This is a genomic window from Pseudomonas sp. St316 (genome assembly GCF_018325905.1).
Classification (GTDB): domain Bacteria; phylum Pseudomonadota; class Gammaproteobacteria; order Pseudomonadales; family Pseudomonadaceae; genus Aquipseudomonas.
In genome coordinates, this window is sequence record NZ_AP021901.1 from 3,024,298 (window position 1) to 3,080,022 (window position 55,725).

A 55,725-nucleotide genomic window follows, 5' to 3' on the forward strand; every position below is an offset into this window, starting at 1 on the left:
GCGCCGCGAGGCCTATGTGGCGGCGTTCGTCCAGGTGCAGGCGTTGATCCGCCAAGGCGCTACGGACGAGGCGATGACGCAGCTCAAGCAAGGCGTGATGCCGGCAGAGCTTGAGGTGTACAAAAGCCTGGATGTGCTGATGGCGATGCAGGGCAAGGTCTTTGTCGAACGTGAACAGTTGGCCCAGGCGCGTTACAGCGATGCGCGGCGCAACATGCTGGCGTTGGTGCTGGCTTGCCTGGCCTTGGTGAGTACCGTGGCGATTCTGGTGACCCGCAGCGTGACCCGTCCCCTGGGCGGTGAACCCAATGACGCGGCGCGGGTGCTTAACCTCATCGCCCAGGGTGACCTGACGATCCGCGTGCCGGTGGGTGTCGGCGCCAACGACAGTGTGATGAGCAACATGCATGACATGCAGCAGAGCCTCAACAGCATGGTTCGGCACATTGCGGCCTCGGTGGATCGGGTGGCCAGTTCCTCCGAAGAACTGAGCGCGGTGAGCAGCCAGACCAGCAGCACCTTGCAGTTGCAAGGGCATGAAATCGAACAGGCCGCCGCGGCCGTGAACCAGATGACCGCTGCGGTGGATGAAGTGGCGCGCAATGCGGTGAGCACCAGCGAAGCCTCGCGAGTGTCCGAGCAAACGGCCCAGCGCGGGCGTGAACAGGTCCAGGAAACGGTCGCTTCCATTACCGCGCTGGCCGAAGGTGTGACGGACAGTTCCGGCCGAATCCAGCAATTGGCCGGGCGGGTGCAGGACATCAGTTCGGTGTTGGATGTGATCCGCAGCATTGCCGAGCAGACCAATCTTCTGGCACTGAACGCTGCCATTGAAGCAGCCCGTGCCGGCGATGCCGGGCGTGGCTTTGCGGTGGTGGCCGATGAAGTCCGGGCGCTGGCTCATCGGACCCAGGATTCAACTCGGGAAATCGAGGGCATGATCGGTAACATCCGCCTGGACAGCGGGCACGCGGTGAGCTCCATGCAAAACAACAGCGAGCTGGTGCAGGCTACGTTGCAAGTGGCCCAGCGTTCCGGCGATGCCCTGGACGAAATCGCCCGCTCGATCTCGCAGATCAACGAGCGCAACCTGATGATCGCCAGCGCCACGGAACAGCAGGCCCTGGTGGCACGAGAGGTGGACCGTAACCTGGTGGGCATTCGCAACCTGTCCGAACAGGTCATGCTGGGCGCCCGGCACACCGACACCGCCGGCCAGGACTTGGCGCAGATGGCCGGGTCACTGCATCAGACGGTGGCGCGGTTCAAGGTGTAGCCATTGCGAGAGTGAGGTGCTCAGCGAAATCGAGCGCTGTACACATCGCCCTGTGGGAGCGAGCTTGCTCGCGATAGCGGTGGGTCAGCTTGCATTGATGCCGAACTTGCCGACGTCATCGCGAGCAAGCTCGCTCCCACAGGGTTTTGTGTCGAGTTCGGGGGATCACCATCCCCAGAACTGTAGCCACCAGCCATACCCCACCAGGCCGCTGGCCAATACCAGGCAGGCCATGGCGGCCAGTCGCTGAACGGGTGATGCGGCGGTCTGTTCCAGGCGTTTGTAACCCAGCCACAGGCTCCAGGCAATCGCCGCTAGCAACAGACCGGCTCGCGCCGGCTGGACCCATTCAAGCAACAACCCTTCATAACGCAGCAGTTTGACCGTGGTGGCCGACAAGCCGAGGAACAACCCTGCACCGCCAAGGGGCGTCAGGGTGATGGCCAAGGGCCAATATTGTGCGCTATCCCCGAGAGGCGTGCCGCCAGGCGCATCAGCAGCGTCAGCGAAGTGCCTATCAGCAGCGCACTCATGCCCAGGTACGCGACGATGCAAAATCCATCGAGCCAACTGAAACTGTCATTGAGTTGCGGATAGTGCGTCAGCAGCCACCAGGGCGCGTTGTCCTGGAGCGCCCAGAGCCAATCGTGACTGACCAGCCATTGGGCCAGGCTTTGTTTGAGGGCAATGAACCAAGGGCTGACGGTCCACTGGAAGGCGCCCATGGCCAGGCCTATGACACCGAACAACAGCAAGCGAACATCCCAGGATGAGAGGGTGTTAGCCGTGGAGTGCAGGATTTCTTCGTTGCTGGAGCGGGCAATCAACCGCACCGCATCGCGTTGGCCACTGCATCGACCACAGGCGTGGCAATCGGCGGCGCCGCGCATACGGCGGATGTCCAGCAAGGGCGCGCAGTTGGGAGGAGGGCGACGTGGTGCCGGGTTTTCCAGCCAGCGTTGTTCGTCGACCTGAAAGTGCACCGGTGCCAAGCGAGCGAGTAGGGAAAAGACGCCGCTGACCGGGCACAGGTACCGGCACCACACCCGCTTGCCCCGGGCGAACAACAGGCCGACGATCACCGCGGCGACCGTCGAGCCCCCCAGGATCAATAGCGCAGCCTGGGCGTAGTCGTAGACGCTGATCAGTTGACCGTAGAGGGTGGTCAGGCTGAACGCCAAGGTCGGCCACCCAGCCCAGCGCAACCCGCGTGGCATTCCCAGGCCCTTGCCATACTGGCTGGCCCATTCACTCAAGGCGCCTTCGGGGCACAGCACGCCACACCAGAGGCGACCGAACAACACGATCGACAGCAACACGAACGGCCACCACAGGCCCCAGAACAGGAACTGCGCCAGCAGCGTGAGATTGTCGAACAGGCGTGCCTGACCGCTGGGCAATGGCAGCAGGGCCGGCACCACCAGCAGCACCGCGTAGAACAGCACCACCGCCCATTGCACGGCACGAATGGTTGCGCCATGGCGCCGCATGCCGTCGCCCAGGCGTTGGAGCCAGGGGTTCAGGTCGGGCATGGCAGGTTTTCCGCCTTGCGCGGCCACAGCCAGCCTGCGACGACGCCCCAATAGCCCAGCCACACCAGCAGCGTCATCGCACTCGGGCTTGCGCGATACCCGGTGAAGTCCGCGAGGAACCCGCCCAGACCATGGCCGTCGTCGAGTATCGCGCTGCTGTCCCACAGTGCGTCGCCAATGCCGCGATACACCGCCTCAGGCCAATCCATCGCGAGCAGTTGCCCGCCGACCCGCTCGATACCGCTGACCAGCAACGCCGCCCCCAACAGCAGCAGGATCGCTTCGCTGATGGCAAAGAAACGTGGCCATGAGATGAACCGGCGGCTGCTGTGCAGCAAGGAGACGGTCAGCAGCGACAGCACCAGCCCGGCCAGCGCGCCCACAGCGAACAAGCCCAGTTGCGGCCCTTGCAGACGCGCACCAGCGCCATACAGGAACACCACGGTTTCACTGCCTTCGCGGCTGACCGCCAGCAACGCCAGCACCAACAGCCCCAGGCCGCCCTGGCGGCTCAGGCGCAGGTCGGCGTGGCGCGTCAGGTCATGCTTGAGCGTCCTCGCGTTTCGGTGCATCCAGCCGACCATCTGCACGATCAGCAGGCTGGCGACCAGTGCCAACGATGCCTGGAACCATTCATTGGCCGTCCCGCTCATGGCCTCGCCGGCCAGCAGGATCAGGCCGGCCAGTACGCCCGAAAGCAACAGGCCCAGCGCCGCGCCGGTCCATACATAGCGCAACAGCTGGCTGGACTGTTGTTGCCGGCTGACCCAGGCCTGGAGAATCCCGATCACCAATAACGCCTCGACGCTTTCGCGCCAGACAATAAACATTGATTGAGTCATGCAAATGCCTCTTGCTGGCCGATTACTGGGCGAGAATCCCGCCCTCGGGCAGTTGCGGATTGAATTCGTCGAAAAACGGATAGTGCCCGGGGCGTAGCGGGTGGATGACCACGAACGTGGTGACGCCGGGCGAGAGCACTTTCTCGACGCGCAATGGTGTGCTTTCGAACTCCGCCGGACCCTGGCCGATGTTTTTCAGCACGATCTTGAACCGTTGCCCGGCCGGCACTTGCAGTTGCGACGGTGTGAAATGCCCATCGCGGATGCTCAGCTCGTAGGTCGGCAATTCGGCATGGGCGATCGAGGGCAGTAGCAAACCGGCCAGCGTCAACCAGGCCAGGCGTCGATGAGGCGCGAGGTGCCGGAGGCAGGAAGAGCAGCGCATGCTCAGTACCCGCCTTTTTTACCGATCCCGGCGTAGACGAATTCGTAATGCAGTTCGCAGCGTTCGAACCATGGTGCCACGCCGGTTTCCTTGTCGGTATGGCGGCCGAGGGAGCCATGGCCGCCAGGTGGCAGGACGGTGAACGTCAGTTGATATTTGCCAGGGCCGAGCAGCTTGACGTTGTCGCCATAGTGCGGCCCGTCATTGGCGACCATGGCGTGGAAGTCACCCTTGAGCTCAGTGTCGTTGCCTTGTTTCTTCAGTTGGAACGACACATTGAGGTAGGGCACGAAACTGCCTTCCTGGAAACCCTGCTGGTTGTTCGCCGTGGCGCGGATGTCGGCTTCCAGGTGCACGTCGGAATCGGCTGTGGCGCGCATCATACCGGCCGGGGCCATTTCAATCGGCTGCAAATACACCGCACCGACCTCCAGTCCTGGGCACAGTTGCGGTTCGCCGATGGGGTATTCCTTGGCCTGGGCCAGTGGTGCGAGAAACAGCAAGGCCAGAGGCAGAGTTGCAAGTGTGCGCATGATGACTTCCTGGTTGGCTAAATGATGGCGCCGAGTCTAGGAAGCTTTGCTGCGAATAATAATGATTCTTGTCAATTTTCAGCGCGAATTTTTGAACGCCGAATGCCGATTCGATTCTGCACGGTTGTTCTTGATCGGGATCAAGGGGCACTGCGCCCCGACGCTGTAGGGTGCGGGTACACCCATCAGTTATACGGGGTCGTCATGGCAAAGCCCTTTCCTATCAGTCCCAAACATCCCGAGCGCATTTGCTGGGGGTGTGACCGTTACTGTCCGACCAGTGCCTTGGCCTGCGGCAACGGTGCCGATCGCACGATGCACCCGGCCGAGATGATCGGGGAGGATTGGTACCTGCATGGGGATTGGGGGTTGGAGCTGGTCGACATTACCGCCAAGGTCATCGATCCAAGCGCCACTCACGTGAAGGAAGAAGGCAAACCTGTGGCCAGGGATTGATCTCGCTCGGTTGCGCAGTGACCGCAACTTCTTGGAGCTGCTGCGCACCCAGCGGGAGCAAGCTCCCTCGCCACAGTGGATCACACTTGTCTTAGAGCTTCGGCAATTGCCCGATCCGCCCCATCATCTCGGTCACGATCTGCAAGTCCAGCAGGAACTGCTCCACCGTCTTGAACTCATTGTCGTTGTGACCGGTGTACTTGACGTCGGGCATGGCCAGGCCGAACTGCACGCCATTGGGCAAGTCATGAACCGAAGTGGCGCCGGCAGAGGTGCCGTACTTGTGTTCCATGCCCAGGTTTTCACTTGCCACGGCCAGCAGTGCCTTGACCCATTCACCCTCAGGGTTGCGGTACATCGGTTCGTCAATGGAATAGTCGAAGGCCACCGCGACGTCGGACTTCTTGCTCCAGGCGGCCAGTTTGTCGGCGATGTCAGTCTTCAGGGCTTGCGTGGACTTGCCCACCGGCACCCGCAGGTTGACCGCCAACTTGAAGGTCTTCTCATCCATGCCGACGTAGGTCAGGGACGCGGTCAGCGGGCCCATGAAGGCGTCGGAAAAACCAATGCCCAGTTTGCTGCCCAGATAGTCCAGGCCCCAGTTGTCGGCGGCATAGCGGGCGGCGTCGGTGATGTGGTTGCGTTTGAGCGCGACCTTGCCATCGAGGCCGTTGATGAAGTCCAGCATCCTTGCCACCGGGTTGACGCCTGACTCGGGCTCGGAGGAGTGGGCGGAAACGCCGGTGAAGGTCAGTTGAACGTCCTTGCCGACGACCTGGCTGGTCACCTCGAAGTTACCGCCATTGCGCTTGGCATAGTCGGTACCGGCCTTGAGCAGGCTGGCAGCCAGTTCGGCGGGCTTGTCGCTGGCGAAGGTGGCAACGGACGTCGACGGAATCTGATTGGTCGCCAGGCCGCCCGTCAGCGCGGTAATTTCTGCCCCCTTGCCCTGTGCGGCGCGCCGGGTGAAGTTCGCCATGACGGTGCCGTAGCCTTTCTCGGCAATCACTACGGGGTAGCCGCCATCCAGCGCCAGGTTGTAGTTGGGCGTCGGGTTGCGTTCGAAATAATAGGGGATGGCGTCGCCGCTGGTTTCCTCGGTGGTGTCGACCAGCAGTTTGAAGTTGCGCGCCAGCGGCAGTTTTTCTTCCTTGATGATTTTCATGGCATAGAGCGCGACCACGATGCCGTTCTTGTCGTCTTCGGTACCGCGGCCATACATGCGGTCGCCCACCAGGGTGACCTTGAACGGGTCGAGGCGGGTGCCATCTTTCAACACCCAGTTTTCTGGCGTTACCGGCACCACATCGGCATGGGCGTGAATGCCCACGACTTCGTCGCCGCTGCCTTCGAGGGAAATCTCATAGACGCGGTTGTCGACATTGCGGAAGTTGAGGTTGAACGCCTCGGCCAGGCTTTTGATCTTGTCGGCGATCTTGAGGAACTCCGGGTTCTCGTGCTGGGCAACGCCGTCCTTGCGAAAGGTCGGGATGGCGACCAGTTCCTTGAGTGTCTCGGTGGCCGCTTGGCCGTATTTGACTCGGGCATAGAGGCCCAGCAGGCGGTGGATTTCGTTCTGCTGTTCAGCGGAAAGGGCTTTGTTGCCTTCGAACGCGCTGATGGCCGGGCCGAGGTTGGCGGTTTTGCCCAGGTCGCTCTTGGCCACCTCTGTCAGGAATTGCCTGAAATCGGGGGCTGAGGTGTTGGAGAAGGTTTTGACGAGGGCTGCGCCCTGTTGGGCGGTGATGTTGGCGAAGGCCGGCGTGGCCATCGATGCAAGGCCGGACAGCATCAGGGTGGCTATGGCCAGGTGTTTGAGCGAGAAGTCCATTGCTGGGCATTCCTTTGCAGGCGGTAGGTGGGAAGTGTCTGATTTGATGACACAAACGCTTGCAACCTAACACCGCGAGGAAGTAGTGGGGGAGTCCTGCAGGAAAATCTGTCGCACAGCGAAGCAAAAACGGCGCACAAATGAAAAATGGCGCAGGGCCATCAAATACCCGAGAACCTATGTGGGAGCGAGCTTGCTCGCGATGGCGGCGCCACATTCAACATCGATGCAGGCAGACCCACCGCTATCGCGAGCAAGCCCGCTCACACAGGGAATCGGTGCCGGATACCAAGTGCCGTGAACACCCGCAATCCACTGTGGGAGCGAGCTTGCTCGCGATGGCGGCGCCACATTCAACATCGATGCAGGCAGACCCACCGCTATCGCGAGCAAGCTCGCTCCCACAGGGAATCGGTGCCGGACACCAAGTGTCGTGAACACCCGCAACCCACTGTGGGAGCAAGTGCTCCCACAGGTGCGCATTGCTTAATGCGGTGCGCGAGGGATTGTCTTGAGCAGGTCTTCAGGGCTGATGTAGCCGACCACGGGCTGCGCCGTGCTGCCGGGCAGTGGCAGGTCCAGGATGTGTCCCTTGATCTTGCCGACCACATGCATTTCGCAGGGCTTGCAGTCGAACTTCAGCGTCAGCACTTCATCCCCGTGTATCAGTTGCATCGGTGCCACTTTGGTGCGCACGCCGGTGACGCCCTTGGCCTGCTTGGGGCAGAGGTTGAACGAGAAGCGCAGGCAGTGCTTGGTGATCATCACCGGCACTTCGCCGGTCTCCTCGTGGGCCTCGAACGCCGCGTCGATCAGCTTGACGCCGTGACGATGATAGAAGTCGCGGGCCTTCTGGTTGTAGACGTTGGCCAGGAACGACAGGTGCGATTCCGGGTACACCGGCGGCGGGCTGGTCTCGGCCTTGCGGCCGCCGCGTGGGTGGGCTTGGATGCGGGCGGCGGTCAGGGCCTCGATGGCTTCGCGACGCAAAGCCTTGAGCTGCGAGTTGGGGATGAAGAACGCCTGGGGCGCATCCAGCTCGATCGCGGTGGCGTGGTATTCGGTGGTGCCTAGCTGGCCAAGCAGGTCGTGCAACTGCTCCAGGGCCTGTTCCGGCTTGTTGGCCACGCCGAACGGCCCATCCAGGGCGACGCTGGCGCTGATGCCTTCCTCGCTGGTGGCGGTCAGTTCCAGGCGCGCTTCACGCAGGCGTGCAACCCAGGACAGGCCTATGCGGCGTTCGGAGGAGGTCTTGAGCAATGCGTGCTGCCAGTTGTGGTCCAGGTTGCGGCTCAACGGGTGGTTGGGGCGCAACTGGTACATGCCGGCCGGCATCTCGTTGGGTTCGACGCGGTAGCGGTAACGCTTCTGGCCGTCCTCTTCGAACTCACCCTTGGGCTCGGCGATGTTGGCACGGAAACCGACGACTTCGCGCTTGACCAGCACATTGAGGCCGTCGCCGTTGGACAGCGGATCGAAGGTCACTACCTGCAGGTCGCGCTTGCCGACTTTCTCCACCACGCCCACCGGCACGCCGGTAAAGGTCGGCGAATCGAAGGCGCCAATGTCGATCTTGCGTTCGCTGACGAAATAGTCGGTGCTGCCACGGTGGAAGGTCTTGTCCGGGTCGGGGACGAAGAAGTGCGCGGTGCGGCCGCTGGACGCGCGGGCCAGGTCCGGACGGTCTTCGAGGACATCGTCCAGGCGCTGGCGGTAATAGGCGGTGATGTTCTTCACATAGCCCATGTCCTTGTAGCGCCCTTCGATCTTGAATGAGCGCACGCCGGCTTCGACCAGGGCGCGGATGTTGGCGCTCTGGTTGTTGTCTTTCATCGACAGCAGGTGTTTTTCGTAGGCAACCACCCGGCCCTGGTCGTCTTTTAGGGTGTAGGGCAGGCGACAGGCCTGGGAGCAGTCGCCACGGTTGGCGCTGCGGCCGTTCTGGGCGTGGGAGATGTTGCACTGGCCGGAAAACGCCACGCACAGCGCGCCGTGGATGAAGAATTCGATGGCCGCGTCGGTCTCATCGGCAATGGCGCGGATTTCCTGCAGGTTCAGCTCACGGGCCAATACCAGTTGCGAGAAACCCGCCTGGTCGAGGAACTTTGCCCGGGCCAGGGTGCGGATGTCGGTCTGGGTGCTGGCGTGCAGCTCGATGGGCGGAATATCCAGCTCCATCACCCCCAGGTCCTGGACGATCAGCGCATCGACGCCGGCATCGTACAACTGGTGGATCAGTTGGCGGGCCGGTTCCAGCTCGTTGTCGTGCAGGATGGTGTTGATCGTGGTGAACACCCGGGCATGGTAGCGATGGGCGAACTCCACCAACTGGGCGATATCGCCCACTTCGTTGCAAGCGTTGTGACGCGCGCCGAAACTCGGGCCACCGATGTACACGGCGTCAGCGCCATGCAGGATGGCCTCGCGGGCGATGGTCACGTCGCGGGCGGGGCTGAGCAATTCCAGATGATGTTTGGGCAAGGACATTTGTTTTTAGTCAGGCTGGTCACGGTCGAAGCGAGCATTGTAGCCGCCAGGCGCCTTGCAGGCACCTGTGGACTTGGGTTTGCGCGACCTTGACCGATACGCGGCGGTCCCGCGGGGTTTACCCAGGTATCGAACCGGCGCTGCACCAACGGTTGCGCCCGGTGTTCTTGGCCAGGTACAAGAAGGCGTCCGCCGCCTTGATCAGCATGGCTGGGGTTACGTCCTCGCCGCCCGGCTGGCTGGTGGTGATGCCCGCGCTGATGGTCACAATGCCCAAGGGGTGATCGCCATGTTCGATGTTCAGGGCCCTGACGGCTTCGAGGATTTGCTGCGCGACCTTGGCGGCACCCGTGCTGTCGGTGTTGGGCAGCAACACAGTGAACTCTTCGCCGCCATAGCGGACCGCCAGGTCGCCCGGCCTTTTGATGGTCTTGCTGACCGCGGCGGCTATCGCGCGCAGGCAATCGTCCCCGGCAGCGTGGCCGTATCTGTCGTTGAAACGCTTGAAGTAATCGACGTCGAGCATGATCAATGCGAGGGAAGAACCCTGGCGCTTGGCCAGGCGAATCTCGTCGGCCAACGCGATGTCCAGCCGCCTGCGGTTGCCCAGCCCGGTCAGGCTGTCGGTCAGCGCCATGTCGCGCATGGTCTGGTGGGCGCTGCGGATCTGCTTTTCCATGGTCATCCGGTAACGCAACTGGCTCAGCACAATGAGCCCGAAGCCGACGAGGATCACGATCAGGAAAATCAGCACGAAGCTGGTCTTGAACAGGTCACGGCGCCACGGGGCGATGATGGACTCGCGCGACAATCCGGCTTCTACCACCAGCGGGTAGGTGGTCAGGGCTCGATAGCCATACAGGCGCTCGGTGTCGTCGACCACGGCCCTGGCCTGCGCGATGCCCTGGTTCGACGTGGGCAGGTAGTTCCTGAAGATCACGCTGTTGACCAGGCTCTTGCCGATCACTGATTCGACGAAGGGGCGCCGTACCAGGATGGTTCCGCTGCGTGTGGCCAGGACCAGCGCACCCTTGTCGTCGATCTTGAAATCGCCGTAGTAGTCGACGAAATAACTGACCTTGACCGTTCCGAGCAGCACACCTGCGAACGAGCCATCGGGATTGTTCAAGCGACGGGACACCGGAATGATCAGCTCGTTGGTGGATCGGCTCTTGATCACTTCGCCGATGCGCACGCCCCGGTCCTCGTGGGTACGGTGATACTGGAAGTAGTCGCGGTCGGCGTTGTTCGCCGTTTCCGGGATGACTTCCTTGTCCGTTACCAGCCATTGGCCGTCCGGGCCATAGATAAACAACCCATGCAGTTGCGGCATGATGGCGGCCTGTTGCACCAATAGCCTGTGGATGCGCGGGACGTCCATGTTCTGCAGGCCATCGCCTTCCACCCGTTCACTGAGGGCGGCGGTGACCACATCCACTTGTCGAATGGTATCTTCGGCGTGCTGGGCCGTCGCCCGTGCCAGGTTCGTCACCGAATCCTGGGCAGAGGCAAAAACGGCGCGGTAATCGCGCCAGGTCCGCCAGCCTTCAACCGCCAGGAAGGCGATGACGACCACAAGCATGAAACTCACGGTCAGCCGAAATACAGCACCGGCCCGCACAGCCTGCTGGGAGAAGGCTTCATCGGGGCTTTCGATCTTGGGCTCTGGCTGCTTGCGTCCGAGCATTGACATATCCTTTCCACGACGGGTCTGCGCCTTTCAGGGCGCAGCCTATCCTATTCGATTTCAGCATGTTAGCTAACTGCAACGAGGCCGCTGCGGGGGGCGATGTTCATTGAGATGCCACGTTATAAACTAAGGACACAAACGCCCTTTGTTAATGCCAAATACCGATCAGTCAAACCTATGCTGCTGCCGCAAGGCCTTGTCTGCGCCATTGTGGCGAGGAGTACACACGGAGTTGGGGCACATGGGCTTTTGTGGCGAGGGACAGAGAAATGCAGGCCGGCAGCGGTTCACGCTGCCGGTGACGCTGGCATTGGTCGAGGTGAGTGTTAACGCGATCGAGCCGCGGCTAGTCCACTTGCTGGAATGAACACGCTTACCTGAAGTATTTGTCGACGTAGGACTGGATTTCCTTGCGCATGAAGCGCCCGGAATCATCGGCCCGCTCTTCCCAGCCGAACACGCACGCGGTGACGATGCCATCGAAGCCGGTCTTGGCCAGTTCGCTGAAAAACAGGTCCCAGTCGATCTCGCCCTGGTGCATGTCCATGTGCTGGTGGACGGTGACCTTGGCACCGGGCGGGTTGACGATGTAGCGCAGGCCGGACGAGGCCTTGTGGTTGTAGGTGTCGGCGATGTGGACATGGGCGATCATCGACCCGGCCTCGGCGATCATGGCTTTCATGTCATCGCCGAAATAGAAGGTGTGCGGCGTGCAATAGAGGAACTTGACGTTGTCCGAGCCGAGGGTCTTGAGCATGTCGAGGGCCGGGTTAAGGGTCTCGCACCAGTCTTCCGGGTGAGGTTCGACGTTCAGCGTGACGCCTTCTGCCTCCAGGACAGGCACCAGTTCTTCCATCGAGCGCCACCAGGCCGCTTCGCTCGACTCATGGCTGTGCACGCCACCGCAACAGCTGACTTTATGCCCGCGATCAGGCGATGGCCCGCGGCCAAACTCCGAGTTCATCGTCGTGCAACCCATTTGCACGGCGATCTGGATGGCCTCCTTCCAGTAGTTCACCGCTGCCCGGCGTTCGTCTTCGTGGGGGCTGGCCCAACGATACATCGGCAGCAGGGAGGCCAGTTGCAGATCGTGGTCGCGCAGGGCTTTCTTGAATTCGGCGATGCGTGCCTTGTGGGCACGGGGGCGTACCCACCAAGGCAGGAAATCTTCCCGTGGCGACAACTCCAGGTACTGGTAGCCAAGTTCGGCGGTTTTGCGGCACAGGTCCGGCAGGCTCAGGTGGCGGTGCATGTAGGGGTCAAGAGCGATTTTCATTGTTGTTCTCCGTCAAGTAATGCTCAGTACCGTGGCGAGGGGTCAATAGGCGACCCAGATGGAATCCTGATTGGCTGATTCCACGCAGCGTTCGACCCAGCGCACGCCTTCCACGCCGGCGTCGATGTCGGGGTAGCGCAGGGCGGCCAGCGCCTCGCTGTCGCCCCGGTTCGCCGCATCCATGGCCAGGGCGAAGCGGCGATAGAGATTGGACCAGGCTTCGAACAGCCCTTCGGGGTGGCCGCCACCGATGCGGTCGTCCTGCAGCGCGTCGGCGTGCAGGTAGCCCATGCCGCGTTCCAGGATCTGCGCGGGTTGGCCCTGGATTTCGAGGCTCAGCTGGTTGGGCCGCTCGTCCCACCATTCAAGGCTGGCCCGGGAGCCGATCACGCGGATTTTCTGTCCGTGCATGGAACCGGCATTCACGGCGCTGGACCAGACCATGCCCATGGTGCCGCCTTCGTATTCCATCAAGGTGTAGGCGTTGTCTTCCAACGGGGCGCGGCTGGCGACGAAGCTCTGTCGGCTGCACATCAAGCGTTTGATCTTGAGATCGGGCAGCATCACCTTGGACAAATACAACGGGTGCGTGCCGACATCCCCCAGTACGTAACTGGGCCCGGCTTGGCGCGGGTCGACGCGCCACTGGGTGGCCTGGTTCTGCGCCTCCACCGGTGCGCTGTGAAAACCATGGGCAAACTGCATGTGCACCATGCGGATCTCGCCCAGTGCCTGCGCCGCGATCATCGTCCGGGCCTGCTCGATCAACTGGTGCCCGGCATAGCCGTAGGTCAAGCCAACGATGCGTCCCTTGGAGTGCGCCAGGGTGCGCAGCACCTCGGCCTGCTCGAAGGTAAAGCACAGCGGCTTTTCGCAGACCACATGCAGCCCGGCTTCCAGGGCGGCTCGGGTGATGGCGTAGTGGGTGTCGTTGGGCGTGGCAATCGACACCGCTTCAATTCCATCGGGACGTTGTGCTTCCAGCTCGAACAGGCTGAGGTAGTCCGAATAGCAGCGCTTGGGGTCGATACCCAGTTGCTCGCCAAAGGCTCGGCCAAGGGCGGGATCGATGTCCAGCGCCGCGGCGACCAATTCGAAATTCCGGTCGCGCAGGGCGGCCGATCGGTGGATGTAGCCGATCTGGCTGTGCTCGCCGCCACCGACCATGGCCCAACGGATGGGGCGCGTGATTGTTTTGCTGCCGTTGATCATGACGTTGTCCTTGTGTGATCAGAAACCGATGCGGGCCAGGTAGGCGCGGCTGGCAGCCACGTCGTCGAGGCTGCTTGCGGCGTTGCGTGGGTCACGCTCCTGTTCGACGGTGATGCAGCCCACATAACCCAGTTCATGTACGAGGCTGTGCAGTGCCGGGTAATCGATGACGCCACGCCCGATAGGGCACATCACGCCGCGGGCGCAGGCGGCGAAGAAACGGATGTGTTCGTTCAGCACCTGGTCGAACACCATCGGGTCGATGTCCTTGAAGTGCAGGTAGTCCAGGCGGTGGGCGTAGGTGCGCAGCGACGCGACGGGGTCCATGCCCGCGTAATAGAGATGCCCGGTGTCCAGGCACAGCCCGGCGACGTCGTCGGGAATGTCGTCTACCAGGCGCGCCAACTCGTCGGCGAACTCGATGTGGCCACCGGCGTGGGGATGGATGACGGCGCGGATGCCGTATTGATGCCAGGCGATGTCAGCGATGGCGCAGATGTGCGCCATCATCGTGTTCCAGCGCGCATCGTCCAGGCGCGGGGCGCGGTCCGAGTGACCGGCTGCGTAATCGCGCGTCTCGTGGCCCCAGTCGATGATCACCAGGTAGGGACCGGCAAAGCGTTGGCCGACCTGTCTTTCCATGGCGGGCAACTGCTTGAGCAGTGCGCAGATGTCGTGGGCCTGGCGCAGCAGTTCAGGCAGGTTGGCGGGGTTGACCAGGTCGTCGAAAATCGTCCCCGCAACCACGTGCAGGCCGTGTTCGGACAAGGCCGAGCCTACGCCTTCGGCGTCCAGTGGCAAGTAACCATAGGGCCCCAGTTCAATGCCGCGATAACCCGCCTCGGCGGCCTCGCCAAGCACTCGGCGCCACGGTGGCAGGAACGGATTCTTGACGTCGTCGACGCCCCAACAGCAGGGCGCTGTGCAGATATGGATCGCCATGGAGGTACTCCGCCGTGTTTATTGTTATGGGCTGGGCCTGATGCTATTGCGTTGCCGGGAAGGGGGCCATGGGGTGTTGGCTTAATCTGTCAAAACCCCTCATGATGCCCCTAAGAGGTGTCAAGACATGTCAGAAAAGCCACGCCGAATGCTTCGCCCCACCATGGCCGATGTCGCCCGGGAAGCCGGCGTCAGCCTGTCTACCGTCGACCGGGTGCTGAACCTGCGCGCTGATGTGCGCGCCGACACCGCCCAGCGCATTGCCGCGGCGGCCGCGCGGTTGGGGTTCCATGCCAAGGGCGTTATCGAGCAGCGGGTGCTCAACGACCGCCCGACCTTGCGGCTTGGCTTCCTGTTGCAGAAAAGCGGCGTGCCTTTTTACCAAGGACTTGCCCACGCGTTGTCGGATGCTGCCGCGACCTGCACGCGAGCACGGATTCGCGTGGTCATCGGCTACTTGGACGACCTCGACCCGGTCATCGTGGCGCAACGCATCCTGGCCCTGCGCGATCAAGTGGACGGGCTGGGTGTGGTGGCGGTGGATCATCCCCGGGTCCGAGAGGCGGTTGCGCAATTGCGCGAGACAGGTGTTTCGGTGGTGGCGCTGTTGTCGGAGTTGTCCAGCGCCAGCGGCACGGGGTATGTCGGGTTGGACAATCGACTCACGGGCCGCACGGCAGGCTGGTTCATCAGCCGTCTGGCGAGGCAACCCGGGGCGGTGGCGGTGATGCTCAGCAGCCAGCGTTTCCAGTGCCAGGAATTGTGTGAGCTGAGCTTTCGCAGTTATCTGGCCGAGCACTCCAGCGAATGGGAGCTGCTCGCATCGCGCCTGACGCTGGAGGACGATGAGTTCGCGTATGGCAACACGTTGGACTTGCTCAGCGCAGAGCCTGACCTGGTGGGGCTTTACGTGGCCGGTGGTGGCATCGCCGGCGTGTTGCGGGCCTTGCGCAGCCTCCAGGACCAGCAGATTCGCTTGCCCGTGGTGGTGTGCCACGACTTGACGCCGTTGACACGCGAGGCGTTGAAGACGGGGCTGGTCCAGGCGGTGCTGTCCCATCCCGTCGTGACCATGGCCGAACAGGCAGTCCAAGCCCTGCTCGAAGCGGCCACTGCTACGCTGCCTGGCCCGGCGCCGAGGCGGGTGGTGCCGCTTCAGATTGATGTATCAGAAAGCGTATAGCGAAACATTCGAGCCGGTTTATTCATCCTGCGAACTGAGCATCGTGACCACTAAGCGATGACTTCTCGAAAAGCTGTACAAATCTAAATTCTTGTACAACTATAAGGGCTCCCTTGATAAACGGGTAACGCCTTCATGGCCCGGTCGTTCGCGCTCAGGAAAAGCCTGGTCGCCATAGCGTTTTGCATGTTTTCGCTTTATGGCACCCAAGCCTTGTCGGACTGGCGCGACGTATTGCCAGGCGCGCGCCTGGTGGGGCAAGCCGATTTCGACTGGTATGGGTTCGACCTCTATCAGGCCAGGCTCTGGAGTGCGGCCGCCGCGCCAAGCCTGGAAACGGCGTTTGCCCTGGAACTCAATTACCGACGCGCCATCGACAAAGAATCTTTGGTCGAAACGAGCCTGAAGGAAATGCAACGCCTCAACGGCGCGCCCCTGGACGCCGGGCGCCGCGACGAATGGGCCGCTCAAATGCGCCGTGCCTTTATTGATGTGAAACCTGGAAGCCGTATCACTGGCCTGTACCTGCCGGGGCAGGGCTGTCGTTTCTATGTGGGCGAAACACTGTCTCTTGCGGTTACAGACCCGCGATTCGCCCGGGCTTTTTTTGCCATCTGGCTCGATCCTCGAACTCGAGAGCCAAACCTTAGAAATCAATTGCTTGGAACAAAAATATCAAGTGAAGGGAGAGGAAATCAGTGAGACATTTTTTGATGGCGTCGCTGCTGGTGCTAGGCCTGACCAGTTGCGGGAATGTAAATGTCGAACGTTATGCCGACCAGCAACCCCGGCTGGATCTGGAGCGCTTCTTCAGCCAGCCCGTCAAGGCCTGGGGAATTTATCAGAAGCGCTCGGGCGAAGTGATCAAGCGCTTTGAGGTGGACATCTCCAGCCGACATGAGGGAGGGGACCTGATTCTCGATGAGCGCTTTCTCTACAGCGACGGCAGCCGCCAGCGAAGGGTCTGGACGCTGACCCCCGAGCGGCCCGGCCTGTGGCGTGGTCGCGCTGACGATGTGATCGGCCTGGCCCGAGGCGAAGTGGCCGGCAATGCGCTGCGCTGGCGTTATCGGTTGAAACTGCCGGTCGATGGCTCGACCTACGAGGTGGACTTCGATGACTGGATGTACCTGATGGACGAGGACACGCTGATCAACCGCTCCAGCATGAGCAAGCTGGGTGTCGAATTGGGCCAGGTGACTCTGTTTTTCCGTCGTCAGGCGGTGAGTTCGCCATGAATTTGCAGGCGCTGACCGAGTTGGCCGTCGAGGGGCGGATCCATGAACTGGAGTTGCTGTCGCTGGAGGGTGGCATCTACATATTGCGCGCCCGACTGGACGGTGGCCTGCGTACGTTGCTCGATGAGTCTGGAAAGACATTGCATATACGTTCCACCACCCATTTGCGTGAGCTGATGCGTTTCGTCCCGCGGCTGCCCTGCACGCTGGTGCAACAGGTTGTCCATGATGAGATGTGCGGCCAGCGTGAGGGGCCGATCGAGCCGCTGCGCATGCCGCTTTTCCTTGACGAGCCCTGGTAGCGATGGCGTTCCGGGGCCAGTTCAGTTCAGTTCAGTTCGGCTCGGCCAGACGCAGCGCCAGGGGTAGCCATAACGCCCATAGCGGGGCCAGTAACAGGGCGGTGCCAATGACCCCCAGTGGCAATGTGACGCCCGCCAGTGGCGCCCCCACGCAATAAGCCAGCGGGCCACCGACCAAACCCAGCAGTACCCCGCGCCATACCGGCCGCCTGGCCCAGGCCAGGCTATGACGCAAGCCCGTGGCAAACACCAGCCAGAGCAGCGCCAGCCAGAGCGGCAGCGGGGTTTGCTTGAATATGAACAAGCCCTGGGTGCCCAGGCTCCAGTCCAGCAACATGCCACAAAGCCCGACACGCATCACCGCAAATAGCTCTGCCCGGGGAGCAGGACACCGCCACAGGTGGACCAGCAATCCGATGACCACCAGCGACAGCCACCACGGATCCTGCGCCCCGAGCACACAGCCCCACCAACCCAGTTGCAACCAGAGGGCATTGACGATCAGACCGGTGCGGCTCATCACGTACCCTGGTATTCCAGCAGAGCGGGGCGACGGGCGCCGGGCGCGGCGAAGAGCAGTTGGGCCACGCCGATGGCGCGCTCGATGAATCCACCTTCGCAGTAACACAAGTAGAACTCCCACAGGCGCTGGAAGGTTTCGTCATAACCCAACTGCGCCAATGCCTGGTGCGATTGGCGAAAGTTGTCGTGCCAATGCCGCAGTGTGCGGGCGTAGTGCGCACCGAAATCCTCGAGATGCAGGAGGTTGAGCGGCGTCTGGGTGCTGGCGGTCTTGAGCAGGATCGCCAGTGACGGTAACGCGCCACCGGGAAAAATATGGCGCTGGATAAAGTCCACCGAGCGTCGGGCCTGCTCGTAACGCTGGTCGCGGATGGTGATCGATTGCAGCAGCATCAGCCCGTCATCCTTGAGCAGCGCGGCGCAGCGCCGGAAGTACTCGGGCAAATAGCGATGCCCGACGGCTTCGATCATTTCGATGGAGACCAACTTGTCGTAGCGCCCTTGCAAGTCACGGTAGTCCTTGCGCAACACGTGAACCTGCTGTTGCAGGCCCAGTTCTTCGACACGTCGACAGGTGTGGGTGTATTGCTCCAGGGACAGCGTGGTCGTGGTCACCTTGCAGCCATACTGGCTGGCAGCGTAGATGGCGAGGCTGCCCCAGCCCGTGCCGATTTCCAGCAAATGGTCGCTGGGGCGCAGGTCGAGTTTGCGGCAGATATGGGCGAGCTTGTTGAGCTGGGCCTCTTCCAGGCTCTGTTCAGGGCTTTGGAACAGCGCGGCTGAATACATCATGGTGGGGTCGAGCAGGCGCTCGAACAGCGCATTGCCCAAGTCGTAGTGGGCAATGATATTGCGCCGCGAGCCGCGCCGACTGTTGCGGTTGAGCCAGTGCAGCCCGCGCAGCAGCGGGCGGCCGATGCGTGCCAGGCCGCTGTCCATGGCATCGAGCACCTCCAGGTTGGCAACGAACAGGCGCGTAACCGCCGTCAGGTCCCCGCTGCGCCAATAGCCATGGACGTAAGCCTCGCCAGCGCCGATGGAACCGTTGCAGGCAACCATGCTCCAGACCGCGTCGTCGAGGATCTCGACCTCGGCCATCAAGGGGCTGGCCAGGTCACCGAAGCTCGATGGCTCGCCATTGAGTAGCAGCCGCAGGTGGCCGTGACGCAGGCGGCGTAACTGACCCAGCACGGCTTGCTTGAAAAAGCCTCCGTTAAAGAGGTCGCCACTACCAGTCTTGGTAGCGCTCAGGGTCGGTTCGGACATGATTGGGATCCTTGTGAGCGGTTTGACCCAGGCTCAGGCTGCCTTCGCTGGCCTGGTGGGTGTAAAGGGGCGTACGTTTGAAAAGCAGGCGCAGGGCCTGCCAGTAAATGGCGCTGACGGTGCGCAGGCTCATCCAGGGGAAGGCCAGGACATGTCGGCGCAGCGAGGAGGCGTCGAGGGGTTGGCGCTTGAGTGCCAGGTCGGCCTCGAACACCTTGTGGCCGTCGCGCCAGTTCTCCATGCGTATGCGGATGTGCGTGGCCTGGATCAGGAACCCCATGTGATAGTCCATATCCCGGGGCAGGAACGGCGATACATGAAACGCCTTGGCCACCCTGAAGGCACAGGGCTCGCCAGGAGGCACTGGCAATACATAGTGATAGCGCTCGCGCCATGGGGTGTTGCGCACTTCGCAGAGGATCGCCGCCAGCCGCCCGTTGGCTTCATGGCAGAAATAGAAGCTCACCGGGTTGAACGACAGGCCCCAACTGCGCGGTTGGGTCAGCAGGTGAATCGCCCCTTGGGGAGCGGCGCCCAGGGCTTCGTCGAGGATCTGGCGCACGGCATCGACCAAGGGAACCCCACGGCGGGTGCGCGATGGCAGGTAGTCGCGCTCGCGCCAGCACAGGGGCGCCCAGGACCAGGGGCGCAACAGACGCGACAACCCCAGCATGTGTTCCTGTTCGGCGAGGTCCACGTAAAGCATGCCGATCGGATAGCGGAAGGCGTGGATTCGCGGCGTATGGCGCCGATGATCAATCCAGCCGCGACACACACTGCTGTTCAAAGCTGCTCTCCGAAATGCTTCGCCACGTGGAGCGCACTGACCACGCCATCCTCATGAAAGCCGTTGGCCCAATAGGCGCCGCAGAAATAGCTGTGCTGATGCCCTTGCAGATCACCTTGGCGGGCCTGGGCGGCAATGGCGGCGAGGCTGTACTGAGGGTGCGCATAATTGAAGCGCGCAAGGACCTTGGCCGGGTCGACCACATCGCCCAGGTTGAGGCTTACGCAGAAGGTCACCGGGGCGTCCAGGCTCTGGAGCAGGTTCATGTTGTAGGTCACTGCGGCAGGTGCTTGCGCAGGGCCGCCGAGGCGGTAGTTCCAGCTAGCCCAGGCCTGGGGTCGCTGGGGCAGCAGGCGGGTGTCGGTGTGTAGCAGCACTTCATTGTTGGCGTAGGCCAGGGCGCCGAGTACTTCACGCTCCGCCATGCTTGGCACCTCGAGCAGGGCGAGGGCCTGGTCGCTGTGACAGGCGAACACCACTTTATCGAAATGCTCGGTGCCAGCGCTGCTGGTCACGCTTACGCCAGTGGCGTCGCGGCTCACACGCTGCACTGCGCAGTTGAGCCGGATGTGTTCGCGAAAGGATGCACACAAGGGCTCGATATAGCCACGTGAGCCGCCCGCGATCACTCGCCATTGGGGGCGTTGATTGACCGACATGAGGCCGTGGTTGTGGCAGAAGCGCACAAAGAACTCGAGCGGAAAATCCAGCATCCCGGCTGGGGACATCGACCAGATGGCTGCGCCCATGGGGACGATGTAGTGATCGATGAAGCGCTGGCTATACCCTTGGCTGTGCAGGTAGTCGCCGAGCCGGGCGCTGCGGTCGATGCGCTGCGCCTCCAGGTCGGCGGTGGCCTGCCGATTGAACCTGAGTATGTCCCACAGCATGCCCCAGAACCGCGGCGAAAATAGATTGCGGCGGCGGGCGAACAGGCTACGCAGGGTATGGCCCTTATACTCCTGGCCGCTGGCCGGATCATGCACAGAGAAGCTCATTTCAGTGGGGCGAGACGCGACGCCCAACTGGTCCAGCAGACGGATGAAATTCGGGTAGGTCCAGTCGTTGTACACAATGAAGCCTGTATCTACGCCATAGCGCTGCCCCTGCCATTCGACATCCACGGTGTGGGTGTGGCCGCCGATCCTGTCGTCGGCCTCGAACAGGGTGATCTGGTGTCTGCGGGCCAGCAAGTAAGCACATGTCAGCCCGGAAATGCCGCTGCCGATGATCGCGATGCGCATGCTTCAAGACTCCTTGGAAGGGCGTGCCAGGCGTTGACCCAGGGCCAGCCGCCAACGGGCGGGCAAATGCCCGAGCAGACGCAGGACCTGCGTGAACAACCATGGAAACGTAATGTCCAGCGGCCGCGCCGGCAGGCGTCGCGCGATATGGCGGGCGGCTCGTTGCGCCGACCAGCGCATGGGCATGGGAAAGTCGTTGCGTTGGGTCAATGGCGTATCAACGAAGCCGGGACTGACCAGGGTGACATCGATACCCTCGGCGGCCAGGTCGATGCGCAAGGATTCGATCAGGTAGCGCAGCGCGGCTTTGGACGCACCGTAGGCGCCGGCGCGAGGCAGCGCCAGCCAGGTGACCGCGCTGCTCACTGCCACCAGATGTGGACGCTGGCCCCGGCGCAGCATGGGCAAGGCGGCCTCCAGGCAATGGCAAGTACCCAGCAGGTTGGTGTTGATAAGCCGTTCTACCAGGCGGGTGTCGAAGTGCCCCGGCTCCAGGTATTCGCAGGTGCCGGCATTGAGAATCACCAGGTCGAGCGCCCCCCAGTGAAGGTCAATCTGCTGGCAGATCGTGGCGACTTGGTGCGGGTCGGTCAGGTCGCCGGGTAGCACTAACATCTGGTCTTGATAGCGCGCGGCCAACGTCTCCAGTGGTTGGGTCCGGCGCGCACTCACAGCCAGGTGATGCCCCTGTTCCAGAAGGACTGCTGCCAATGCCGCGCCAATACCACTGCTGGCGCCGGTCAGCCAGACACGACTCATGCCAACCTCCGCTTGAGCCAGCGAATCACCGATCCAAACAGCGGCAGATGTTCGTAGAGCAGGGCGCCAGCATCGAAAAAGTCGTGATGCAGGTAGATTCGATCATTCCAACGCAGATAGCTGCAGCCTTGCAGCGCGATGGGTGCTCCTTGCGCCAGGCGAGGATGGCTGAAATGCAGGGTCCAGCGCAGATAGCCTTCCCCGGGACCGACTTCATCGAAGGCGTGGAAGTCATAGCGCAGGTTGCTGGCGTTGGCGTACAACTGGGCAAAGTAAGTGCGCAGGGCCGGCAAGCCTTCGATCCGGTGCAAAGGGTCTTGGAACTGTATGTCGGCGCTGTAGAGCTCATCGAGCTCAGCCAGGCGACTGGCGTCCAGCTCGGCGAAAGCGTGGGCGAAACGCTGGAGGTAGACGGACATGCATAGGCTCCGATTGTTGTACAAGAAACTATTCATGTACAAGTTTTCAGAAGCCTACTGCACGCCTTGTACAAATCAAAGTATTTTGTACAAGTAATTTTGCTATTTTGTACAAGTCCAGGCGAGGCATGCGCTGGACCCGGGGCGTCAAGCCCCGGCCAAAGTCGGATAGTCCGTATAACCGCGCTCGTCGCCTTGGTAGAACGTCGATGCATCAGGGGTGTTCAGCGCCTGGCCTTGTTTGAAGCGCTCCACCAGGTCCGGGTTTGCCAGAAACGGCGTGCCGAATGCCACCAGGTCTGCTTCTCCACGGCTGATGGCAGTGGCGGCGCGTTCGGCGCTGTAGCCGCCATTGGCAATGTACGTCCCGCCGAAGCGACGCTTGAGTTCCAGGAAGTCGAACGGGCCTTCGCCCACTTCCACGATGTGCAGGTAAGCCAAGCCATAGCGGCTGAGCATTCTGGCCGTGTAGTCGAATGTCGCTTGCGGATTGCTGTCGCTCATCGAGAAGTAGCTGAAGATCGGCGAGAGGCGAACGCCGACACGGCTGGCGCCGAAGACTTCGATCACCGACTCGACCACTTCCTTGAGCAAACGTGCACGGTTCTCGATCGAGCCGCCGTAGGCATCGGTACGTTGGTTGGTGCCGTCACGCAGGAATTGGTCGATCAAGTAGCCGTTGGCGCCATGAATCTCGACGCCGTCGAAGCCGGCCAGCTTCGCGTTGGCCGCGGCCTGGCGGAAGTCGGCGACCACACCGGGGATTTCATCGAGCTCCAGGGCCCGTGGCAGTTCATACGGCTTGAGGCCTTCGGGGGTGTAGATCTCGCCATCGGCCTTGATTGCCGAGGGGGCTACGGGTTGGGCACCGTTGACCTGTACCAAAGGATGGGAAAGACGGCCTACGTGCCACAGCTGCAAGAATATCTGCCCGCCCTCGGCATGGACTGCGTCGGTCACCTGTTTCCAGCCGGTGATCTGCTCAGGGGTAAAGATCCCTGGCGTTCTCAGGTAACCCTTGCCCTGGGCCGACACCTGGGAGCCTTCGCTGATGATCAGGCCGGCGCTGGCCCGTTGGCTGTAGTACTCGGCCATCAGGGGCGTGGCTGCATCGCCCGTGCCTGCGCGGCTGCGGGTCATTGGCGCCATGATCATGCGGTTGTTCAGGGACAGCTTGCCGACCTGAGCACGGGACAGCAGAAGATCGAGACCAATGTCGGTCATGATTCACCTCTAGGGGATGGGTATGGATGGGGTTAAGTCGAGGGTCGGCTAAGCCAACCGGCCCTCTTGTTGCAAAAGGGCGCCGATGCGCTGGATTTCTTTCTCGCCTTTTTCCAGGGCGGCCTCGCTGGTGTGCACCGAGTAGTAGCCCATCACCAGGTCATGGGGATGCGTGACCGCCGAACCGAGCACGAAGGAGGTCGCGCCCCGGGCAACGATGTCGATGGCCTCGCCGCAGGCTTCGAATACCACCATTTCCCCGGCATTGACGTTGCCGCCAGCATCGAGGCTGCCGTTGTTGACCGCCAGCCAGGCGACGGTGTGCCCGGCCGGTGGCGTATAGCGCCAGTGCTCGTTGTCCTGCAACTGCACGGCGAGATAATTCATGCCCGCCGGGGAGGCGACGCTGCTGCGGGCTGCGCCGTATTGGCCGAGCAACACCAGCGCCGGACCCTCACGGGGGATCTCGGAGGGCGCCAGGTAAACGCTGTGGGCCGGGGCATTTTCTTCTGCCGCCGGCAGCGCAACCCAGAGCTGGAAGCCTTGGATCGGCGAACCTGCGACCGGTCGGGCGGTGTGCCATACGCCGTTACCAGCTTGCATCCACTCCATGCCGCCGCTGGGCAGCGTGCCTGACTGGCCCGTGGTGTCTTCGTAGATCACCTGGCCCTCGATCATGTAGGTCAGCGTGGCGATCCCGGAATGAGGGTGCATACCGAAACCTCGTTGCATGGCATCGGCGTTGAAGGCGAAGTGATCGAGAAACACGAATGGCTTGCAGAGCTGGCCCAGGTCGCCGGGGCTCATGAGCCGGGTGATCGACCCATGGCTGCTGCCGGAGGTGCGATGGACGATGGCGCGTGGTGGCGCTGCGACGATGCTGTTCATGGGGTGCCTCCAAGTCTTGGGCGGTGGGCCTTGATGCGAGAAGGATAAGGGCCTGCCAATAGATTGATTAGCCGATACAATGGGATTGAACTCATCCATAAAACGAAGGAATGTCGGCGCCATGCTCGATCTCAACGATGTCGCGCTGTTTGTCCAGGTGGTGCGCAGCGCCAGCTTCGCCGAAGCTGCCAGGCGCTTGGGCATGCCTTCCAATACTGTCAGCCGACGGGTTCAGCAGTTGGAGGCGCAACTGGCGTCGCGACTTTTGCAGCGCTCGACCCGCAAACTCACGCTGACTCATGCAGGCCAGGGGTTTTATGAACGCTGCGTGGATGCGGTGGACGGCTTGATGGACGCCGGACAGGAACTGATGATGGGCAGCGAGGAGCCCAGCGGCCTGGTGCGCATCGCGGCGATGGCGGATTTTTTCGATTTCTTCCCGATGGAATGGGTGGCCGACTTTTTAGCCGCGCATCCGCGCGTGCAACTTGACTTCGTGCTCAGCGATGCCCGGGTCGATCTGATTGCCGACCGCATCGACGTTGCCTTTCGTGGCGGTCCCTTGCAGGACTCGGGGTATGTCGGTCGCCAACTGCTCAAGAACGACGGTGACGGCATGGTTGCCAGCCCCGCGTACATTGCCGCGCGCGGCGCACCGCTTTCGCTGCAGGACCTGGCGCACCACGACGGGGTGAGTTTCGCTCATCCCGGCGGCATGACCCATTGGCGATTCGTTGGCCCGGACGGCATCGAGGAACAGGTGCAGATCGCCAGCCGGTTCCACGCCAACACCGCCCAAGCGTTGCGCAGGGCGACCGTCGCCGGCCTGGGCATCGCCGTGCTGCCGGGGGCACTGAGCGCGCTCGACCTGGAAGCCGGTAGGCTGGTGCGCGTGCTGCCGCAGTACCAACGCACCGGCTTTGGCCTGAATGTGCTTTATCCGAGCCGGCGGCAGTTGCCGCTGGCGGTTTCGGCGTTCATCGGGTTGGTGATGGAAAAGCTGGAGCTCAAGGCGTTCCCGGCGCGGATGACATGAGTCGGCCATTGCCCTTCGCCACGATGGGCCAGTGACTATTACGCCCGGTCGCAGCTTCAGCTGACGCAAGGAGCAGGACGCCACGGCCCACCTCGATCCGGATGGTTCTGCCTACCTTGCCTTGTGTTCAGGGGACCGGGGGTGGGCATTGATACGGATTTTTCTGGGCCGTGACGATGTTCAGACTGGCTTGGGGGAGAAGCCAGCCCAAAAAAACGCCCGCCGAAGAATCATTGGCAGGCGTCTGGGAAAGACCGGCACACAAAGGAGAAACTGGCCGGGGTAGGGGGCAAGGGTCAGGCCACCGGAATCAACGGGTCAGCCGCTGCCAGGGCCGCCGCGCGGTCGGCGGCGGGCGGGTAGATCCACACACTGTTGATCTGAGTCTTGAGATCCTTGGCTTCCTGCCCGACCAGCTTGAGTTGGCGATCCCAACCTTCGGTATACACCGCACCCCAGGCGCCCAGGTCCAGGCAGGTCACGTACTTGGGTTGGCTGTAGGGCATCGGCGCCACACCCAGCAGGTCGGCCGCGACGTTGTTGCCGGCGTAGCGCCCCAGGGAGATGGCGTGTTGGCAAGACATCGCCGCGTAATTGCCCAGTGTGTCGGTGGCGGCATAGGCCACGTCACCGGTGGCGAATATGGCGTTTTGTCCCAGCACTTTCAGATGGCTGTCGACGTGCAGGCGGCCCAGGTGATCGCGGGTGCCTGGCACTTGCTGGGTCAGCGGGTGGGCACGGAAACCGACGGTCCAGATCACGGTCTTGGACTCGATACGCTGGCCGTTCGACAGGGTGACACCGCCGGCATCCACCGAATCGACCGAAGCATTGAGGATCCACTCGATGCCCAGGTGATCGGACGCTTCGATCACGGAGGGGCGAATGCCGTCGCCCAACGACGCGCCGATCTGCGGCGCGCGATCCACCACGATGACCCGGATGTTCGCATCCTCACCCAGGGCGGCCCGCAGGCGGGTCGGCATTTCGGTGGCGGTTTCGATGCCGGTGAAGCCGCCACCGGCTACCACCACGGTGTTGCGGGCTGGGCTGTCCGGCAGGTTTTTGAGGGACTTGATGTGGGCTTCGAGGCGCGTTGCCTGTTCGATCTCATCGACGTCGAAGGCATGTTCGAGCATGCCTTTGAGATCGGGGCGAAACAGTTTGCTGCCCGCCGCCAGTACCAATCGGTCGTAACCCAGGCTGCCCTGGGTACCGAATACGTCCACGTAGCCGACCCGTTTGCCTTCGACGTCGATACTGCTCGCCGAGCCCTGTACGAATTTCACGCCCACAGCATCGAACAGTCCGTCCAGCGGAGCCATCATGGTGTGGACGTCCGGCTCATAGAAACGAGGCCGCATGCGCAGTTCCGCCTGGGGCGCCAGGACAGTAATCTGCACGTCATTTCGATCATGCTGGTCCAGCAGGCGGGCCGCGCTCAATGCGCTCCATACTCCGCCGAAACCAGCACCAATAACCAGAATTTGCTGTTTCATGATTTGCTCCCGAAGACAAAATCGATACGTTGAATGAATTAAACTGTTCAGCGTGACCGTGGCGCGAAGTACTCCAGAAACGCCTGGCTTCAATGTATTCACATCGAGCACATTCAGTTTCGGTTCGCTGTAGGAAATCATATTGGCCGGGACTGTGTTTAACACTTCTACATAAGGTCATCGGGCCCATGCTTGGGTAGGTGTGATCTATACGAAGGTATGAGGGGGCGGACAGTCAAGCAGGCCGGGCCAGTACCGATTCGATACAGGCGATCAATTCAGCGCAGTCGAAGGGCTTTGGGAAAAACGCCACCGGCTCGGGCGCAGCAGCGCTGGTACGGGGCGGCACGCCAAGGTATCCGGTAATGAAAATGATCGGAATATGAATGCCCAGGGTCGACAGGCGATCGTACATCTGAATACCCGTCATGCTGGGCATTTGTATATCCGATATCAGGCAGGCTGTATTTTCAAGTTCGCAGGAAGATAAAAAGTCCAAGGCGCTGGCGTATGTTTCAACCCGATATCCGTGGGAACGTAACAAACCATCCAGGGCAATTCTAACTGATGCATCATCATCAATAATTGCAATAGTTGCGGTGTTGGACATGTCGATACCTGGGATGATATCAGGTAGCCATAAAGGCGACCGTTATCAGTGCAAGATACGCCGTCCAATGTGCCCGCCAATTATACGTGTGTATGAACTTTCTACTGCTCGCCACGCAATTCCAGCACTTGGGTCATGCGCACCAGATCGGCGAACGAACGTGCGCACATTTTGCGCGTGGCTTGGCCGCGGTGAATCTTGACTGTGATTTCACTCAAAGGTCGAGCCGGGGATGGTTCATGAGTTGCGCGACCGAATCGAACAAGTGGACCTGCAGGCCTTGGGTCAAGGCTTTAGGGCCGCTACGCAGCCCAACGGGGATAAATCCCCTCGCCACAGAAGGACGCGCTCACACAAGGCGCTGTTGGCTGTGGCGCTGGAGCTATACCGAAGTATCGATGATGTTGCCCAAAGGGTGAGTCAAGTGTCCCCACGTACAACAGACATCAGCCCGCCGCGGGGATTACGCTTTCATCACCTCGTCGCCGCAGGCCTTGATGGAGGGCGCAGGCGATGATCTTGTTCACTTCTGACTCAATGGCCTGGGGCCTGAGGCGATGACTATGATGAACAGAAATGACTTGCGTCGTGCTGACATCAATTTGCTGGTGGTCTTCGAAACCATGATGCACGAGCAAAACGTTACCCGCGTCAGCGAAAAGCTGTTTCTCGGCCAGCCCACGATCAGCAGTGCCTTGGCGCGCTTGCGGTTGATGTTCGATGATCCGTTGTTCATCCGTTCGGGACGGCTGATGGAGCCGACCTCCCGGGCCCAGGAAATTTTCTCCAATCTGTCACCGGCGCTGGACGGCATCGCTGCCGCCTTGAGCCTTTGTCAGGCGTTCGAGCCGGCCACCAGCGAAGCGACCTTCCATATCGGGCTGTGCGATGACGTCGAGTACGCCCTGTTGCCCCAGTTGTTGCGCCGCCTGCGGGCCGAGGCCCCCGGCACCACATTGGTGGTGCGCCGGGCCGATCAATGGCAGTTGTCCCAGCTGATGGCCAGCGGTGAAATTTCCCTGGGAATCAGCCCGGCCTTGGAACTGCCGGCCAATGCCCGACGCAAGACGCTGCGGCCGATTCGACCGATGTTGTTGCGCGCCGATTCGCAGCCCGGTGAACTGACGCTGGACGAATTCTGCCGTCGGCCCCATGCGATTGTGTCGTCCATGGGCAATGTCATCGATGACTCGGACCGCGCGTTATGCCAGATGGGCCGACAGCGCCGGGTGGTGTTGACCGTGCCGCAATTCAGCGCCTTGCCCGTGCTGTTGGCCCAGAGCGACATCATCGCCATCGTGCCGGATTACGTTGCCCAGGCGATGGCGGTGACGACCGGCATGAGGGCGCAAGCGGTCCCGATCTGCTTGCCACAGCACGAGCTTTCCATGGTCTGGCGCGGCGCTTCGCACAATGATCCGGGGGAGCGGTGGCTGCGTTCGCGTTGCAGCGCGTTCCTGGCCGAGCAGGCCGACCCGCGGGAGCACTCGAGAAGAGTGGCCTGACGGGACCGTACCGTAAGGAGGCGCGCTCAGCGGGCAAACCGGTTGCGATACTCCCGGGGGAAATCGAGAGATGGCGCTGGAAGGTGTGACGCATTCGTTCCTCGTCACCGAAGCCGCAGGATCGGGCGATCTGGTCGATGTTGCGCTGTCAGGTTCGTGGCCCAGGCGCCGAACCGTTAGGTGCTATTGATATGCTATTAAGGTATTTAAATTAATATTTTTATAGCTTTAAAGTCGTGACCTTCAGTCTTGTGCACTTTACTGTGAGGTTCTCGACCATGGCTTTCAAGCGTTCTGCGCTGACCTTGTTGGTTTCCCTGGCGGCCACTGCGCTGCTCAATCCTTTGGCCCATGCCGAAGGCAAGATCAGCATCGCCCAGCAATTCGGTATCGGCTACCTGATCCTCGACGTGGTGCGTGACCAGCAGTTGATCGAGAAACATGGCAAGGCCCAGGGCCTCGATATCAAGGTGGACTGGAACAGCATTTCCGGCGCGACCGCGATGAACGAAGCCCTGCTGACCGGCGCCCTGGATGTGGTGTCGGCGGGCGTTCCGCCGATGCTGACGATCTGGGACCGGACCCGGGGCAAGCAGAACGTCAAGGCCATCGCCTCGCTGGGGTCGATGCCCAATTATCTGTTGACCAATAACCCGAACGTGAAAAGCCTCAAGGACTTCACCGACAAGGACCGGATCGCTGTTCCAGCGGCGGGCGTCGGGTTCCAGTCGCGCACATTGCAGATCGAAACAGCCAAGGTGTTCGGCGACGATCATTTCAAGAAATTCGACGACATTTCAGTCAGCCTCCCACACCCGGATGCCACGGCGGCGCTGATTGCCGGTCAGTCGGAAATCAATTCGCACTTCTCCAGCCCACCGTTCCAGTACCAGGCACTGCAAAGCCCCAACGTACACAAGGTGCTCAGCTCCTATGATGTACTGGGCGGGCCGGCGACGTTCAACGTGCTCTACACCACGGAAAAATTCCACGACGAAAACCCCAAGACCTACAAGGCGTTCTACGACGCCCTGGTGGAGGCACAAGGCATCATCAAGGCCGACAAGCCGGCTGCGGCCCAGACCTACATTCGCGTAGAGCAGTCCAAATTGCCGCTGTCGCTGGTGGAGAAAATCGTTACTGACCCCGAAATCGACTTCACTGTCGTCCCGCAACGCACCTACATCTATGCCGAGAAATTGCATGAGCTGGGTGTGCTGAAAAACCAGGCCGACAGCTGGAAGGACTATTTCTTTGAAGAGGCCCATGGCGGCGCCGGCAGTTGAGTCCTGACTGATTATCCGTTTTCGGCACAATTGCTCGACCGGCTCACGGGGCGGAATGGAACTTGCCTGAGCTTTGACCCGCAAGCCCTGGAATCATCAAAGGTCGGGTCAATGAACAATTCCTACATGCTGCAGCCAGCGGTCTCGTCGGACCTGTTGCCGACGCTGCCGATCAATCGGTTCCGCACCGCAGACATCGATGAACACGCCCGCAACATGGGTGGTTGGCAGGTTTGCTATGACCAGTTGACCCCCGGGCGCTTCGAAGGCGAGTTGATCGAGTTCCGCTCGGACTGGATGCAACTGGTGCGCGACCGCTCTAATCAGGCCATGACCAAGCAAGGCATGGCCTGGGAGGGCGCCATCACCTTCAGCGTGCCGCTGAGTGCCGATGGACCGGTCTTTTGCTCTGGGCACCCGATTATCGAGCCCAGCCTGTTGGTCGCCCGTGGCCAAAACCTGCCCGAGCTGCGCACACCCCAGCATCTCGATCTGCTCGGTGTCGCCATCGACGAGCAGGCGTTGGAGCATGTGCTGGAACGACAGGGCAGTCGCTTTCGAATTACCGATCTTCCCAAGTGTTACCGTCTCGGCAACTCGACGCTGCCCGCCGAGCTTGCGGCGTTGTTCGGTGAGCTTGAAGGTGGCGAGCAGGGGCGTGACTCGTTACTGGGTTACGAGTCGATCCGCCGTGGCCTGCGTGACACGGTGATGCTGCACATACTGGAATTGGTGGCGCCGGATGAGGTGCCGCCGCTCAACCCCACGGCGCGCAAACGCATGGTCGACCGCGCCCGGGAATATGCCTTGACCCATGTCGATGAGCCGCTGTCGATCCTCGACCTGTGCAACCACATCGGTGCCAGCCGGCGAAAACTGCAGTATTGCTTCCAGGAGACGCTGGGCATCAACCCCGTGGCCTATTTACGAGCATTGCGCCTCAATGCCGTGCGTCGTGAACTGCGCAGCGGCGGACAGGCCCAGGGTGTACAGGAAGTGGCAGCACGCTGGGGTTTCTGGCATTTGAGCCGGTTTTCCAGCGACTATCGAGTGCTGTTCGGCGAGACACCTTCACAAACCCTGCGTCGCACGTATCTGTGCTGAAAACGGATAACGGCTGACCGGTCGGCTCCCTAGGATGACCCCTACACCACATGGTCGGGAGGGGCATTCGATGAATCAGAAGAATAAAACAAACGTCTTGCGCTGTACTGGGTTGACCCTGGGATTGATCGCTGTCTGTAGCGCTGCCCATGGTACCGAAAACGGCGCACCGACCACGGCAGTCGGGGTCTACGATTTCGGCGCAGGCATGATGCCGCCGGCCACGCCCTTTGGCACCGTCGGCCTGCGAACCGCGTTCTATTCTGCCAACGTGCAGAAAGATCGCCACGGCAAGTCTGCGGACAACAATTTCTCCCTGGATGTCTTGTCCATCGGCGTCGCCTACATGCGCATGACCGATTACACCGTGCTGGGTGCCAAGTATGGCTTCGGCGCCGTCGTGCCGTTTTTCCAGATGGACGCCTCGGTACAGGTGCCGACGCCTGTCGGTCCGCTGGACCTTGCGGCAGATCCGTTTCGCCTGGCTGACATCCAGGTGTTGCCGGTAATCCTGCAATGGACCCTGTCGCCGAACCTGTTCGTCAACGCCCAGTTCCAGATCCAGGCCCCCACAGGCGACTACGACAAGGATCGCTTGATCTCGCCGGGCCTCAACCACTGGACCTTCTCGCCGATCATCAACGCCACCTACCTCTCCGACAGCGGTTTTGAAGTGTCGTCCAGCTTTGAAGCCGACATCAACACCCGCAACCACGCCACCGACTACAAGAATGGCGTCGAGTACCGCCACGAATTCGCCGTGGGTCAACACGTTGGCCCATGGACCGTGGGTGTGGGCGGTTATTACTACCGGCAATTCACCGATGACGATGCGCCGGGTCTGGAAGCGGCCAATCGCGCCCGGGTATTGGCGGTCGGTCCGGCAGTGAGCTACTTCAAGCCCGGCATGCCTCCGGTGTGGCTGCATGTCTACAAGGAGCTCGATGCGCGAAACCGCGCCGAGGGCTATACCGCGGCGCTGCGTATTTCTCAAAGTTTCTAAAAGGGGCTCGCCATGAACCAATCAAGTTCCGTTTCAACGACGGCCAGCCCGTCGCGCCAGGCCGGTTGGCGTGAAGGGCTGGTGCTGATGCTGGGCAGCAGCCTGACGATCATGGGCTCGGTGATGGTCGCGCCGATCCTGCCCAGGTTGGGCGCCGAATTCGGCCCCATGGAACCTCGCGCCGATCTGCTGGTGCCGTTGGCCGTCACTGGGCCAGCCCTGGCGATTGCCTTGTGCGCGCCTTTGGCCGGCTGGTTGGCCGACCGGGTTGGGCGCAAGGCCTTGCTGGTGATTACCACGGTGCTCTACGCCTTGCTCGGCGCGCTGCCGGCGCTGCTCGATAGCCTGCCTTCGATTGTCGGTGCGCGGCTGTTGTTCGGTTGTACGGAGGCGGCGGTGATGACCTGCTGCGCAGCCTTGATTGCTGACTATTGGCAGGGCGAGGAGCGGTTGCGCTACGTCAACCGGCAGGTGGTGACCATCGGCCTGGTGGGGGCGCTGTTTTTCGTGGTGGGCGGGGTGCTCGGCGAGCATTCGTGGCGGGCGCCGTTTCTCCTGTATTTGCTGCCATTGCTGCTGGTGCCGGCCATGATGAAGGTGCTCTGGGAGCCGCCGGTGGCGAAGCTGCAGGGGGTCGAGCAGAGCGTCGATGAGTCGGGACCGGCCAAGGTCGCCGTGCTGCAACTGATGGTCGGCTACCTGATGATCCTGGGCGGCATGGTCCTGACGTTCATCATGCCGATCCAGGCGCCGATGCTGTTGGCAAGCCTGGGCGTCACCTCCAGCACGATGATCGGCCTGGCTGCGGGGTTGAGCCTGTTGGCGACCCTGGGCGGTTCGCTGATGTGGCCGTTGCTGCGCCGCCGCTTCGGCATCGCTGGTTGCAACGCACTGTTGCTCGGCCTGATGGGCCTGGGGTTGTGGCTGCTGATGCGCGCACAGAGCTACAACGCCGTGCTGGTGGCAGTGTTCATCCAGGGCCTGGGGGCCGGGTTGCTGGTGCCCAATGTGATGGCGCCGGTGATGAATGCCCTGACCGCCAGTACCCGTGGCCGGGGCTTGGGCGGGTTTACCTCGTGCCTGTATATCGGCCAGTTCGTCAGTCCGCTGGTGGTGGCCTTGGTGGTTGTCTTCGCCGGTGACCTGCGGCACGCCATCGAGTGGCTGGCCCTGGCCAGTTTTGCCCTGGCGCTGCTCTGGGTCGTTGCCGGCCTGCGAGCACGGGGCCAAGGGCAGGCGAGCACCGTTGGATCACATCAATCGTCATGACACAAGGAACCTTGAACATGGGTATGCAAGACATCCACCAGTTGATGGACAGTGAAGATGCCACGGCGCTGGCCGAGTGGGTCAGGCGTGGCGAGGTCCAGCCTGGCGAGTTGCTGGAAACCGCCATCGAGCGTCTGGAGCGGGTCGAGCCACAGCTCAATGCGGTGGCCGAGCGCTTGTACGATTCGGCCCGGCAGGCGGCCCGCACGCCACAGGTTGGCCAAGGCCTGCTGGCCGGTGTGCCGACGTTGATCAAAGACCTGTTTTCGCCGGTCCACGGCGCGGCGATGACCAACGGCTCTCGCGCACTGGGTGACTTTCGTGCGGATTTCGAATCGGAAGTCGTGGCGCGTTTGCGCCGTGCCGGATGCCAGGTGATGGGCACCAGCACATCGCCGGAGTTCGGCACCTCGTATTCCACCGAGTCCGCGCGCTTTGGTGCCACGCGCAATCCCTGGAGTACCGATCACAGCGCTGGTGGCTCCAGCGGGGGCGCGGCGGCGCTGGTGGCGGCCCGCGTGGTGCCATTCGCCCATGGCAACGATGGCGGAGGTTCATTGCGTGTGCCGGCGTCTTGCTGTGGCGTGTTCGGCTTCAAGCCCAGTCGTGGCTTGCTGCCGTCGGGCCCAATGGTGGGCGAGGGCTGGGCCGGAATGGGCACGCCTCATGCGATCACCTTGTCGGTGCGCGACAGTGCGGCGCTGCTGGACGCCACCGCCGGGATGGACCTGGGCGCGCCTTACGCTGCGCCGATGCAGGCGTTGCCGTATGTGATGGCGGTGCAGGCTGATCCCAAACCGCTGCGCATAGCCCTGGTCGAGCAGCTCGGGCCTTGGCCTACGTCACCACAGAGCCTTCAGGCGGTGGGCGAGGCCGCGCGGTTGTGCGAGTCGTTTGGGCATCGTGTCGAAGCGGTGAGCCTGCCGGTGGGGTTGCTGGAGTTCCTCGACCAGGTGTTCACCATCATTGGTGCCAGCACCCGTCACTATGTCGACCTGCTGGGCCAGATGCGCGGGTTTGCCGTACAGGCCGAAGAACTGGAGGTGCGTACCCGGATCATCTTGCGGGACAAGGGCAACGTCAGCGGCGCCCAATATGCGGCGGCGGTGGAGTGGATTCACGCCCTCGGCCGGCAGTTGGCGGTGTTCATGCAGGATTACGACGTGATCCTGACCCCGGTCCTGACCCGTGAACCGATGACGATTGGCGAGCTTGATCTGCAGGATGTGTGCATGAGCCTGGATCAACTGATCGAGCGCTACCACAGCTATGCGCCGTTCACTGCATTGTTCAATGCCAGCGGTCAGCCGGCGATGTCGGTGCCATTGTCCTGGAGCGCCAATGGCCTGCCGATGGGGGCGCATTTTGCCGGTCGCTTTGGCGAGGAAAGCACCTTGCTGGCCCTGGCTGGCCAACTGGAACGCGCCCAACCCTGGCGCGGCCGAGTCCCACCGGTCAACGCCTGCCGGCGTTAAAACCGTGGGAGCGAGCTTGCTCGCGATGGCGTCGGGGCAGTCGATATCCTCATTAACTGACCCTCCGCTATCGCGAGCAAGCTCGCTCCCACAGGGGATTTGTGATGGTCGCGAATACCCTTGGACGACCCGGAACAAATCGTGGGAGCAAGCTCGCTCCTACAAGGGGATTTTGCTGGGTAGGGCTCTGGGGGTGTCCCAGAGCCCTTGAACGTCAGTAGCGGATCATCACCGACTTCAGTTCGGTGTAGTCATCAATGAATGCACTGCCAAATTCCCGGCCTATCCCTGAAGATTTGCTGCCGCCAAAAGGCACCGCCGGGTCGAGCAGGGTGTGCATGTTCACCCAGACCGTGCCTGCTTCGATGGCGGGAACCATGCGCAGGGCTTTGCCCAGGTCGTTGGTCCAGAGGCTGGCGCTGAGGCCGTAGGGTGTGTCGTTCATCAGTTCCAGCAGTTCCTCCTCAGTGTCGTAAGGGAAGAAAGTCGCAATCGGGCCGAAGGTTTCTTCGTTGAGCAGGGCATCGTCGCGGTGGTTGGCGAGGATGATCGTGGGTTCGACGTAGCACCCCGGCCCATCGATCAGCTTGCCTCCATGGATGATGATGTTGTTCTGCGCGCGGGCCTTGGCGAAGAATTCCGCGAGTTTGAGCTGGTGCTGGCGGTTGGTTACTGGACCGAATTCGGTGCGTTCGTCCAGGGGCGAGCCGATGGTGAGCTTGCTCAGGCGCTGGGTGAGTTTGTCCGTGATCGACTCGATCTGCGAGCGATGGACGAAGAACCGTTCCGCCGCCGCGCAGATTTGCCCCGAATGCAGGAACCCCGCCTCGATGATGCCGTTGACCGCCACCTCGGGATCGATATCAGGCAGGAACCCCGCTGCATTCTTCCCGCCCAGTTCCAGGGTCGCGCGGGTCAATCCGGCGCCCATGGCCGCCTGGCCCACCGCCAGGCCAGTGGGCACGGAACCGGTGAATGAAACCTTGTTGGTGCCCGGGTGTTCGATCAGCCCTTTGCCCACCTGGCCGCCGCCGGTCAACACGTTCAGGGCACCCGCCGGAAGGCCGGCTTCCATCGCCAGTTCAGCGATGCGCAGGATGGTCAGCGGGGTGAACTCGCTGGGCTTGATGATGACGCTGCAACCGGTCACGAGGGCTGATGCCAGTTTCCAGATGGCGATCATGGTGGAAAAATTCCACGGCACGATGCCGACCACCACCCCGACCGGCTCGCGCAAGGTGAACGCGGTGTAGCGCTCACCGGCGAAGGAGGGCAACGATGGGGTGATCGTCTCGCCATTGATCTTGGTTGCCCAGCCGGCGTAGTAACGCAAAAAGTGCGCGGCCTGATCGACTTCGAAGGCCCGGGAGATGTGGATGATCTTCCCGGACTGGCAGGTTTCGATCTGCGCCAGCTCTTCGCGGTTACGTTCCAGCAGGTCTGCCAACTTGAGCAACACATGGCCGCGGACCGCGGGTGCCGTTTGGGACCACTGCTTGAAGCCGCGGCGGGACGACGCCACCGCTGCATCAATGTCGCCGGGCGTGGCGTCGCTGACCTGGGCGATGACTTGGCCGGTGGCGGGGTTGACGACGTCCAGCGTCTGGCTGCTCTGGCTTTCGACGTAGCCACCGTCGATGAACAGGGCGTGATGTCTACCGAGGAAGTCTTGAACCTGAGGCAGCAGGGCAATATCGCTCATGAGGGTTTCCTGATCACGAATAGGGAAAGCCTCGAGGGTAATCCCGGCAGGACCGTCCAGCTTGACTGTGCCTGCCGCGCCCTATGTCTGTGGCTGCCAGCCTGCGTGTTGGCAGCCAGGAGCAAGGCCCCGTGCAGGCAGGAACAAGCCAGCCTGGCCGGTTTGCGATCAGATCCGGGTTTCGACTTGATGGCATAGGGGCGGGCGATGTTTCTCCAGACCAACAAACAGAAACTGGCGTTGACTGCACAAGTGCACCGCGTGCTGACCGGCGAAACGGAGCACACGCCGCAGCTCGACGCTTATCCGCAGCTGCGCACCCTCCTTGAGCAGCATGCACGGCAGATGGTGAGCGCGACTGCACATCTGCAACAGGTCGAAGCACAGGTACGGGCGCAAACGCTGCAATGGCAGCAGAGCGAGCGTGAGTTGCACATGGCTCGCCAGCAACTGGAACAAACCCGTGCGCGCGAGCAGGTGCTTGACATCCGCTTGGACGAACTCAGCCAGCAGCTGCAGCAACAACGCCAGGATGCGCAGATCTGGGAGTTGCTGCAATCGACCCTGACAGAAGGCTGCTGGGATATCACGGTCGTCAACGGTGATCTCCAGCACCCGGCCAGTGGCATGCGCTTTTCCAGTCAGTTCCGTTCGCTGCTGGGGTATGGGCCGGATGACTTGCCCGATGGCTGGGATGCCCAGGTCGGCATCACTCACCCGGACGACTTGCCCAAGATCATGGCCATTTTCGACCGGGAAATCCTTGGCTCCCAGGGCAGCGGTGAGTACGTCTTTGAATACCGGATGCGCCACAAGACCCGGGATTACATCTGGTGTCGTGAACGCGGTCGGGCAGTACGCGACTCGCATGGGCAACTGGTGCGAGTCATTGGTGCGGTGCGTGATATCAGCGATGAGCGTTCGGCCCAGTCCACCCATCAGCGCATGCTCGAACAGAACCAGGTGACCTACGCCCAGATCGCCACGGTGGTGGCGGTGATCAAGGGCATTGCCGACCAGACCAATCTGCTCGCCTTGAACGCCGCGATTGAAGCGGCCAGGGCCGGAGATGTCGGGCGCGGTTTCTCGGTGGTGGCCGATGAGGTGCGCAAGCTGGCGCAGAGTACCCGGCAGGCGACCCATCAGATCCAGACCATGTTGCATCAGCACAGATAACAGATAACAGGCTAATCGCTACCCCGCAGCTACGTAGGCGCTGCGTAGGCGCTGTCGAGTGCAACGAGGCTGCGATCTTTCCCCAGGCACTTGAGTCCCAAGCGAAAGATCAAAAGCTCGCAGCCTTCGTCAGCTCCCACGGTCGGCCGTCTAGAACGGAACCGCCACCACCAACTGGCTGTAGACGTTGGTGCCGTTGCCGCCGACCTGATTGCCACCGCTGTCCGCATCCTTCTCAGGCTTGTACAGGCCCACCAGCGGCGTGACGATCAGGTGCTCATTCAACGCCCATTCCACGTACAGGTCCAGCTCCTGCGCATCGAGATTCAGCGCTTCACGGGTATGCAGGGTCTGGTAGTCGAAGAACAGTGCACCAATGGTCACCGTTTCTGCCGGCTTGAGCTTGAGGCCCACGTGCTGGATGGCGGTGTTGCTGTTGAACGGGCCGGCATAGTTGCCCGCCACTTCACCCTGGAACCAGGTGCCATAGCCGCGGTTCTGCCCGTTGAACATCGAGTCCCAGCCTTTGGAGTAGCGGCTGTAGCGATAGGTCAGGTCCGGCGTCCAGGGCAGGTCGGCGAAGGTGTAGCCGGCTTCGGTGTACCAGGCTTTCTCCGGGCCCGCGTCCTTGTCCTGCCAGGCATACTCGAAGGAAAAGTGGGCATTCTCGATACCGGCATTCCCGGCGCCGCGCAGGCTGTAGATGTCCATGCCTTCACGCTGTTTCTGGAAGTCGCTGGCGTAGCGGTCATCGACGTTGATGCCGTGGATGTAGGTCAGTCCCAGGGTGCCAGGCGCGGCAGTGTATTCCAGGGTGCTGGCGGCCATCTCGGTGTTGGCCTGGGCGCGGTTGTCGGACTTGATCCACATCAGGCTGCCATGCACGCCTTCCTTGCCGCCCAGACGCACTACAGCGGTTTCGTCGAAGGCATGCCGGGCCGCCAGGTAATAGGCACCGCCACGGTTGAGGTCGCCATCGGCTACGCCTTTGCCCAGGTTCAGGCCATCGTCGTTGATGATGAAACCGTCACCCAGGGTGATTACCTGGCGGCCGTAGGACAGGTCGACACCGTCTTTGCCCAATGCCGGGAACAGATCCCCCGAACGCCAGCCGGCAAAAGCTTCATCGAACTGGGTGGTGCGTTCGGACCCATCGCTCAAACCGGCTGCGTCGCCATCGCCCCAGGTGCCGGAGCTGACCAGGTTGGCCGTGCCGTAGACACTGCCCAGGCCGCCGAGTGTCTGGTCGATACTCAGGCCATACTTGATGAAACCTTCGCGCCAGCTCGAACCGCCGGCGGTGCCGTCGTAGTTCTTGCGGCTGTTGAACAGCCCGTAGACCGCCAGGAAGTTACCGGTGACGGTGGTGTCTTCGTCGGCGTAAAGCTCATAGGCCTGGGCCGATGAATCGGCGACCAGCAGGGCAATGCCCAGGCCGATGGCGTTGCGCAGCAAAGGTGTACGGCGTGTGTGCTCCATGGTGGATTCCCCAGTGCGATAGGACAGTAGAGCGCGCATTAAGGGGAGTGCTACCCGGGGATGTCTTTCACCTGCCTGCCATGGAGTTGACTCAGACCGCCAGCGCGGCGGTGTTGGCAGGCAGCAACAAAACCGGCGGCAGACATGGGCAAGACGCCCAGGGTGGCGCGGCGCAGAGTAATGCTGCACGCAACGCCGTTTCGATCAGTGACCGGTTGGGGAAGGCATGATCGCCGGTTCCTGGACGGCTGTGGCAAACATACTAAAAATCCGCTTTCGAGGACCTTGCACCATGTCGATCAATGACAGGCTCACCGAGCACTTGAACCGGGGTTCGGTGGGTTTTCCCACCGCGTTGGCCAGTACCATTGGCCTGATCATGGCAAGCCCCGTGATTCTCACCGCGACCATGGGCTTTGGCATTGGCGGCAGCGCCTTTGCCGTGGCGATGCTGATCGCCGTGGTCATGATGCCGGCCCAGGCGACGACGTTTGCCGAGGCGGCGTCGATGCTCCCGACCACTGGCTCGGTCTATGACTACATCAACTGTGGCATGGGACGTTTCTTCGCGATTACCGGGACGTTGTCGGCCTATCTGATTGTCCATGTGTTCGCCGGCACCGCCGAGACCATCCTGGCCGGTGTCATGGCCCTGGTGAACTTCGAACACCTCAACACCCTGGCCGAATCGGCAGGTGGCTCCTGGTTGCTGGGCGTGGGGTTCGTGGTGGTGTTTGGCGTGCTCAATGCGTTCGGTGTCAGTGCCTTTGGTCGGGCCGAAATCATCCTGACGTTCGGCATGTGGACCACCCTGATGGTGTTCGGCGTACTGGGCCTGATCGCCGCACCGGCGGTGGAGCTGGAGGGCTGGTTCGGCGCGTCCGTGGTGGGCACCGATATGGTGACGGTGCTGTCGCTGGTGGGCATGGCCATGTTCATGTTTGTCGGTTGCGAATTCGTCACGCCGCTGGCACCGGACCTGCGCCGCTCCGCCCGGACCATGCCCCGGGCCATGATGCTGGGCTTGTTCAGCGTCGCCACCTGCATGTTCATCTACGGTGCGGCGATGAAGCGCCAAGTGGAAAACGTGCTGCTCGATGCCTCCAGCGGCGTGCATCTGCTGGACACGCCCATGGCGATTCCACGCTTCGCCGAACAGGTCATGGGCGATATTGGCCCGATGTGGCTGGGCATCGGTTTTCTGTTTGCCGGTGCGGCGACCATCAACACCCTGATGGCCGGCGTGCCGCGGATTCTCTACGGCATGGCTGTGGACGGTGCGTTGCCGAAGGTCTTCACCTATCTGCACCCGCGCTTCAAGACGCCGTTGCTGTGCATCCTGGTGGCGATGCTGATTCCGTGCCTGCATGCGTGGTGGCTGGGCGGCAATACCGACAACATCATGCACCTGGTGCTGGCCGCGGTGTGCGCCTGGAGTTTTGCCTACCTGCTGGTGACCGTGTCGGTGGTCAGCCTGCGGATTCGTCGCCCCGATCTGCCGCGGGCCTATCGCTCGCCGTGGTTCCCATTGCCACAGATCCTGTCCAGTGTCGGCATTGTGCTGGGCATGTGGTTCATCACACCGCCCGGCATGAATCCGGCGGACATCTACGTGCCCTTCGCGGTGATGCTCGGTGGCACGGCCGCGTACGCCTTGTTCTGGACCCTGGTGGTGCAGAAGGTCAATCCATTCATGCCAGCGTCGGTAGAAGACGTGTTGGCCAAGGAGTTCTCCCATGAGCCAGGGCAACCTGCGGGCGAGTTTGTCGACCCAGCTGCAAAAGCTGTCTGAGTTGTTCCGCGCCCGGCGCGCCCCGGTCGGTTATCGGCCTGGGGTGACCCTGGAGCACCTGCGGCGCAACCTGGCGCTGGCGCGATTCGAGGTGGTGGGCCCGGCTACGGCGACGGCAGCCACCGACGACGGCAGCTTGCAGTTGGAGGTTGTCGAACGCACCGAGTCGCAGCTGTTGATGCACCTGGTGATGACCGAGTTCGTCCTGCGCGTGCCTGCCTCCCGAGAGGGCACGGCGCGCCTGGAGCTGCACCACGGCGGGGCTGTTCGGCGTAGCGGCATTCGTTGCCGGCAGCGGGACGGGAGCATTGACCTGGCGGCCCGGTTGCAGGCGGCCGTGGAGCAGGATCTTGTGCTGTATCAGGCCCTCATGCCGCTGGATTTCAAGCGTCTGCGCATCGATCTGCAAGAACGCCAGTGGTGCGTGCATTTGGAACACATGGGCGGTAGCGAAGTGGTGAATCGCATGCCGGCCTTTCGTCGCTATATCCCGTTGAGCCGGGAGCAGCGCAGCGTCTTGCTGGCGACCTTGAGCGGCCTGCAGCGGGTGTTGGCAGCGCTCTGATTCCTCTGCTCTACCTGGCATCATTCCTGCTACTGCTCTGGCGATCAGGTACTTGTTGCGCGCATATAGATAACATGTTAACTATTGCCGTACAAAAACAATAAGCCACTGCGGAGAATGCCATGAGCATGCAACAGGTTGGGCAGGACGGTCTGGACACCTGGAACCGGGATCTGCGGGCGACTTGCGGTCACTTCGATACCGAGCTGGCCTTCAATCGTTCGCTGTTTATCGGTGAAGTGTCGAACTTCCATCGTGGTGGCCTTGCCCTCGCGAACCTGCGCACCAACGCCGGTAGCATCAAGCGTCACTCACCCAACGCCGATCACGATGATGACCAGGATTGCTTCCTGGTCAGCCAGCGCAGCGGCTACTGCCGCATTACCCAGAACGGCCTGAGCATTCAGTTGGCACCCGGTGAACTGCTGCTGATGGATTCCGTGGGAGCGCTTGAGATCAGCCCGTTCGGCCTGATCGAGCACGCCGTGCTGTCCTTGTCCCGCCAGGACGTGTCGAGGCAGCTGGGCGGGGAGGCCAAGACCTTCGGCAAGGTTTCGTCCAGCAAGGCGTGTGGGCGGATGCTGCATGTCTTGATGGACCAGTTGTGCAGGGACACTCCGGACGGCGAAGGCGCGGTGGGCGAGGGCGAAGCCTTGCAGAGTGCCTTCGTTTCGCTGTTGGGCTTGGCCCTGGAACACAGCAGCGATACCCGTGATGAAGGGGCTGCGTTGCAGGGCAGCCATCTGCGCAGCTATGTGCAGAAGGTCATCGACGAGTCACTGACCCAGCCCGGCCTCAGCCCGGTGGGCTTGGCCAATCGGCTGAATATTTCGGTGCGGCATCTGTATCGTTTGTTCGAAGAGCAGGATGACAGTGTTTGCCGCTACATCCAGCGGGCCCGCCTCAAGCGCAGCGCTGATGACCTGACCAACCCGTTCCTGCGGGACGAGTCCATTACCTCGATCGCCTACAAATGGGGTTTTACCGATTCGGCGCATTTCAGCCGTTCGTTCAAGAAGCAGTTCGAGCTCTCGCCCAAGGAGTTTCGTTCCAGCCGTTTGCAGGTGGGGCAGGGAGTGGCTTGAACAAGGTCGTCGCGGGCTGGACGACCGCTATCGCGAGCAAGCTCGCTCACAGGGGACCTGAGGAGGAAAACTGTGGGAGCGAGCTTGCTCGCGATGACGGTGGTACATCCACCCTCACCGCAAGCTGACTCACCCCGACAAAGGTTCAAACCTCCGGCAAGGTCGACCCTCCATCGACCACCAAGGTCTGCCCGGTCACATAGCCGGCCAGGCTCGACGCCAGGAACAGCATGGCGCCAGCGATGTCGCTCGGTTGGCCCAATCGACCCAGCGGCACCCGGCGGGCGATGTCCTGGTTGACGTCATCGTCGCCCAGGTTGGTCATGGCCGGTGTCGCGATCATGCCTGGTTCGACGCCATTGACGCGGACATTCTCGGCCGCCAGTTCCAGCGCGGCGTTGCGAATGAAACCATTGACTCCGGCCTTGGAGGCCGCGTAGTGGCTGAGCCCTGGATACGCCACCCGCGGGCCGGTGACCGAGGAGGTCACCAGCACGCAGCCTTGGCCCTGGCGCCGGAACATCGGCAACGCGGCCTGGGTCAGCCAGAACAGCGCCGACAAGTTCACCGCCAGCGTTCGCTCAAGCATCGATGGGGTGATCTCGGCGAATGGCGTCAGTGGAAAATACCCGGCGTTGTGCACCAGGATATCCAGCTTCCCCAAGCGCTGCTCCAGCTCGGTCATCATCCCGAAGACTGCCGTTGCGTCGGCCAGGTCAACCCCCACCGCTTGCACCTGACAGCCCATGACGGTCAATTCGCCGGCCACTGCTTCGGCCCGGGCCAGGCCCAGGTCGGCAATGACCACGCGAGCCCCACGCAGGGCAAACGCTTCGACGATGGCCCGGCCAATGCCCTGGGCACCGCCTGTGACCAATACGGTCTGGCCGCTGAAATCCAGATCCTCAGGCATCGCTGGCCTCCATCCGGCTGAAGGCCAGTGTCGGCACGTCGACGATGCTGGAGCCACCATCGGCCACCAGCGTCGCTCCGGTGATGATCGACGCATCGGGCGAGGCCAGGAAACGGCAGACGTTGGCGATTTCCTGCGCAGTGGCCGGCCTGCGCAGCGGCACGTCGGCGCAGACCCGCTCATACGCCTGCTGCAACGTTTCGCCATGGAACTGCATCAATGCCTGCATTTCTTCATCGGCCATGGGCGTGCGGACCCAGCCTGGGCAGATCGCATTGACCCGTACGCCGTGAGGCCCGTAATCCCTTGCCAGGGAGCGGTTGAGGCCCAGCAGCGCATGTTTGGCGGTGGTGTAGCCGCACACGTGGGGGCCCGCCGCCAATGAAGCGATGGAGGCGATCAGCACAATATTGCCGGCGCTTTCCTGCAGCAGTGGCAGGCACGCCCGGGCGCTGTAGAAGGCGCTGTCGAGATTGCTGCGCAGGGCCGCTTCCCAGGCCGATGGCTGGGTTTGGGTGGCGCTGCCCATGCCCAAGCCACCGGCACAGGCCAGCAGCACGTCGAGTCGGCCATAACGCGTGCGAATCTGCTCGACGAAGCCATCCCAGGTGTTCGGACAGGCCGCGTCACCCACCAGCACCAGGCCGCCGATGTCCTCGGCGAGTGCTTCCAAGGGCTCGCGACGTCGACCGATCAGCACCAGGTTGGCGCCTTCGGCGGCATACAGTCGGGCGCAGGCCGCACCGATACCGGTGCCGGCGCCCGTGATCACGACGGTGCGTAATTCAGGCATCGGGGTACTCCGTCTGGTTGAGCACCTGGCAGTACGAACTGACCGGGAAGTTGGAGAACTCATTGAACGAAGCAGCGGCGTAGCCGAAGATCTTGCCGTCGCTGCGGTGCTGTTGCAGGTCGATCAGCACCAGGCCCAGGGTCGGGATGATTTTTTCCCGCCACACGAACAGGTACAACTGATCGGCGATCTTGTAGGTGTCGCAGCGATCGGTGTCGCACAGGCCTTGTTCGACGCCCTTGAGGCACTGCCACGAGTAGAACTGGTCGTTGAGGTAAATGTGTTCGTAGACTTCGCTCGGGCTGTAGCGATACAGGTTGCGCAGCCCCACCAGTTCGCTGGTCGGTGCATGCGAGCACAGGCCAGGCTGCCAGGGACGATCGAGGCTGCCGTGCAGGAACTGCACTTGCACCGAAGTCAGTGGCTTGCCGGCCAGCGCCCGGCTGTAGAGGCCTTCACCGGTTTCTTGCTGGCTCGGCATGCGGCCGAGCACGGCGGTGAAGGCGGCGCTGGCGGTATCGAGCACCAGGCTTACCGACAGCGTCAGCTCGCCTTCGCGCTTGATGAAGTCCACCAGGTAAAGACCCGGGCGTACGGATGTGGCTCGGTAGGTCGCGGTGCCGCTGGAGTGCCCATCGGCGGCGCTCCAGGTCAGGGTGTCCTGCTCGAAGCGATGCTCGATCTGCCAGCCATTGGCAAAATGCAGGGTGAAGGTCTTGCCGTCCAGGTCGGCTAGGTTGGGCAGAATGAAGCTTTCGGGGGCAAAGCTATCGGCCAGGGCGCCGACGGTGATCCAGTCTGAAGATGTGCTCATTGCAAGGCTCCGGTGGTTGAATTAAGCACTCGGATCATGCGATGCCGGGCACCGGCGGCCTATCAACCAAATGGTTGATCAGAGGAACAGTGCGCTGACCAACTCGGTACGGCTGCTGACGCCAACCTTGCGAAACAGGTGGATCAGGTGAGTCTTGATGGTCGGCAAGCCCACCTCCAGCTCCCGGGCCAATTGCTTGTTGCTGACGCCTTGGCGCAGCAGCCAGGCAATCTGGCGCTCCTTGGGCGTCAGGTCGCCCAGTGGGTCCTCATGGCTGGGCAAATGGGCCACGGCCAGTTGCAGCAAGGCCTGCAACGCGCTGAGTTGACTCAGCTGGTGGCTGGTGAAGACACCTTGCTCGGCAGTGCGCAGCAATGAAATCGCCGCTTGGGGCCGACCGTCCCGATGGGCGAAGACTTCCACCACGTCGACCACGCCGTAGCGCAGCAGGAAGTCGCGATAACGATGGTTGTCACGTCGCGGCTGGCGGGTCATCGCCAGGCTCAACGGCACCACGGCCAAGGCGCTGGACACGCAGTGGCGCGGGTGCAGCGGATCAAATTGGCGATAGTTGTCCAGGTAGTCGCGGTGCATCTCGCCGCTCATCCTGTGCAGACTGAAGTCATGGACCTGCAGCTGCCGATCAACGCAGTAGAACGCCGCCCGGCTGACGGGAACGAGCTGGGTAAATGCCTGCAGGCACTGGCCGGCGATGTCCTGGGTGGGGATGACGTTCATGGTCGCACCTTCGCCGAGAGGGCTGCCGGTGGGGCCGGCAGCCAAGTCCGATCAGGCTACCGCGAAGTAGTGTTTGACGAAACTCTCGCTGACCACTTCCCACAGCACTGGCGTGCCCTTGGTCACGAACCAGCTGTCGCCGGCCTTGTAGCGGGTGCTCTGGCCGGTGGCCTCGTCGGTGAGCACTACTTCACCGGTGACCACGGTGGCTTGTTCGGCAAAGGGGTAGACCATCCGGAACTTGCCTTGGGTGGTGCCGAAGTAGGCGCTGCTGACGGGATCGGTCGGGGCGCCGAAGGTCATCTTGCCGAAGGCTTTGACGTCGCCTTCGAGAATCTGCGAACCGAGATCGGCGACGGTGCCCCAGGCGTCCAGGTCGGACAGCTGGGTGTCTTTTTCGAGGGTGATAAGGGGCATGGCAGTGACTCCTGATGAGTAAAAAAGAGGGTGTAGATGTGCAAAGTGGAGCCCTGTGGGAGCGAGCTTGCTCGCGAAGACGGCGCAACGGTCAACATCAGCGCTGCCTGACCCACCGCTTTCGCGAGCAAGCTCGCTCCCACAGGGGGGTTGCCTGATTGGCTGGCATCACGGCCATCAGCGACGGCCGTTCCAGTAGCCCGACAGCTGATGCCAGGACTTGCCGGCGGTCAGCAGCAATGGGCGAATGGCGTCTTTGCCGATGATGGTCGGGCGATGGATCGAGCTGACCAGGTCGTAGCGCGCCGAGCCTTCGCTCATGCCTTCGGCCAGCACCTTGCAGATGATGTGGCTCGGCGTGACACCAAAGCCTGAGTAACCCTGCACGAAAAACGCGTTGCTGCGGCCGGGCAGGGTGCCGATCTGCGGGAACAGGTTCGGGCTGCAGGCCATCGGGCCACCCCAGGCCAGGTCGATCTTCACGTCCTTGAGGTATGGGAAGATCTTGAGCATCAGCCGCCGGTTCCAGGCCTTGAGATCTTGGGGGATGTGCTCCACCAGCGGCGTCGCGGCACCGAACAGCAGGCGATTTTCGTTGGTGACGCGGTAGTAGTCGATCACCGGGCGAATGTCGCTGTAGGCTCCGCGAATCGGGCTGATACGCTGGATCAGTTCGTCCGACAACGGCTCGGTCATCATCTGGAAGGCGTAGGTGTTGATGGTCGAGCGATGCAGCTCCGGTTCCAGCTTGTTGAGGAAACTGTCGCAGGCCCACAACAGCTTGCTGGCCCTGACCGAACCGCGCCCGGTACGTACGGTGATGCGCTCGCCGTAACTGACTTCCAGGGCCGGGCTGTTCTCGAAAATCCGCACGCCGTGGCTGACCAGGGCCTTGGCCTCACCCAGTAACAGGTTCAACGAGTGCACGTGTCCGCCGCCCATGTGTAGCAAGGCGCTGCCGTAAGCCTTGGAGCCGATGATCTGCTGTACATCGGAGCCGCCGAGAAAACGAATCTCGTGCTTGGTGTTGATTGACTTGAAGTCTTTTTCCCAGGCCCGCAAGGTTTTCTCCTGGCGCGCGTTGAAGCCCATGTAGCCGTAGCCGTGGCAGAAGTCGGCATCGATGGCGTACTTGGCGATACGGTCCTTGATGATGTCGGCGCCCAGGTCGCTGATCTCGAAGACTTGGCGCAGGCCGTCTTCACCCACGTCCTTTTTGATCTTTTCCAGGTCATGACCGATGCCGGCCATGATCTGCCCGCCATTGCGCCCGGTGCCGCCGAACCCCAGGTAACGCGCCTCCAGCACCACGATGTTGGTGATGCCTTTTTCGGCGAGCTCCAGCGCGGTATTGATGCCGGAGAAACCGCCGCCAATGACCACAACATCGGCGTCCACGTCCTGTTCCAGCGTGGGGAAGCTGAGGTTGTATTTCTTGGTGGCCGTGTAATAGGTGGGCGTTTCGATATTGATCATGACGCAACCTGACAGAGTGAAAGGAAACTCCGTTGCAACACCTACGCAAGGCATTGCAGGGGATGGCCCTATTAAGAGCCCTGATGGGGGCGCCTGTCTTGATCATCCGTGCCGGGGTATTTGACCGAGCGCGCCAGGGCGCCGAAACCGGCCCATGAAAAGTACAATCTTGGATCTGGAAGGTGCATTTTTCACCTGCCCGTGATTGCCCATACTGGACCGGCCTTAATCACTGATCCCGCTGTTTGGGCAACCTCAGGTTGCCGGGCAAAGGCGGGATTGGCAGATGCCAATAATAAAAGAGCCTGTCCATGAAAAAGCCAAACCCGCTGCTCGAAGACCTCAAGCCTATCCTGCCGGTCATTGCCGCCAACGCCTTCCAGGCGGAAAAGGACCGTACCGTTCCTGCCGAGAATATAGCCCTGCTCAAAGGCATCGGCATGCACAAGGCCTTCCAGCCGAAAAAGTACGGGGGCATGGAGATTTCCTTGCCACAGTTCGCCGATTGCATCGCGCTGCTGGCCGGAGCCTGTGCCAGCACGGCCTGGGCCATGAGCCTGTTGTGCACCCACAGCCATCAGTTGGCAATGTTCCCGGCCAAAGCCCAGCAGGAGATCTGGGGCGATGACCCCGATGCCACCGCCAGCAGCAGCATCGCGCCGTTCGGCCGCACCGAGGAAGTCGAGGGCGGTGTGATGTTCAGCGGTGAAATGGGCTGGAGCAGCGGTTGCGATCATGCCGAATGGGCGATCGTGGGGTTTCGCCGTAAAAACGCCGAAGGCGCCCAGGACTATTGCTTTGCGGTGCTGCCGCGCAGCGACTATGAGATTCGCGATGACTGGTTCGCGGTGGGCATGCGCGGCAGTGGCAGCAAGACGTTGATCATCGACAACGCTTTCGTGCCGGAACACCGGATCCAGAAAGCCAAGGACATGATGGAGGGCAAGTCCGGCGGATTCGGCCTTTACCCCGACAGCAAGATTTTCTACTCGCCATACCGGCCGTACTTCGCCAGTGGTTTCTCCACGGTCAGCCTCGGCGTGGCCGAACGCATGCTGGAGGTCTTTCGCGAGAAAACCCGCAACCGCGTGCGGGCCTACACCGGCGCGGCCGTCGGTGCTGCTACCCCGGCGTTGATGCGCCTGGCCGAGTCGACCCATCAGGTGGCAGCGGCCCGTGCCTTCCTGGAAAAAACCTGGCAGGAGCACGCCGAGTACGGCGAGCGCCACGAATACCCCAGCCGGGAAACCCTGGCGTTCTGGCGGACCAACCAGGGCTACGCCACCAAGATGTGCATACAGGCCGTCGACCGCTTGATGGAGGCGGCCGGCGGCGGTGCCTGGTTCGAAAGCAATGAGTTGCAACGACTGTTCCGCGACGCTCACCTGACCGGCGCTCATGCCTATACCGACTACGACGTCTGCGCGCAGATTCTCGGTCGTGAGCTGATGGGCCTTGAGCCTGATCCTTCCATGGTTTGACCGCCTGTTCGCTGAACCCTAGAACAATAATCGAGGCCGTCGCTTGAGGCGGCCGGGAGTCTTGCATGTCCAGTCTTTGTGATACCGCTTTCGATACCCGGGCGTTCCGCCGGGCCCTGGGTAACTTCGCCACCGGCGTGACCGTGGTCACCGCTGCCACTGAAGATGGCCGCAAGGTCGGTGTGACGGCCAACAGTTTCAACTCGGTGTCCCTCGATCCGCCATTGATCCTGTGGAGCATCGACAAGCGTTCGAGCAGCCATGGCGTGTTCGAAGCCGCCAGCCACTTTGCGGTGAACGTGTTGGCCGCCGACCAGATCGACCTGTCGAACAACTTCGCACGACCCAAGGAGGACCGCTTCGCTGAAATCGAATTCGAGACCGGCGAAGGCGGCGCTCCGGTGTTTGTTGATTGCTCGGCGCGTTTTCACTGTGAAAAATTCCAGCAGGTTGATGGCGGCGATCACTGGATCATGATCGGCAAGGTCGTGGCGTTTGATGATTTCGGACGCTCTCCATTGCTCTATCACCAGGGCGCCTACTCGATGGTGCTGCCTCACACTCGCATGACCAAACGGGAAGAGGGGCAGTCCCCCAGCAGTCACTTCCAGGGGCGCTTGAGCCACAACCTGTATTACCTGATGACCCAGGCACTGCGGGCCTATCAGGCCAGCTACCAGCCGCGTCAGTTGTCCACCGGCTTGCGCACCAGCGAGGCGCGAATGTTGATGGTGCTGGAGAACGACGCCGGGCTGAACCTGTGCGACCTGCAGCGGGAAGTGGCAATGCCGGCGCGCGAGATCGAAGAAGCCGTGGCCAACCTCAAGCGCAAGGGCCTGGTGAGCGATGAAGGCGAGCGGGTACGCCTGACTGCCAAGGGCATCGATGAGACTGAAGGGCTCTGGGCGATTGCCAAGGAGCAGCAGGACAAGGTGTTCGGTCAGTTCGGCGAGGCCCAGTTGGAACATTTCAAGGCGGTGCTCAAGGGTGTGATCAAGGGGGCTTGAGCTGAGATAGGCATCGAGGGCCTGTGGCGAGGGGATAAATCCCCTCGCCACAGGTAACCCGGCGCTGAAGCTGTTAAGATTTAGTTAACTCATTAACTAAATCCCTCTCGCGAACATACTCATGCCCAAGCCGCGCCAATCCTTGACCCTGACCCTGCTACAGGCCCGTGAAGCGGCCATGGGTTTTTTCCGGCCTTCCCTCAATCAACATGGCTTGACCGAGCAGCAATGGCGGGTCATCCGTATTCTCAGCCAGCACGATGAGCTGGAGATCAATCGCCTGGCCGAACTGGCCTGCATCCTCAAGCCCAGCATGACCGGCGTGTTGGTGCGCATGGAAGCGGCGGGCATGGTGGTGCGGCGCAAGGCTGAACAGGATCAGCGGCGAGTGCTGGTGCGCCTGGCACCCCAAGGGCGGGCGAGTTTCGATTCGATGAGCCAGAGCATGGAAGAGAATTACCAGCGTCTGCAGGACCAGTTAGGGGAGGAAAAATTGCAGACGTTGCTGGGCTTGCTCAATGACCTGAAGGCGATCAGGCGCTGAGATCCCGGGCTGGTTGTTTTCTGTGTAAGCAAAGCTTGCCCGCGCTGAAGACGCTGCGGTCTTTCAGAGACCGAGGTGCCTGTTTCGCGAGCAAGCTTTGCTCCCACAGATCCCCTTGCCACAAGGTCTTTGATACCGATCAGTACACGCCGCCAGCCGCAGGTTCTGGTGTGTTTTTGAACGTCGCCGCCAGCGTCTGCAAGCCCCGCATCAGCACCGTCGTATCCACGCCCACCGCGACAAACGCCGCGCCCAGTTCGATATAGCGCCGGGCCAGTTTTTCATCGGCGCTGAGAATTCCGGCTGCCTTGCCGGCCTGGCGGATGCGGGCGATGGCGTCTTCGATGGCCGCTTGCACCACCGGGTGACCGGGGTTGCCGCGAAAACCCATGGACGCGCTCAGGTCCGCCGGGCCGATAAAAACCCCATCCACACCTTCCACTGCCGCAATTTCATCCAGGTTGGCCAGGCCTTCGCGGCTTTCGATCTGGACCAACAGGCACATCTGTTCATCGGCCTTGTCGAGGTAACCGGGGATGCTGTTCCAGCGTGACGCCCGGGCCAATGCGCTGCCGACGCCGCGTACGCCATGGGGCGGGTAGTGGATGGCGCGCACCAGGTCGCGCGCCTGGTCGGCGCTTTCCACCATCGGCACCAGCAGGGTCTGCACACCAATATCGAGCACTTGCTTGATCAGTGCCGTGTCACCGATTACTGGACGTATCACGGGCTGGCTGGAGTAGGGCGCCACCGCCTGGAGCTGACCGAGCAATGTACGCAAGTCGTTGGGCGCGTGTTCACCGTCGATCAGCAGCCAGTCGAAGCCGGCGTTGGCCGCCAGTTCCGCACAGTAGGCATCGGCCAACCCCAGCCACAGGCCGATTTGCGCCTCGCCGCTGCACAGGCGTTGCTTGAAGGTATTGATGGGCATGTCCATGAAGTGGTCTCCGATCAGACGAAACGGCAGGCGATGGAACCGAGCATGTCGTAGTCGACATGAAAGGTATCACCGGGGCTGGCTGCCACGGGGCGGGTGAAGGAACCACCGAGGATGATCTGTCCCGGTTGCAGGGTGACGTCATAGGCTGCCAGCTTGTTCGCCAGCCAGGCCACGCCTTTGGCCGGGTGATTGAGCACCGCTGCCGAGACGCCGGACTCTTCGATCACGCCGTTGCGGTAGAGCACCGCCGGCACCTTGCGCAGGTCGATCTCGGTCGGGCGTACGGCGCGACCGCCCATGACCACGCCGGCGTTGGCGGCGTTGTCGGAAATGGTGTCGAACACCTTGCGGGTTACCTTGGTCTGCGGGTCGATCTGCTGGATGCGCGCATCGATGATTTCCAGCGCCGGGATCACCCATTCGGTGGCGTCGAGTACGTCGAACACCGTCACGTTCGGGCCCTTCAGCGGCTTGCCGAGAATGAACGCCAGTTCCACTTCCACCCGCGGCACGATGAAACGCTCGAACGGGATGTCGGTGCCTTCATCGAAAAACATGTCGTCGAGCAGCGCGCCGTAGTCCGGCTCGGTGATGTTCGACGACACCTGCATGGCCCGAGAGGTCAGGCCGATCTTGTGGCCGACCAGTTTGCGGCCGTCCTTGATCTTTTGCGCGACCCAGGCGCGCTGGATGGCGTAGGCATCCTCGAGGGTGATGTCCGGGTGGTCGAGGGAAAACTGCCGCACCTGCTCGCGGGAGCGTTCGGCCTGGTCGAGGCGGGTGGCGGCTTGCTGGATGAGGTTCTGGTCAAGCATGGCAAGGGTCTCTTATTGAGGGTTGACGATGGCGGCCCGGGTACGCAGCACCAGCAAGCCGCCAAGGGCGATGAGCAGGGCCAGCACATACAGGGCGAGGCTGGCGCTCTGGGTGGTGTCGCGCATCCAGCCGATCAGGTAGGGCGCGAAGAATGAGGCGATGCTGCCAAAGGAACTGATCAGCGCGATACCGGCGGCCTGGGTGCCGTTGGACAGGAAGGCCGGCGGCAGTTGCCAGAACATCGGCAACGCCGCGCTGGCGCCCATGCCGGCGACAATCAGGCCGCTCAGCACCAGTGTCGGATTGCCAGGTGAGAGCCCGGTGACCGCAATGCCCAGCGCTGCCATCAACAGCGGTACGCACAGGTGCCAGCGGCGTTCGCGATGGCGGTCGGAGGAACGCCCGCAGCCGATCATGAAGAAACAGCCGGCCAGGTAGGGCATCGCGCTGAGCAGCCCGACCTTGCCGTCGCTGCCGATGCCGGCGCCATGGATCAAGGTGGGCATCCAGAAGGCCAGGGTGTTCACCGCCAGCATCACGGCGAAGTACACCGCCACCAACAACCAGACCTGCGGATTGTTGAGAATCGCCGAAAACGAGTTGATGGATTTGCGCTGTTCCTCAAGGCTCAGTTGTTCGCGCAGCTGCTGTTTGGCGTGCGGTGTGAGCCACCTGACCGTCTCGAAATTGTCCGGCAGGCACTTGAGCACAACAAGCCCGAGCAGGATCACCGGTAGCCCTTCGATGACGAACATCCACTGCCAGCCGCGCAAACCGCCAACATCATGGAAGTGCTCCAGAATGCCGCCGGACAAAGGCCCGCCAATCACCCCGGCCATCGGTACGGCGATGGCAAACAACGCGGTCACCTGGGCCCGACGCCGGGCCGGATACCAACGGTTGAGAAAGACCAGGATGCCAGGAAAGAAACCGGCCTCGGCCACGCCCAGCAGAAAGCGCAACACATAGAAACCGGCGGCGCTCTCGATAAGGAACATACCGGTGGACAAGACGCCCCAGACCACCATCAGCGTGGCGATCCAGCGCCGCGGACCGACCCGGTCCAGGGCCATGTTGCTGGGCACCCCAAACAGCGCATAGGCGATGAAGAACAGCCCGGCGCCGAAGCCGTAGACCGTATCGCTGAACTGCAGGTCGGCGCTCATCTGCATCTTCGCGAAGCCGATGTTGATGCGATCCAGGTGGGCAAAGAGGTAACAGACCAGCAGCAGTGGCATCAGCCGCCAGGTAATGGTGGCATGGGTGCGGTCGTGCGCGACGGTGCCGGCAGTGTCGGCGGTATTGGCTGTGCTCATGATCTTGTACTTTTTGTCAGAGGGGCCGATGGGGTGTGCGGGGCAGACGGATTCAGTTGGCCTGGCCCTTGAGAAAGGCGTGGACGTTGTTGGCCTTGAAATTGAGCTGTTCGTGCAGCTCGATCATCTCGAACGACAGGGCCAGCAGGCGTTGGGCCTGAAGCTCGGCGAAGTGCGCGGTGATCACCTCGAAGAGCTTTTGCGCGACCTTCTGGCGGGTGGCCAGGTCACGACCGTGGCCGACTTTCAAGGTCATGTGCACGAAGGCGTAGTCGTGCTTGCCGTCGGCCATGCGCCAGGTGTCCAGGCGCACGCCGCGGCTGCGGATGCCGCCCAGGGGGAACACGCCGCTGTCGCCCAGCAGGGCGTGGACCTTTTCAAACAGGCCGGGCAGGTCGGCTTGTTGTTCGATGTTGTCGGTGTATTCAGCGATGAAGTGCGGCATCGTCGGTACTCCTGCGCGGGTTGTTCAAACCGGGAAAATGGCGTTGATCTGGCCGGTGCCGGAGCTGCCGAAAGGCTCGGTGATGATTTCGGCAGGTTTGTCGTAGTCCGGCCCGCCGAGTAACCCCAGCAGCATCGCCGTGTCATGCATCTTGCCTTCGCCGAAACAGTGTTCGGCGTAGTCCGGGAGCATGGCGCAGAATTCTTTCCAGCGGCCTTGGCGCCACATCTCGACGACGTGCAGGTCGACTTGCTTGTCGAACTCCCGCGTCCAGTTGTGGATGTTGGCTTCGGCGTTGCGATCATCGGAGAACCGGTGCGACAGCGAGCCGGACGCGAGCACCAGCACCTTGCGGTCGCTTTTTTCGATGGCTCGGCGCACGGCGGCGCCGAAGGTGAAGCTGTCTTGCAAGCGATGCCAGGCGCACCAGGCGGCAATCGACACGACGTTGAGTTTTTGTTCTTGCGGGACGTCCATGTGCATGTAGCGCATGGGCACCAGGGTGCCGTATTCCAACTCAAGGCTCGGGATGTTGTGGGCCAGGGTGCGTACATCGGCGGCATTGGCCTCGGCGGCGATCAACTCGCCCAGCTCCGGTGCCCCTGAGTATTGGTACTCCATGTTCTTGATGAAGTGCGGCAGCTCGTTGCTGGTGTAGATGCCTTTGAATTGTTCGCCGCTGTTGACGTGATAGGCGCTGTTGACCAGCCAGTGCACGTCGAATACCACGGCGGTGTCGGCCCCCAGTTCACGGGCGCGGCGACCGATTTCCTTGTGGCCGGCAATTGCTGCGGCACGGCAGCCGTGGTGCTTGCCGGGCAGTTCCGACAGGTACATCGAGGGAACGTGGCAGATTTTCGCAGCGAGGACGACTTCGCCCATGATGATTCTCCTGAAAAGATTGTTCTTGTTGAATCTCGGGACAGCCGGTGAATCAAGTCTTGCCGATGAACCCTGTGGCGAGGGAGCTTGCTCCCGCTCGATTGCGCAGCAATCGCAAAATGGGGCCGCTTCGCAGCCCAGCGGGAGCAAGCTCCCTCGCCACAGGGGGTATCACCTGCCAAAAATGTTTCATTGACTACAGGTTAATCACTCGGCCTGGGTCATGCACCCCAGCGCGGTATGTGATGACTGCCCATGGAGAT

At 62.0% G+C, this 55,725-nt stretch carries 52 protein-coding genes and 4 pseudogenes (2 of these 56 cut by a window edge); 20 read left to right on the top strand and 36 right to left on the bottom strand.

Translation table 11 applies throughout. The features are described 5' to 3' along the window. On the top strand, positions 1-1,276 hold the 3' portion of the coding sequence (locus KI237_RS13655) for a methyl-accepting chemotaxis protein (protein WP_212800256.1). The gene continues 344 nt to the left of window position 1, outside the view; only the last 1,276 of its 1,620 coding nucleotides appear in the window; the start codon falls outside the window, past its left edge; the stop codon is at positions 1,274-1,276. Positions 1,277-1,441: 165 nt separating this feature from the next. Here the strand turns inward: KI237_RS13655 and KI237_RS13660 are convergent. From KI237_RS13660 to KI237_RS13675, 4 genes and pseudogenes are all read right to left on the bottom strand, one after another. Next, a pseudogene (locus tag KI237_RS13660) lies at positions 1,442-2,808 on the bottom strand (4Fe-4S binding protein). Continuing rightward, entirely contained in the window at positions 2,796-3,650 is an 855-nt protein-coding gene (locus tag KI237_RS13665; protein WP_212800257.1) for an FTR1 family iron permease, read from the bottom strand. Before KI237_RS13665 ends, KI237_RS13660 begins: the two are co-directional and overlap by 13 nt. Positions 3,651-3,672: 22 nt before the next feature. After that, on the bottom strand, positions 3,673-4,035 hold the full coding sequence (locus tag KI237_RS13670) for a cupredoxin domain-containing protein (RefSeq protein ID WP_212800258.1): 363 nt from the start codon (positions 4,033-4,035) through the stop codon (positions 3,673-3,675). Between the two features lie 2 nt (positions 4,036-4,037). After that, positions 4,038-4,568, bottom strand: a complete 531-nt coding sequence (locus KI237_RS13675; RefSeq protein ID WP_212800259.1) for an iron transporter — start codon at positions 4,566-4,568, stop codon at positions 4,038-4,040. A gap of 204 nt (positions 4,569-4,772) precedes the next feature. On the opposite strand from KI237_RS13675, the gene KI237_RS13680 reads away from it, so the two are divergent. After that, a complete protein-coding gene (locus KI237_RS13680; protein ID WP_212800260.1) occupies positions 4,773-5,024 on the top strand; it encodes a DUF3079 domain-containing protein in 252 nt (83 codons plus the stop codon). Between the two features lie 91 nt (positions 5,025-5,115). Here KI237_RS13680 and KI237_RS13685 read toward each other — a convergent pair whose 3' ends face one another. The 6 genes from KI237_RS13685 to KI237_RS13710 all read right to left on the bottom strand — a co-directional run bounded on the left by KI237_RS13685 (position 5,116) and on the right by KI237_RS13710 (position 14,462). Then, entirely contained in the window at positions 5,116-6,855 is a 1,740-nt protein-coding gene (locus tag KI237_RS13685; RefSeq protein ID WP_212800261.1) for a dipeptidase, read from the bottom strand. Between the two features lie 486 nt (positions 6,856-7,341). Then, on the bottom strand, positions 7,342-9,342 hold the full coding sequence (locus KI237_RS13690) for a peptidase U32 family protein (protein ID WP_212800262.1): 2,001 nt from the start codon (positions 9,340-9,342) through the stop codon (positions 7,342-7,344). Between the two features lie 118 nt (positions 9,343-9,460). Further along, positions 9,461-11,029, bottom strand: a complete 1,569-nt coding sequence (locus KI237_RS13695; RefSeq protein WP_212800263.1) for a sensor domain-containing diguanylate cyclase — start codon at positions 11,027-11,029, stop codon at positions 9,461-9,463. Positions 11,030-11,405: 376 nt separating this feature from the next. Continuing rightward, the gene (locus KI237_RS13700) at positions 11,406-12,308 is read right to left on the bottom strand and encodes a sugar phosphate isomerase/epimerase family protein (RefSeq protein ID WP_212800264.1); all 903 of its coding nucleotides are present in this window, start codon (positions 12,306-12,308) and stop codon (positions 11,406-11,408) included. A 42-nt stretch (positions 12,309-12,350) separates the two neighbouring features. Then, positions 12,351-13,520, bottom strand: a complete 1,170-nt coding sequence (locus KI237_RS13705) for a Gfo/Idh/MocA family protein (RefSeq protein ID WP_212800265.1) — start codon at positions 13,518-13,520, stop codon at positions 12,351-12,353. An 18-nt stretch (positions 13,521-13,538) separates the two neighbouring features. Next, entirely contained in the window at positions 13,539-14,462 is a 924-nt protein-coding gene (locus KI237_RS13710; protein WP_212800266.1) for a sugar phosphate isomerase/epimerase family protein, read from the bottom strand. Positions 14,463-14,589: 127 nt separating this feature from the next. Between KI237_RS13710 and KI237_RS13715 the strand changes: the two genes are divergently transcribed. The 4 genes from KI237_RS13715 (at position 14,590) to KI237_RS13730 (ending at position 17,185) form a co-directional block, all read left to right on the top strand. Continuing rightward, positions 14,590-15,645: a LacI family DNA-binding transcriptional regulator gene (locus KI237_RS13715; RefSeq protein ID WP_212800267.1), complete on the top strand. Its 1,056-nt coding sequence runs from the start codon at positions 14,590-14,592 to the stop codon at positions 15,643-15,645. Between the two features lie 135 nt (positions 15,646-15,780). Next, positions 15,781-16,347, top strand: coding sequence for a chalcone isomerase family protein (locus tag KI237_RS13720; protein WP_212800268.1), 567 nt, complete (start codon positions 15,781-15,783; stop codon positions 16,345-16,347). A gap of 11 nt (positions 16,348-16,358) precedes the next feature. After that, positions 16,359-16,883: a DUF3833 domain-containing protein gene (locus KI237_RS13725; protein WP_502937116.1), complete on the top strand. Its 525-nt coding sequence runs from the start codon at positions 16,359-16,361 to the stop codon at positions 16,881-16,883. Further along, positions 16,880-17,185 carry a DUF6482 family protein gene (locus KI237_RS13730; protein ID WP_212800270.1) on the top strand — a complete coding sequence of 102 codons (306 nt, stop codon included), beginning with the start codon at positions 16,880-16,882 and terminating at the stop codon, positions 17,183-17,185. Before KI237_RS13725 ends, KI237_RS13730 begins: the two co-directional genes overlap by 4 nt. A gap of 31 nt (positions 17,186-17,216) precedes the next feature. Here KI237_RS13730 and KI237_RS13735 read toward each other — a convergent pair whose 3' ends face one another. From KI237_RS13735 to KI237_RS13770, 8 genes are all read right to left on the bottom strand, one after another. After that, entirely contained in the window at positions 17,217-17,705 is a 489-nt protein-coding gene (locus KI237_RS13735) for a DUF2878 domain-containing protein (RefSeq protein WP_212800271.1), read from the bottom strand. After that, complete coding sequence (locus KI237_RS13740) at positions 17,705-18,973, bottom strand: SAM-dependent methyltransferase (protein ID WP_212800272.1); 1,269 nt, start codon at positions 18,971-18,973, stop codon at positions 17,705-17,707. The genes KI237_RS13735 and KI237_RS13740 overlap by 1 nt, the downstream gene beginning before the upstream one ends. Further along, a complete protein-coding gene (locus tag KI237_RS13745) occupies positions 18,936-19,760 on the bottom strand; it encodes a DUF1365 domain-containing protein (RefSeq protein WP_212800273.1) in 825 nt (274 codons plus the stop codon). The genes KI237_RS13740 and KI237_RS13745 overlap by 38 nt, the downstream gene beginning before the upstream one ends. After that, the gene (locus KI237_RS13750) at positions 19,757-21,004 is read right to left on the bottom strand and encodes an NAD(P)/FAD-dependent oxidoreductase (protein WP_212800274.1); all 1,248 of its coding nucleotides are present in this window, start codon (positions 21,002-21,004) and stop codon (positions 19,757-19,759) included. Before KI237_RS13750 ends, KI237_RS13745 begins: the two co-directional genes overlap by 4 nt. Positions 21,005-21,007: 3 nt before the next feature. After that, a complete protein-coding gene (locus tag KI237_RS13755) occupies positions 21,008-21,763 on the bottom strand; it encodes an SDR family NAD(P)-dependent oxidoreductase (RefSeq protein ID WP_212800275.1) in 756 nt (251 codons plus the stop codon). Beyond that, positions 21,760-22,182 carry a nuclear transport factor 2 family protein gene (locus tag KI237_RS13760; protein ID WP_212800276.1) on the bottom strand — a complete coding sequence of 141 codons (423 nt, stop codon included), beginning with the start codon at positions 22,180-22,182 and terminating at the stop codon, positions 21,760-21,762. The genes KI237_RS13755 and KI237_RS13760 overlap by 4 nt, the downstream gene beginning before the upstream one ends. A 147-nt stretch (positions 22,183-22,329) precedes the next feature. Continuing rightward, positions 22,330-23,406, bottom strand: coding sequence for an alkene reductase (locus KI237_RS13765; protein WP_212800277.1), 1,077 nt, complete (start codon positions 23,404-23,406; stop codon positions 22,330-22,332). A 48-nt stretch (positions 23,407-23,454) separates the two neighbouring features. After that, a complete protein-coding gene (locus KI237_RS13770; protein ID WP_212800278.1) occupies positions 23,455-24,294 on the bottom strand; it encodes a pirin family protein in 840 nt (279 codons plus the stop codon). A gap of 121 nt (positions 24,295-24,415) precedes the next feature. On the opposite strand from KI237_RS13770, the gene KI237_RS13775 reads away from it, so the two are divergent. Beyond that, positions 24,416-25,330, top strand: coding sequence for a LysR family transcriptional regulator (locus tag KI237_RS13775; protein WP_212800279.1), 915 nt, complete (start codon positions 24,416-24,418; stop codon positions 25,328-25,330). A gap of 296 nt (positions 25,331-25,626) precedes the next feature. On the opposite strand, the gene KI237_RS13780 is transcribed toward KI237_RS13775, so the two are convergent. From KI237_RS13780 to KI237_RS13790, 3 genes and pseudogenes are all read right to left on the bottom strand, one after another. Further along, on the bottom strand, positions 25,627-26,829 hold the full coding sequence (locus KI237_RS13780) for an NAD(P)/FAD-dependent oxidoreductase (RefSeq protein ID WP_212800280.1): 1,203 nt from the start codon (positions 26,827-26,829) through the stop codon (positions 25,627-25,629). A 235-nt stretch (positions 26,830-27,064) separates the two neighbouring features. Continuing rightward, entirely contained in the window at positions 27,065-27,439 is a 375-nt protein-coding gene (locus KI237_RS13785) for a response regulator transcription factor (protein ID WP_212800281.1), read from the bottom strand. A 101-nt stretch (positions 27,440-27,540) separates the two neighbouring features. After that, positions 27,541-27,657: pseudogene (locus tag KI237_RS13790) on the bottom strand (LuxR C-terminal-related transcriptional regulator); the annotation flags it as partial. 345 nt (positions 27,658-28,002) lie between these two features. Here KI237_RS13790 and KI237_RS13795 point away from each other — a divergent pair. Beyond that, positions 28,003-28,944, top strand: coding sequence for a LysR family transcriptional regulator (locus tag KI237_RS13795; protein ID WP_283246313.1), 942 nt, complete (start codon positions 28,003-28,005; stop codon positions 28,942-28,944). A 26-nt stretch (positions 28,945-28,970) separates the two neighbouring features. Here KI237_RS13795 and KI237_RS30465 read toward each other — a convergent pair. Beyond that, positions 28,971-29,092: pseudogene (locus KI237_RS30465) on the bottom strand (helix-turn-helix domain-containing protein); the annotation flags it as partial. A gap of 130 nt (positions 29,093-29,222) precedes the next feature. On the opposite strand from KI237_RS30465, the gene KI237_RS13800 reads away from it, so the two are divergent. From KI237_RS13800 to KI237_RS13820, 5 genes are all read left to right on the top strand, one after another. Next, on the top strand, positions 29,223-30,230 hold the full coding sequence (locus tag KI237_RS13800) for an ABC transporter substrate-binding protein (protein WP_212800282.1): 1,008 nt from the start codon (positions 29,223-29,225) through the stop codon (positions 30,228-30,230). Positions 30,231-30,341: 111 nt separating this feature from the next. Then, entirely contained in the window at positions 30,342-31,334 is a 993-nt protein-coding gene (locus KI237_RS13805; protein WP_212800283.1) for a helix-turn-helix domain-containing protein, read from the top strand. 70 nt (positions 31,335-31,404) lie between these two features. After that, the gene (locus KI237_RS13810) at positions 31,405-32,337 is read left to right on the top strand and encodes a SphA family protein (protein ID WP_212800284.1); all 933 of its coding nucleotides are present in this window, start codon (positions 31,405-31,407) and stop codon (positions 32,335-32,337) included. Positions 32,338-32,349: 12 nt separating this feature from the next. Next, positions 32,350-33,606, top strand: a complete 1,257-nt coding sequence (locus KI237_RS13815; RefSeq protein WP_212800285.1) for an MFS transporter — start codon at positions 32,350-32,352, stop codon at positions 33,604-33,606. Between the two features lie 17 nt (positions 33,607-33,623). Further along, entirely contained in the window at positions 33,624-35,081 is a 1,458-nt protein-coding gene (locus KI237_RS13820) for an amidase (RefSeq protein WP_212800286.1), read from the top strand. Between the two features lie 214 nt (positions 35,082-35,295). On the opposite strand, the gene KI237_RS13825 is transcribed toward KI237_RS13820, so the two are convergent. Next, entirely contained in the window at positions 35,296-36,783 is a 1,488-nt protein-coding gene (locus tag KI237_RS13825) for an aldehyde dehydrogenase family protein (RefSeq protein ID WP_212800287.1), read from the bottom strand. Positions 36,784-37,410: 627 nt separating this feature from the next. Here KI237_RS13825 and KI237_RS30980 point away from each other — a divergent pair. Further along, positions 37,411-37,950: pseudogene (locus tag KI237_RS30980) on the top strand (methyl-accepting chemotaxis protein); the annotation flags it as partial. Between the two features lie 159 nt (positions 37,951-38,109). Here the strand turns inward: KI237_RS30980 and KI237_RS13835 are convergent. Continuing rightward, complete coding sequence (locus tag KI237_RS13835) at positions 38,110-39,438, bottom strand: alginate export family protein (RefSeq protein ID WP_212800289.1); 1,329 nt, start codon at positions 39,436-39,438, stop codon at positions 38,110-38,112. Positions 39,439-39,730: 292 nt separating this feature from the next. Between KI237_RS13835 and KI237_RS13840 the strand changes: the two genes are divergently transcribed. The 3 genes from KI237_RS13840 (at position 39,731) to feaR (ending at position 42,880) form a co-directional block, all read left to right on the top strand. After that, positions 39,731-41,230, top strand: coding sequence for an APC family permease (locus tag KI237_RS13840; RefSeq protein WP_212800290.1), 1,500 nt, complete (start codon positions 39,731-39,733; stop codon positions 41,228-41,230). After that, complete coding sequence (locus tag KI237_RS13845) at positions 41,175-41,795, top strand: DUF3156 family protein (protein ID WP_212800291.1); 621 nt, start codon at positions 41,175-41,177, stop codon at positions 41,793-41,795. The genes KI237_RS13840 and KI237_RS13845 overlap by 56 nt, the downstream gene beginning before the upstream one ends. Positions 41,796-41,917: 122 nt before the next feature. Continuing rightward, entirely contained in the window at positions 41,918-42,880 is a 963-nt protein-coding gene (gene feaR, locus KI237_RS13850) for a transcriptional regulator FeaR (protein WP_212800292.1), read from the top strand. A gap of 145 nt (positions 42,881-43,025) precedes the next feature. Here the strand turns inward: feaR and KI237_RS13855 are convergent, their stop codons facing one another. The 6 genes from KI237_RS13855 to KI237_RS13880 form a co-directional block, all read right to left on the bottom strand. Beyond that, the gene (locus KI237_RS13855; RefSeq protein ID WP_212800293.1) at positions 43,026-43,793 is read right to left on the bottom strand and encodes an SDR family oxidoreductase; all 768 of its coding nucleotides are present in this window, start codon (positions 43,791-43,793) and stop codon (positions 43,026-43,028) included. Further along, positions 43,786-44,586: an SDR family NAD(P)-dependent oxidoreductase gene (locus KI237_RS13860; protein WP_212800294.1), complete on the bottom strand. Its 801-nt coding sequence runs from the start codon at positions 44,584-44,586 to the stop codon at positions 43,786-43,788. The genes KI237_RS13855 and KI237_RS13860 overlap by 8 nt, the downstream gene beginning before the upstream one ends. Continuing rightward, a complete protein-coding gene (locus KI237_RS13865) occupies positions 44,579-45,400 on the bottom strand; it encodes a molybdenum cofactor biosynthesis F family protein (RefSeq protein WP_212800295.1) in 822 nt (273 codons plus the stop codon). Before KI237_RS13865 ends, KI237_RS13860 begins: the two co-directional genes overlap by 8 nt. A gap of 78 nt (positions 45,401-45,478) precedes the next feature. Beyond that, positions 45,479-46,138, bottom strand: a complete 660-nt coding sequence (locus tag KI237_RS13870; RefSeq protein WP_212800296.1) for a helix-turn-helix transcriptional regulator — start codon at positions 46,136-46,138, stop codon at positions 45,479-45,481. A 51-nt stretch (positions 46,139-46,189) separates the two neighbouring features. Further along, positions 46,190-46,555, bottom strand: coding sequence for a cupin domain-containing protein (locus KI237_RS13875; protein WP_212800297.1), 366 nt, complete (start codon positions 46,553-46,555; stop codon positions 46,190-46,192). Positions 46,556-46,732: 177 nt separating this feature from the next. Continuing rightward, positions 46,733-48,031 (bottom strand): NAD(P)/FAD-dependent oxidoreductase, encoded by a 1,299-nt coding sequence (locus KI237_RS13880; RefSeq protein WP_212800298.1) that lies wholly within the window; start codon positions 48,029-48,031, stop codon positions 46,733-46,735. 311 nt (positions 48,032-48,342) lie between these two features. Between KI237_RS13880 and KI237_RS13885 the strand changes: the two genes are divergently transcribed. From KI237_RS13885 to hpaR, 3 genes are all read left to right on the top strand, one after another. After that, positions 48,343-49,512 carry a p-hydroxyphenylacetate 3-hydroxylase oxygenase component gene (locus tag KI237_RS13885; protein WP_212800299.1) on the top strand — a complete coding sequence of 390 codons (1,170 nt, stop codon included), beginning with the start codon at positions 48,343-48,345 and terminating at the stop codon, positions 49,510-49,512. A 65-nt stretch (positions 49,513-49,577) separates the two neighbouring features. Then, positions 49,578-50,519, top strand: coding sequence for a p-hydroxyphenylacetate 3-hydroxylase reductase component (locus KI237_RS13890; protein ID WP_212800300.1), 942 nt, complete (start codon positions 49,578-49,580; stop codon positions 50,517-50,519). A gap of 121 nt (positions 50,520-50,640) precedes the next feature. Beyond that, entirely contained in the window at positions 50,641-51,063 is a 423-nt protein-coding gene (gene hpaR, locus KI237_RS13895; RefSeq protein ID WP_212800301.1) for a homoprotocatechuate degradation operon regulator HpaR, read from the top strand. 139 nt (positions 51,064-51,202) lie between these two features. On the opposite strand, the gene hpaI is transcribed toward hpaR, so the two are convergent. From hpaI to hpaE, 6 genes are all read right to left on the bottom strand, one after another. Further along, positions 51,203-52,000, bottom strand: coding sequence for a 4-hydroxy-2-oxoheptanedioate aldolase (hpaI, locus tag KI237_RS13900; RefSeq protein WP_212800302.1), 798 nt, complete (start codon positions 51,998-52,000; stop codon positions 51,203-51,205). A 14-nt stretch (positions 52,001-52,014) separates the two neighbouring features. Then, positions 52,015-52,818 carry a 2-oxo-hept-4-ene-1,7-dioate hydratase gene (gene hpaH, locus KI237_RS13905; RefSeq protein ID WP_212800303.1) on the bottom strand — a complete coding sequence of 268 codons (804 nt, stop codon included), beginning with the start codon at positions 52,816-52,818 and terminating at the stop codon, positions 52,015-52,017. A gap of 12 nt (positions 52,819-52,830) precedes the next feature. Further along, positions 52,831-54,135, bottom strand: coding sequence for an MFS transporter (locus KI237_RS13910; RefSeq protein WP_212800304.1), 1,305 nt, complete (start codon positions 54,133-54,135; stop codon positions 52,831-52,833). Between the two features lie 52 nt (positions 54,136-54,187). After that, complete coding sequence (locus tag KI237_RS13915; RefSeq protein ID WP_212800305.1) at positions 54,188-54,580, bottom strand: tautomerase family protein; 393 nt, start codon at positions 54,578-54,580, stop codon at positions 54,188-54,190. A 24-nt stretch (positions 54,581-54,604) separates the two neighbouring features. Continuing rightward, entirely contained in the window at positions 54,605-55,462 is an 858-nt protein-coding gene (hpaD, locus tag KI237_RS13920) for a 3,4-dihydroxyphenylacetate 2,3-dioxygenase (RefSeq protein WP_212800306.1), read from the bottom strand. A gap of 221 nt (positions 55,463-55,683) precedes the next feature. Next, on the bottom strand, positions 55,684-55,725 hold the final stretch of the coding sequence (gene hpaE, locus KI237_RS13925; protein WP_212800307.1) for a 5-carboxymethyl-2-hydroxymuconate semialdehyde dehydrogenase. It continues 1,419 nt past the right edge of the window; 42 of the gene's 1,461 nt are visible here — the last part of the coding sequence; the start codon falls outside the window, past its right edge — the gene reads right to left on this strand; its stop codon occupies positions 55,684-55,686.

Excerpts from the sequence above, each read along its gene's own strand:
- KI237_RS13685 (WP_212800261.1), bottom strand. The coding sequence starts at position 6,855 with ATGGACTTCTCGCTCAAACACCTGGCCATAGCCACCCTGATGCTGTCC.
- hpaH (WP_212800303.1), bottom strand. The coding sequence starts at position 52,818 with ATGCTTGACCAGAACCTCATCCAGCAAGCCGCCACCCGCCTCGACCAG.
- KI237_RS13700 (WP_212800264.1), bottom strand. The coding sequence starts at position 12,308 with ATGAAAATCGCTCTTGACCCCTACATGCACCGCCACCTGAGCCTGCCG.
- KI237_RS13875 (WP_212800297.1), bottom strand. The coding sequence starts at position 46,555 with ATGCCCCTTATCACCCTCGAAAAAGACACCCAGCTGTCCGACCTGGAC.
- KI237_RS13725 (WP_502937116.1), top strand. The coding sequence starts at position 16,359 with ATGGCGTCGCTGCTGGTGCTAGGCCTGACCAGTTGCGGGAATGTAAAT.
- KI237_RS13675 (WP_212800259.1), bottom strand. The coding sequence starts at position 4,568 with ATGCGCACACTTGCAACTCTGCCTCTGGCCTTGCTGTTTCTCGCACCA.
- KI237_RS13910 (WP_212800304.1), bottom strand. The coding sequence starts at position 54,135 with ATGAGCACAGCCAATACCGCCGACACTGCCGGCACCGTCGCGCACGAC.
- KI237_RS13670 (WP_212800258.1), bottom strand. The coding sequence starts at position 4,035 with ATGCGCTGCTCTTCCTGCCTCCGGCACCTCGCGCCTCATCGACGCCTG.
- KI237_RS13835 (WP_212800289.1), bottom strand. The coding sequence starts at position 39,438 with ATGGAGCACACACGCCGTACACCTTTGCTGCGCAACGCCATCGGCCTG.
- KI237_RS13880 (WP_212800298.1), bottom strand. The coding sequence starts at position 48,031 with ATGATCAATATCGAAACGCCCACCTATTACACGGCCACCAAGAAATAC.
- KI237_RS13755 (WP_212800275.1), bottom strand. The coding sequence starts at position 21,763 with ATGAGTCGTGTCTGGCTGACCGGCGCCAGCAGTGGTATTGGCGCGGCA.
- KI237_RS13765 (WP_212800277.1), bottom strand. The coding sequence starts at position 23,406 with ATGACCGACATTGGTCTCGATCTTCTGCTGTCCCGTGCTCAGGTCGGC.
- KI237_RS13690 (WP_212800262.1), bottom strand. The coding sequence starts at position 9,342 with ATGTCCTTGCCCAAACATCATCTGGAATTGCTCAGCCCCGCCCGCGAC.
- KI237_RS13740 (WP_212800272.1), bottom strand. The coding sequence starts at position 18,973 with ATGTCCGAACCGACCCTGAGCGCTACCAAGACTGGTAGTGGCGACCTC.
- KI237_RS13845 (WP_212800291.1), top strand. The coding sequence starts at position 41,175 with ATGAGCCAGGGCAACCTGCGGGCGAGTTTGTCGACCCAGCTGCAAAAG.
- KI237_RS13825 (WP_212800287.1), bottom strand. The coding sequence starts at position 36,783 with ATGAGCGATATTGCCCTGCTGCCTCAGGTTCAAGACTTCCTCGGTAGA.
- KI237_RS13770 (WP_212800278.1), bottom strand. The coding sequence starts at position 24,294 with ATGAACAGCATCGTCGCAGCGCCACCACGCGCCATCGTCCATCGCACC.
- KI237_RS13785 (WP_212800281.1), bottom strand. The coding sequence starts at position 27,439 with ATGTCCAACACCGCAACTATTGCAATTATTGATGATGATGCATCAGTT.
- KI237_RS13705 (WP_212800265.1), bottom strand. The coding sequence starts at position 13,520 with ATGATCAACGGCAGCAAAACAATCACGCGCCCCATCCGTTGGGCCATG.
- KI237_RS13885 (WP_212800299.1), top strand. The coding sequence starts at position 48,343 with ATGAAAAAGCCAAACCCGCTGCTCGAAGACCTCAAGCCTATCCTGCCG.
- KI237_RS13820 (WP_212800286.1), top strand. The coding sequence starts at position 33,624 with ATGGGTATGCAAGACATCCACCAGTTGATGGACAGTGAAGATGCCACG.
- KI237_RS13870 (WP_212800296.1), bottom strand. The coding sequence starts at position 46,138 with ATGAACGTCATCCCCACCCAGGACATCGCCGGCCAGTGCCTGCAGGCA.
- KI237_RS13715 (WP_212800267.1), top strand. The coding sequence starts at position 14,590 with ATGTCAGAAAAGCCACGCCGAATGCTTCGCCCCACCATGGCCGATGTC.
- KI237_RS13750 (WP_212800274.1), bottom strand. The coding sequence starts at position 21,004 with ATGCGCATCGCGATCATCGGCAGCGGCATTTCCGGGCTGACATGTGCT.
- KI237_RS13805 (WP_212800283.1), top strand. The coding sequence starts at position 30,342 with ATGAACAATTCCTACATGCTGCAGCCAGCGGTCTCGTCGGACCTGTTG.
- KI237_RS13680 (WP_212800260.1), top strand. The coding sequence starts at position 4,773 with ATGGCAAAGCCCTTTCCTATCAGTCCCAAACATCCCGAGCGCATTTGC.
- KI237_RS13865 (WP_212800295.1), bottom strand. The coding sequence starts at position 45,400 with ATGAGCACATCTTCAGACTGGATCACCGTCGGCGCCCTGGCCGATAGC.
- feaR (WP_212800292.1), top strand. The coding sequence starts at position 41,918 with ATGAGCATGCAACAGGTTGGGCAGGACGGTCTGGACACCTGGAACCGG.
- KI237_RS13760 (WP_212800276.1), bottom strand. The coding sequence starts at position 22,182 with ATGTCCGTCTACCTCCAGCGTTTCGCCCACGCTTTCGCCGAGCTGGAC.
- KI237_RS13815 (WP_212800285.1), top strand. The coding sequence starts at position 32,350 with ATGAACCAATCAAGTTCCGTTTCAACGACGGCCAGCCCGTCGCGCCAG.
- hpaD (WP_212800306.1), bottom strand. The coding sequence starts at position 55,462 with ATGGGCGAAGTCGTCCTCGCTGCGAAAATCTGCCACGTTCCCTCGATG.
- KI237_RS13730 (WP_212800270.1), top strand. The coding sequence starts at position 16,880 with ATGAATTTGCAGGCGCTGACCGAGTTGGCCGTCGAGGGGCGGATCCAT.
- KI237_RS13915 (WP_212800305.1), bottom strand. The coding sequence starts at position 54,580 with ATGCCGCACTTCATCGCTGAATACACCGACAACATCGAACAACAAGCC.
- KI237_RS13800 (WP_212800282.1), top strand. The coding sequence starts at position 29,223 with ATGGCTTTCAAGCGTTCTGCGCTGACCTTGTTGGTTTCCCTGGCGGCC.
- KI237_RS13780 (WP_212800280.1), bottom strand. The coding sequence starts at position 26,829 with ATGAAACAGCAAATTCTGGTTATTGGTGCTGGTTTCGGCGGAGTATGG.
- KI237_RS13795 (WP_283246313.1), top strand. The coding sequence starts at position 28,003 with ATGATGAACAGAAATGACTTGCGTCGTGCTGACATCAATTTGCTGGTG.
- KI237_RS13810 (WP_212800284.1), top strand. The coding sequence starts at position 31,405 with ATGAATCAGAAGAATAAAACAAACGTCTTGCGCTGTACTGGGTTGACC.
- KI237_RS13860 (WP_212800294.1), bottom strand. The coding sequence starts at position 44,586 with ATGCCTGAATTACGCACCGTCGTGATCACGGGCGCCGGCACCGGTATC.
- KI237_RS13775 (WP_212800279.1), top strand. The coding sequence starts at position 24,416 with ATGCTCGATCTCAACGATGTCGCGCTGTTTGTCCAGGTGGTGCGCAGC.
- KI237_RS13855 (WP_212800293.1), bottom strand. The coding sequence starts at position 43,793 with ATGCCTGAGGATCTGGATTTCAGCGGCCAGACCGTATTGGTCACAGGC.
- KI237_RS13890 (WP_212800300.1), top strand. The coding sequence starts at position 49,578 with ATGTCCAGTCTTTGTGATACCGCTTTCGATACCCGGGCGTTCCGCCGG.
- KI237_RS13665 (WP_212800257.1), bottom strand. The coding sequence starts at position 3,650 with ATGACTCAATCAATGTTTATTGTCTGGCGCGAAAGCGTCGAGGCGTTA.
- KI237_RS13735 (WP_212800271.1), bottom strand. The coding sequence starts at position 17,705 with ATGAGCCGCACCGGTCTGATCGTCAATGCCCTCTGGTTGCAACTGGGT.
- KI237_RS13720 (WP_212800268.1), top strand. The coding sequence starts at position 15,781 with ATGGCCCGGTCGTTCGCGCTCAGGAAAAGCCTGGTCGCCATAGCGTTT.
- hpaI (WP_212800302.1), bottom strand. The coding sequence starts at position 52,000 with ATGGACATGCCCATCAATACCTTCAAGCAACGCCTGTGCAGCGGCGAG.
- hpaR (WP_212800301.1), top strand. The coding sequence starts at position 50,641 with ATGCCCAAGCCGCGCCAATCCTTGACCCTGACCCTGCTACAGGCCCGT.
- KI237_RS13840 (WP_212800290.1), top strand. The coding sequence starts at position 39,731 with ATGTCGATCAATGACAGGCTCACCGAGCACTTGAACCGGGGTTCGGTG.
- KI237_RS13695 (WP_212800263.1), bottom strand. The coding sequence starts at position 11,029 with ATGCTCGGACGCAAGCAGCCAGAGCCCAAGATCGAAAGCCCCGATGAA.
- KI237_RS13710 (WP_212800266.1), bottom strand. The coding sequence starts at position 14,462 with ATGGCGATCCATATCTGCACAGCGCCCTGCTGTTGGGGCGTCGACGAC.